General features: G+C 26.5%; 61 protein-coding genes, 2 pseudogenes and 1 other annotated feature (2 of these 64 only partly in view). Of the genes and pseudogenes, 33 read left to right on the top strand and 30 right to left on the bottom strand.

Going from position 1 to position 57671, the window contains the following annotated elements:
- Window positions 1-1357 carry the start of an isoleucine--tRNA ligase gene (gene ileS, locus NBW53_RS09930; protein WP_250278076.1) on the bottom strand. Its footprint begins 1778 nt before the window's first position, so only the first 1357 of its 3135 coding nucleotides appear in the window; its start codon is at window positions 1355-1357; the stop codon falls past the left edge of the window.
- A 94-nt stretch (window positions 1358-1451) separates the two neighbouring features.
- Window positions 1452-1669 (bottom strand) — a binding site (T-box leader).
- A 122-nt stretch (window positions 1670-1791) separates the two neighbouring features.
- Between ileS and NBW53_RS09925 the strand changes: the two genes are divergently transcribed.
- The 5 genes and pseudogenes from NBW53_RS09925 (at window position 1792) to tnpA (NBW53_RS09905) (ending at window position 8300) form a co-directional block, all read left to right on the top strand.
- Window positions 1792-2271, top strand: coding sequence for a hypothetical protein (locus tag NBW53_RS09925; protein ID WP_250278075.1), 480 nt, complete (start codon window positions 1792-1794; stop codon window positions 2269-2271).
- A 314-nt stretch (window positions 2272-2585) separates the two neighbouring features.
- Window positions 2586-3329, top strand: coding sequence for a hypothetical protein (locus NBW53_RS09920; RefSeq protein WP_250278074.1), 744 nt, complete (start codon window positions 2586-2588; stop codon window positions 3327-3329).
- A gap of 147 nt (window positions 3330-3476) precedes the next feature.
- On the top strand, window positions 3477-7001 hold the full coding sequence (locus tag NBW53_RS09915; protein WP_250278073.1) for a leucine-rich repeat domain-containing protein: 3525 nt from the start codon (window positions 3477-3479) through the stop codon (window positions 6999-7001).
- 203 nt (window positions 7002-7204) lie between these two features.
- Window positions 7205-7670 (top strand): annotated as a pseudogene (gene tnpA / locus NBW53_RS09910) (IS200/IS605 family transposase).
- 238 nt (window positions 7671-7908) lie between these two features.
- Window positions 7909-8300: pseudogene (gene tnpA, locus NBW53_RS09905) on the top strand (IS200/IS605 family transposase).
- Window positions 8301-8662: 362 nt separating this feature from the next.
- Here tnpA (NBW53_RS09905) and atpC read toward each other — a convergent pair.
- From atpC to NBW53_RS09845, 12 genes are all read right to left on the bottom strand, one after another.
- Window positions 8663-9076 carry an ATP synthase F1 subunit epsilon gene (gene atpC / locus NBW53_RS09900; protein WP_250278072.1) on the bottom strand — a complete coding sequence of 138 codons (414 nt, stop codon included), beginning with the start codon at window positions 9074-9076 and terminating at the stop codon, window positions 8663-8665.
- Between the two features lie 8 nt (window positions 9077-9084).
- Window positions 9085-10476 (bottom strand): F0F1 ATP synthase subunit beta, encoded by a 1392-nt coding sequence (gene atpD / locus NBW53_RS09895; RefSeq protein ID WP_250278071.1) that lies wholly within the window; start codon window positions 10474-10476, stop codon window positions 9085-9087.
- Window positions 10477-10493: 17 nt separating this feature from the next.
- Complete coding sequence (atpG, locus tag NBW53_RS09890) at window positions 10494-11357, bottom strand: ATP synthase F1 subunit gamma (RefSeq protein ID WP_250278070.1); 864 nt, start codon at window positions 11355-11357, stop codon at window positions 10494-10496.
- 15 nt (window positions 11358-11372) lie between these two features.
- A complete protein-coding gene (gene atpA / locus NBW53_RS09885) occupies window positions 11373-12878 on the bottom strand; it encodes a F0F1 ATP synthase subunit alpha (RefSeq protein ID WP_250278069.1) in 1506 nt (501 codons plus the stop codon).
- A gap of 17 nt (window positions 12879-12895) precedes the next feature.
- Window positions 12896-13435 (bottom strand): F0F1 ATP synthase subunit delta, encoded by a 540-nt coding sequence (locus NBW53_RS09880; protein WP_250278068.1) that lies wholly within the window; start codon window positions 13433-13435, stop codon window positions 12896-12898.
- Entirely contained in the window at window positions 13423-13941 is a 519-nt protein-coding gene (gene atpF, locus NBW53_RS09875; protein ID WP_250278067.1) for a F0F1 ATP synthase subunit B, read from the bottom strand. Before atpF ends, NBW53_RS09880 begins: the two co-directional genes overlap by 13 nt.
- 55 nt (window positions 13942-13996) lie before the next feature.
- Window positions 13997-14254, bottom strand: a complete 258-nt coding sequence (gene atpE, locus NBW53_RS09870; protein WP_250278066.1) for an ATP synthase F0 subunit C — start codon at window positions 14252-14254, stop codon at window positions 13997-13999.
- Window positions 14255-14340: 86 nt separating this feature from the next.
- The gene (gene atpB / locus NBW53_RS09865; RefSeq protein ID WP_250278065.1) at window positions 14341-15033 is read right to left on the bottom strand and encodes a F0F1 ATP synthase subunit A; all 693 of its coding nucleotides are present in this window, start codon (window positions 15031-15033) and stop codon (window positions 14341-14343) included.
- A 172-nt stretch (window positions 15034-15205) separates the two neighbouring features.
- The gene (locus NBW53_RS09860) at window positions 15206-15580 is read right to left on the bottom strand and encodes an ATP synthase subunit I (RefSeq protein ID WP_250278064.1); all 375 of its coding nucleotides are present in this window, start codon (window positions 15578-15580) and stop codon (window positions 15206-15208) included.
- An 18-nt stretch (window positions 15581-15598) separates the two neighbouring features.
- Window positions 15599-15865 carry an AtpZ/AtpI family protein gene (locus NBW53_RS09855; RefSeq protein WP_250278063.1) on the bottom strand — a complete coding sequence of 89 codons (267 nt, stop codon included), beginning with the start codon at window positions 15863-15865 and terminating at the stop codon, window positions 15599-15601.
- A gap of 66 nt (window positions 15866-15931) precedes the next feature.
- Window positions 15932-17080, bottom strand: coding sequence for a non-hydrolyzing UDP-N-acetylglucosamine 2-epimerase (gene wecB / locus NBW53_RS09850; RefSeq protein ID WP_250278062.1), 1149 nt, complete (start codon window positions 17078-17080; stop codon window positions 15932-15934).
- Between the two features lie 26 nt (window positions 17081-17106).
- Entirely contained in the window at window positions 17107-17859 is a 753-nt protein-coding gene (locus tag NBW53_RS09845; RefSeq protein WP_250279035.1) for a tRNA threonylcarbamoyladenosine dehydratase, read from the bottom strand.
- Between the two features lie 157 nt (window positions 17860-18016).
- On the opposite strand from NBW53_RS09845, the gene NBW53_RS09840 reads away from it, so the two are divergent.
- From NBW53_RS09840 to NBW53_RS09830, 3 genes are all read left to right on the top strand, one after another.
- The gene (locus NBW53_RS09840; RefSeq protein WP_250278061.1) at window positions 18017-19225 is read left to right on the top strand and encodes a CCA tRNA nucleotidyltransferase; all 1209 of its coding nucleotides are present in this window, start codon (window positions 18017-18019) and stop codon (window positions 19223-19225) included.
- Window positions 19222-19968: an SDR family NAD(P)-dependent oxidoreductase gene (locus tag NBW53_RS09835; RefSeq protein ID WP_250278060.1), complete on the top strand. Its 747-nt coding sequence runs from the start codon at window positions 19222-19224 to the stop codon at window positions 19966-19968. Before NBW53_RS09840 ends, NBW53_RS09835 begins: the two co-directional genes overlap by 4 nt.
- 180 nt (window positions 19969-20148) lie before the next feature.
- Window positions 20149-20397, top strand: coding sequence for a TIGR03905 family TSCPD domain-containing protein (locus tag NBW53_RS09830; RefSeq protein ID WP_250278059.1), 249 nt, complete (start codon window positions 20149-20151; stop codon window positions 20395-20397).
- A gap of 204 nt (window positions 20398-20601) precedes the next feature.
- Here the strand turns inward: NBW53_RS09830 and murC are convergent, their stop codons facing one another.
- A complete protein-coding gene (gene murC / locus NBW53_RS09825) occupies window positions 20602-21981 on the bottom strand; it encodes a UDP-N-acetylmuramate--L-alanine ligase (RefSeq protein ID WP_250278058.1) in 1380 nt (459 codons plus the stop codon).
- A 465-nt stretch (window positions 21982-22446) separates the two neighbouring features.
- Here murC and spoVG point away from each other — a divergent pair, with 465 nt between their 5' ends.
- The 3 genes from spoVG to NBW53_RS09810 all read left to right on the top strand — a co-directional run bounded on the left by spoVG (window position 22447) and on the right by NBW53_RS09810 (window position 25197).
- Window positions 22447-22740, top strand: a complete 294-nt coding sequence (gene spoVG / locus NBW53_RS09820; RefSeq protein WP_250278057.1) for a septation regulator SpoVG — start codon at window positions 22447-22449, stop codon at window positions 22738-22740.
- A 161-nt stretch (window positions 22741-22901) separates the two neighbouring features.
- Window positions 22902-24182: a GTPase HflX gene (gene hflX / locus NBW53_RS09815; RefSeq protein WP_330651613.1), complete on the top strand. Its 1281-nt coding sequence runs from the start codon at window positions 22902-22904 to the stop codon at window positions 24180-24182.
- Window positions 24183-24219: 37 nt separating this feature from the next.
- Window positions 24220-25197, top strand: coding sequence for a hypothetical protein (locus NBW53_RS09810; protein WP_250278056.1), 978 nt, complete (start codon window positions 24220-24222; stop codon window positions 25195-25197).
- Window positions 25198-25239: 42 nt separating this feature from the next.
- Here the strand turns inward: NBW53_RS09810 and yyaC are convergent, their stop codons facing one another.
- Window positions 25240-25812, bottom strand: coding sequence for a spore protease YyaC (gene yyaC, locus NBW53_RS09805; RefSeq protein ID WP_250278055.1), 573 nt, complete (start codon window positions 25810-25812; stop codon window positions 25240-25242).
- A gap of 314 nt (window positions 25813-26126) precedes the next feature.
- Here yyaC and NBW53_RS09800 point away from each other — a divergent pair, with 314 nt between their 5' ends.
- Window positions 26127-27338 (top strand): LysM peptidoglycan-binding domain-containing protein, encoded by a 1212-nt coding sequence (locus NBW53_RS09800; RefSeq protein ID WP_250278054.1) that lies wholly within the window; start codon window positions 26127-26129, stop codon window positions 27336-27338.
- 49 nt (window positions 27339-27387) lie between these two features.
- On the top strand, window positions 27388-28059 hold the full coding sequence (locus tag NBW53_RS09795) for an ATP-binding protein (RefSeq protein ID WP_250278053.1): 672 nt from the start codon (window positions 27388-27390) through the stop codon (window positions 28057-28059).
- On the opposite strand, the gene NBW53_RS09790 is transcribed toward NBW53_RS09795, so the two are convergent.
- Window positions 28056-28466, bottom strand: a complete 411-nt coding sequence (locus NBW53_RS09790) for a hypothetical protein (RefSeq protein ID WP_250278052.1) — start codon at window positions 28464-28466, stop codon at window positions 28056-28058. The genes NBW53_RS09795 and NBW53_RS09790 overlap by 4 nt on opposite strands.
- 167 nt (window positions 28467-28633) lie before the next feature.
- Here NBW53_RS09790 and NBW53_RS09785 point away from each other — a divergent pair, with 167 nt between their 5' ends.
- Complete coding sequence (locus NBW53_RS09785; RefSeq protein WP_250278051.1) at window positions 28634-29098, top strand: CYTH domain-containing protein; 465 nt, start codon at window positions 28634-28636, stop codon at window positions 29096-29098.
- Between the two features lie 28 nt (window positions 29099-29126).
- Window positions 29127-29906 carry a sporulation transcription factor Spo0A gene (spo0A, locus tag NBW53_RS09780; protein WP_250278050.1) on the top strand — a complete coding sequence of 260 codons (780 nt, stop codon included), beginning with the start codon at window positions 29127-29129 and terminating at the stop codon, window positions 29904-29906.
- Window positions 29907-30149: 243 nt separating this feature from the next.
- Here the strand turns inward: spo0A and NBW53_RS09775 are convergent, their stop codons facing one another.
- Window positions 30150-30698 carry an NADH peroxidase gene (locus NBW53_RS09775; RefSeq protein WP_250278049.1) on the bottom strand — a complete coding sequence of 183 codons (549 nt, stop codon included), beginning with the start codon at window positions 30696-30698 and terminating at the stop codon, window positions 30150-30152.
- A gap of 618 nt (window positions 30699-31316) precedes the next feature.
- Here NBW53_RS09775 and NBW53_RS09770 point away from each other — a divergent pair.
- Window positions 31317-31526: a hypothetical protein gene (locus NBW53_RS09770; protein ID WP_250278048.1), complete on the top strand. Its 210-nt coding sequence runs from the start codon at window positions 31317-31319 to the stop codon at window positions 31524-31526.
- Window positions 31527-31588: 62 nt separating this feature from the next.
- Here the strand turns inward: NBW53_RS09770 and NBW53_RS09765 are convergent, their stop codons facing one another.
- Window positions 31589-32932 carry a TldD/PmbA family protein gene (locus tag NBW53_RS09765; RefSeq protein ID WP_250278047.1) on the bottom strand — a complete coding sequence of 448 codons (1344 nt, stop codon included), beginning with the start codon at window positions 32930-32932 and terminating at the stop codon, window positions 31589-31591.
- A 4-nt stretch (window positions 32933-32936) separates the two neighbouring features.
- On the bottom strand, window positions 32937-34325 hold the full coding sequence (locus tag NBW53_RS09760) for a TldD/PmbA family protein (RefSeq protein WP_250278046.1): 1389 nt from the start codon (window positions 34323-34325) through the stop codon (window positions 32937-32939).
- 440 nt (window positions 34326-34765) lie between these two features.
- Between NBW53_RS09760 and NBW53_RS09755 the strand changes: the two genes are divergently transcribed.
- The 9 genes from NBW53_RS09755 to NBW53_RS09715 all read left to right on the top strand — a co-directional run bounded on the left by NBW53_RS09755 (window position 34766) and on the right by NBW53_RS09715 (window position 40439).
- Window positions 34766-34936: a DUF362 domain-containing protein gene (locus tag NBW53_RS09755; protein ID WP_250278045.1), complete on the top strand. Its 171-nt coding sequence runs from the start codon at window positions 34766-34768 to the stop codon at window positions 34934-34936.
- A 273-nt stretch (window positions 34937-35209) separates the two neighbouring features.
- Window positions 35210-35419 carry a hypothetical protein gene (locus NBW53_RS09750; RefSeq protein ID WP_250278044.1) on the top strand — a complete coding sequence of 70 codons (210 nt, stop codon included), beginning with the start codon at window positions 35210-35212 and terminating at the stop codon, window positions 35417-35419.
- 61 nt (window positions 35420-35480) lie between these two features.
- Window positions 35481-35834, top strand: coding sequence for a Spx/MgsR family RNA polymerase-binding regulatory protein (locus NBW53_RS09745; RefSeq protein WP_250278043.1), 354 nt, complete (start codon window positions 35481-35483; stop codon window positions 35832-35834).
- Window positions 35835-35848: 14 nt separating this feature from the next.
- The gene (locus NBW53_RS09740) at window positions 35849-37090 is read left to right on the top strand and encodes an aminopeptidase P family protein (RefSeq protein ID WP_250278042.1); all 1242 of its coding nucleotides are present in this window, start codon (window positions 35849-35851) and stop codon (window positions 37088-37090) included.
- 3 nt (window positions 37091-37093) lie between these two features.
- A complete protein-coding gene (locus NBW53_RS09735; protein ID WP_250278041.1) occupies window positions 37094-37798 on the top strand; it encodes a DUF2161 family putative PD-(D/E)XK-type phosphodiesterase in 705 nt (234 codons plus the stop codon).
- 1 nt (window position 37799) lies between these two features.
- Entirely contained in the window at window positions 37800-38663 is an 864-nt protein-coding gene (locus NBW53_RS09730; protein ID WP_334302902.1) for a methionyl aminopeptidase, read from the top strand.
- 9 nt (window positions 38664-38672) lie between these two features.
- Complete coding sequence (locus NBW53_RS09725; RefSeq protein ID WP_250278039.1) at window positions 38673-39011, top strand: ASCH domain-containing protein; 339 nt, start codon at window positions 38673-38675, stop codon at window positions 39009-39011.
- An 11-nt stretch (window positions 39012-39022) separates the two neighbouring features.
- Window positions 39023-39574 (top strand): sugar O-acetyltransferase, encoded by a 552-nt coding sequence (locus NBW53_RS09720; RefSeq protein ID WP_250278038.1) that lies wholly within the window; start codon window positions 39023-39025, stop codon window positions 39572-39574.
- 28 nt (window positions 39575-39602) lie between these two features.
- A complete protein-coding gene (locus NBW53_RS09715; protein ID WP_250278037.1) occupies window positions 39603-40439 on the top strand; it encodes an alpha/beta hydrolase in 837 nt (278 codons plus the stop codon).
- Between the two features lie 157 nt (window positions 40440-40596).
- Here NBW53_RS09715 and NBW53_RS09710 read toward each other — a convergent pair whose 3' ends face one another.
- The 6 genes from NBW53_RS09710 to NBW53_RS09685 all read right to left on the bottom strand — a co-directional run bounded on the left by NBW53_RS09710 (window position 40597) and on the right by NBW53_RS09685 (window position 47124).
- Window positions 40597-40839 carry a hypothetical protein gene (locus NBW53_RS09710; protein WP_250278036.1) on the bottom strand — a complete coding sequence of 81 codons (243 nt, stop codon included), beginning with the start codon at window positions 40837-40839 and terminating at the stop codon, window positions 40597-40599.
- A gap of 70 nt (window positions 40840-40909) precedes the next feature.
- Window positions 40910-42601, bottom strand: coding sequence for an ATP-dependent metallopeptidase FtsH/Yme1/Tma family protein (locus NBW53_RS09705; RefSeq protein WP_250278035.1), 1692 nt, complete (start codon window positions 42599-42601; stop codon window positions 40910-40912).
- Window positions 42602-43060: 459 nt separating this feature from the next.
- A complete protein-coding gene (locus tag NBW53_RS09700) occupies window positions 43061-43783 on the bottom strand; it encodes an amino acid ABC transporter ATP-binding protein (protein ID WP_250278034.1) in 723 nt (240 codons plus the stop codon).
- Window positions 43770-44462, bottom strand: a complete 693-nt coding sequence (locus NBW53_RS09695; protein ID WP_250278033.1) for an amino acid ABC transporter permease — start codon at window positions 44460-44462, stop codon at window positions 43770-43772. Before NBW53_RS09695 ends, NBW53_RS09700 begins: the two co-directional genes overlap by 14 nt.
- A 445-nt stretch (window positions 44463-44907) precedes the next feature.
- Window positions 44908-45702, bottom strand: a complete 795-nt coding sequence (locus NBW53_RS09690) for a hypothetical protein (protein ID WP_250278032.1) — start codon at window positions 45700-45702, stop codon at window positions 44908-44910.
- A 48-nt stretch (window positions 45703-45750) separates the two neighbouring features.
- The gene (locus NBW53_RS09685) at window positions 45751-47124 is read right to left on the bottom strand and encodes a recombinase family protein (RefSeq protein ID WP_250278031.1); all 1374 of its coding nucleotides are present in this window, start codon (window positions 47122-47124) and stop codon (window positions 45751-45753) included.
- 122 nt (window positions 47125-47246) lie between these two features.
- On the opposite strand from NBW53_RS09685, the gene NBW53_RS09680 reads away from it, so the two are divergent.
- Window positions 47247-47393 carry a hypothetical protein gene (locus NBW53_RS09680; RefSeq protein ID WP_250278030.1) on the top strand — a complete coding sequence of 49 codons (147 nt, stop codon included), beginning with the start codon at window positions 47247-47249 and terminating at the stop codon, window positions 47391-47393.
- Window positions 47394-47400: 7 nt separating this feature from the next.
- On the top strand, window positions 47401-48078 hold the full coding sequence (locus NBW53_RS09675) for a uracil-DNA glycosylase (protein ID WP_250278029.1): 678 nt from the start codon (window positions 47401-47403) through the stop codon (window positions 48076-48078).
- A 165-nt stretch (window positions 48079-48243) separates the two neighbouring features.
- Here the strand turns inward: NBW53_RS09675 and NBW53_RS09670 are convergent, their stop codons facing one another.
- On the bottom strand, window positions 48244-48504 hold the full coding sequence (locus tag NBW53_RS09670; RefSeq protein ID WP_250278028.1) for a stage V sporulation protein S: 261 nt from the start codon (window positions 48502-48504) through the stop codon (window positions 48244-48246).
- Between the two features lie 152 nt (window positions 48505-48656).
- On the opposite strand from NBW53_RS09670, the gene NBW53_RS09665 reads away from it, so the two are divergent.
- From NBW53_RS09665 to NBW53_RS09650, 4 genes are all read left to right on the top strand, one after another.
- Window positions 48657-49130 (top strand): sigma-70 family RNA polymerase sigma factor, encoded by a 474-nt coding sequence (locus NBW53_RS09665; protein WP_250278027.1) that lies wholly within the window; start codon window positions 48657-48659, stop codon window positions 49128-49130.
- 1 nt (window position 49131) lies between these two features.
- Window positions 49132-49977 (top strand): RsiV family protein, encoded by an 846-nt coding sequence (locus NBW53_RS09660; protein WP_250278026.1) that lies wholly within the window; start codon window positions 49132-49134, stop codon window positions 49975-49977.
- 186 nt (window positions 49978-50163) lie between these two features.
- Window positions 50164-51528 carry a hypothetical protein gene (locus NBW53_RS09655; protein ID WP_250278025.1) on the top strand — a complete coding sequence of 455 codons (1365 nt, stop codon included), beginning with the start codon at window positions 50164-50166 and terminating at the stop codon, window positions 51526-51528.
- A 168-nt stretch (window positions 51529-51696) separates the two neighbouring features.
- Window positions 51697-53241: a stalk domain-containing protein gene (locus tag NBW53_RS09650; RefSeq protein WP_250278024.1), complete on the top strand. Its 1545-nt coding sequence runs from the start codon at window positions 51697-51699 to the stop codon at window positions 53239-53241.
- An 83-nt stretch (window positions 53242-53324) separates the two neighbouring features.
- Here NBW53_RS09650 and NBW53_RS09645 read toward each other — a convergent pair whose 3' ends face one another.
- Together NBW53_RS09645 and NBW53_RS09640 are read right to left on the bottom strand one after the other, a co-directional pair.
- A complete protein-coding gene (locus NBW53_RS09645; RefSeq protein ID WP_250278023.1) occupies window positions 53325-53750 on the bottom strand; it encodes a glycosyl hydrolase family 18 protein in 426 nt (141 codons plus the stop codon).
- Between the two features lie 41 nt (window positions 53751-53791).
- A complete protein-coding gene (locus NBW53_RS09640; protein WP_250278022.1) occupies window positions 53792-55336 on the bottom strand; it encodes a recombinase family protein in 1545 nt (514 codons plus the stop codon).
- 370 nt (window positions 55337-55706) lie between these two features.
- On the opposite strand from NBW53_RS09640, the gene NBW53_RS09635 reads away from it, so the two are divergent.
- A complete protein-coding gene (locus NBW53_RS09635; RefSeq protein ID WP_250278021.1) occupies window positions 55707-56048 on the top strand; it encodes a hypothetical protein in 342 nt (113 codons plus the stop codon).
- 1 nt (window position 56049) lies between these two features.
- Complete coding sequence (locus NBW53_RS09630; RefSeq protein WP_250278020.1) at window positions 56050-56631, top strand: hypothetical protein; 582 nt, start codon at window positions 56050-56052, stop codon at window positions 56629-56631.
- 65 nt (window positions 56632-56696) lie between these two features.
- On the opposite strand, the gene NBW53_RS09625 is transcribed toward NBW53_RS09630, so the two are convergent.
- Window positions 56697-57230 carry an ImmA/IrrE family metallo-endopeptidase gene (locus tag NBW53_RS09625; protein ID WP_250278019.1) on the bottom strand — a complete coding sequence of 178 codons (534 nt, stop codon included), beginning with the start codon at window positions 57228-57230 and terminating at the stop codon, window positions 56697-56699.
- A 99-nt stretch (window positions 57231-57329) separates the two neighbouring features.
- Window positions 57330-57671 carry the 3' portion of a helix-turn-helix domain-containing protein gene (locus tag NBW53_RS09620; protein WP_250278018.1) on the bottom strand. Its footprint extends 237 nt past the window's final position, so 342 of the gene's 579 nt are visible here — the last part of the coding sequence; its start codon lies off the right edge, out of view — the gene reads right to left on this strand; the stop codon is at window positions 57330-57332.

The raw sequence follows: 57671 nt of genomic DNA, 5'->3' as shown, positions 1-57671 counted from the left end.
TAGATAAGCCCCAGTCTATAACATTTTCTAAAAAGTTACCAAAACGTCCTTGTTTAATGTTATCAGGCATCCAGTTTACAGTGTTGTTGTTTTTAACAAGCATATCACGTACTTTTGTCATAGCTATAAACCACGTATCTCTAGCGTAGTATAATAAAGGGGTATCACATCTCCAACAGAAAGGATAGCTATGTTCATAGTTTTCTGCTTTTAAAAGTTTGTTTTCTTGTTTTAATTTTTTAATTATATCTTCGTCGGCATCTTTAACAAAAACACCAGCCCAATCTGTAACTTCTGGTAAAAATTTACCTTCTTCATTTACAAGCTGAACAAAAGGTAAATTGTTATCTTTACCTACACGAGCATCATCTTCACCAAATGCAGGAGCACAATGTACAATACCAGTACCATCTGTAAGAGTAACATAAGAATCGCACACTACATAATAAGCTTTTTTATCTTTTACTATATTTTTAGCATAGTCAAAAAGAGGTTCATATTCGAGACCTTTAAGCTCGCTACCTTTGCATTTTTCTAATACTGTAGGTTTTTCTTCTTCTCCAAAAACTTTAGATACTAAAGCATCTGCTAAAATATATTTTTCATTGTTTAATTCTACTTTAACATAGTCTTCATCGGCATTAACAGTAAGAGCTACGTTTGAAGGTAAAGTCCAAGGAGTAGTAGTCCAAGCTAATAAAAATTCGTTAGTTGTGCCTTTTACTAAAAATTTTGCATAGGCAGATTTGTCTTTAACATCTTTATATCCTTGAGCAACTTCGTGGCTAGATAAAGATGTACCACAACGTGGACAATAAGGTACTATTTTATGACCTTTATATAACAAACCTTTGTCCCAAATTTGTTTTAAAGCCCACCAAACAGATTCTATATAAGAATTGTGATAAGTAACATAAGGATTGTCCATATCAGCCCAAAACCCAACTCTATCACTCATTTTTTTCCAAAGACTTTCGTAAGTAAATACACTATCTTTACATTGTTTTATAAAAGGTTCTACACCATAGTTTTCTATTTGTGGTTTACCACTTATTCCAAGTTTTTTTTCTATTTCAAGCTCAACTGGTAGCCCGTGTGTGTCCCAACCAGCTTTTCTAAGCACTTTATAGCCTTTCATAGTTTTATAGCGAGGTATAATATCTTTTACAACACGTGTTAATATATGTCCTATATGAGGTTTACCATTAGCTGTTGGAGGACCATCAAAAAATGTAAAAACTTCGCCTTCTTTTCTACTTTCTATACTTTTTTCAAAAATTTTATTTTCTTTCCAAAAATCTAAAATTTCTTTTTCTCTTTCAACAAAGTTTAAATTTGTCAAAACCTTATCGTACATAAGTTAACCTCCTAAAAATATATTTTAACTACCTTAAAAGTAGTTGTTTTAGTATTAAATGTAATTAGTAATAATATAAAAAAGCCCTGCCAAAAGACAGGACGTAATAAACGCGGTACCACCTGATTTGGTAACAAAAGTTACCCTCTCTAAACCCTGTAACGTAGGGGATACGTTAAAGCCTACTAAGAAAAATCTTTTCGGTTTACTGCTAAAAGGTGATTTTCAGTATATGTCTATTGGCTAGGCTCACACCATCTCTAGCTCGCTAAACTAAGAATATATACCTACTGTCCTTATCAAAGCATTTAATATATTATACTAATTTTATTATACCTTTTAAAAATAGATTTGTAAAGGGTAAAATATTGATATAATATATTTTATGTGTTAATATTAAAATATATACTATATTTTAAGAAGGAGTTTTACTTTTGAAAGAATTAGAGGAAATATACAATAAATTAAATAATTTAAATTATATATTAGATAGAAAAATAGAGCTATTAAATTTAATACTAAATATAACGAAAAATCAAGAAATTGTTTTTAAAAATAATGATAATAACGATACAAATAGTTTTATAAACATTTCATTAGATGAAAAGCAAAAATTTATAGATGAAATTATAAATATAGATAATATGTTTTTAGACATATTTGAAAGTTTTAATGGCAATCTTAATCAAAATAAACAAATTTTTAAAGAAGATATAAAAATATTAAAAAATAAAATCGAAAAAATAACAGAAATAGATTTTAAAATACGTTTACAAGAAGAAAAAAATAGTAAAATTTATAAAAATATTAATGATTTTAGGAATATTAATTTAAATACTGATAAAGTTAAAACATTAAAAGTATCTAAAAATGAATTATTAAAAAAGTACACTAATAACAACAGAAAAAAATAATAAATTGTATATAAGCTAAAGCTAATAGTTGTTATATTTATTTATAATAATATTTTATATATATTGACTAAAATTGCTAAAAATGTTAAAATAAAGCTAGAAATTAGTAAAGGAGGAATAATTAATATATAAATAGTAATATGCGTATAAACAATTCAAAAATAAGGCTTTTTAATCATTGTTTTACTGGCAGCACTTAATATTGTTTTACGCTAAGCCTAAAGAGTTATATTTTTTAAGGGGTTTGTTGTCGAAATCGGCATTTAAACTAAAAAAATGTGTTTTATTGTATTTTACTAAGGAGGAGATTAGTAATGAAAAGAAATATTAAATTTAATGGATTATTATCTAAAGTTTTATTTGGCGCAATAGTGGTATCTACAGTATCAATACCACAAAGTTTAATTTTTGCAAGTCAACCAGTAACTAAAGACCTTCAGTACATTGACAAAAAATACGAAAACATTAATTACAATGATAATGACTCATTTATTAATTTTAACCCATATGAAGGAGCAAATTATCCAGTAGGTAAACAAATGAATGAGTACTATTTATCAGGTAGATATAAAGAAAATATGGACACTTTAGAGCAAAGACCAGTAGAAGACGATTTTAAAATTGAAGTAGCTAAGCTTAATGAAAAAAGTGACGCTACAGAAAGTACAGAGTATGCTGTAGGTAAACAAATGAATGAGTACTATTTATCAGGTAGATATAAAGAAAATATGGACGTTATGGAGCAAAGACCAATACTAGATCTTAAAATCGAATTACCTAAACCTGAAGATAAAGTTAAAGAAGAAGCAAATTATCCAGTAGGTAAACAAATGAATGAGTATTATTTATCAGGTAGATATAAAGAAAATATGGATACTTTAGAACAAAGACCAGTAGAAGACGATTTTAAAATCGAATTAGCTAAAGCTAAAGAAGAAGCAAATTATCCAGTAGGTAAACAAATGAATGAATATTATTTATCAGGTAGATATAAAGAAAATATGGATACTTTAGAACAAAGACCAGTAGAAGACGATTTTAAAATCCAAATAAATTAATATTTAATATTGTTTTATGCTATTAAAGAGTTATATTTTTTATGTTTTGAGGTGTTTTATTGTTGCATATAACTTATTTATTAACAAATATGATTTATGTTAAGACAGAAAACATTTATTAAGGGGGAGATTAAAATAAAAAGTAAGGTGAAATTTAACAGATTTTTATCTGGATTTTTGTCTACGGCTATATTATTATCTACAGTAGCGGTACCACAAAATTTAATTTTAGCAAGTCAAATAGAAAAAGATCTTCAATATATAGACGAATATACATGGCCATCAGATGAAAATATAAATGATGAAAATTCATTTATCAATTATAATCCATATGAAACTGGAGATACATCTAATAATGAAACTGGTGTTCCAGATGGTGTTGAAGTAAGCGTTGAAGTTGACATGTATGAAGATGGTGAGTTAGTATCAAAGGAAATATACGGAAGTAATTCTTCAACTTCAGGATTACCAGAAGTAAGTGTAGAAGTTGAAGAATTTGATAATAATGAACCAATTCCAGATGGAGAAAAATATGGAGATTACTCAACAACTCCAGATTATTCTTGGGCTTTAGGTAAAGACAATACCAAAGGATCAGTAGATCAAACAAAAGGTAATGATTTACTTGATGAAGAAATTTCATTTGGTGGTGGAATAAAGTTCCCAAACAAAGGTGATAACCAAAATGAAATTTGTAAAGGTGATAACCACACTCCTGAAAGTATTTTAGAGTGCTTAATAATAGAAAGTGGAGTTATTAAAGGTATTAAATGTGCCCCTAAAAATATAGGTGAACTTAAATTACCAAGAGTTATTCAAGGACAAGAAATAACAGCAATATCTGATTATGTTTTTGAAGATAGAGGTGTTACAAAGTTAGTATTTGAAGAAAATAGTGCAATAGAATATATAGGAAAAGGTACATTTAAAAACAACCCTATTAAAGAAATAACATTTCCATCAAGTTTAAAATATATAGGTGCAGAGGCATTTTATGGTTGTAAACAATTAACATATTTAAATATGCCTAGTGTAACACATATATATGAAAAAGCATTTTATGAATGTACTGCTTTAGAAAATGTAAATATGCCTAATGTTTTAAACATAGGAGAATCTGCATTTTATAACTGTATTAATTTAACAACAGTAGATACGTATAATGTAATTAACATTGAAAATTCTGCTTTTGGTTTTTGTAAAAAATTAGAAAAAATAGATATGCCTTATGCAAAGTCTATTGGTTATAATGCATTTTTTGCTTGTGCTAATTTAAAACAGGTAAATCTTCCTAGAGTTGAGGTTGTAGAAAATCGTGCTTTTAGAGAATGTAGTTCTTTAATAGAAATTGATTTACCATCTGCAACAAAAATAGGTGATGAAGCTTTTTATGCTTGCTATAATTTAAAAGAATTTAATATGCCTAAAGTAACATCTATACCAGATCATGCTTTTGCATATTGTACTGGTTTAGAAAGTTTATATTTACCTAAAATAACAGATATAGGTAATTCTGCATTTTATGGTTGTACTAATTTAAAAAAGGTAAGTGTATCAAATACAAAAGTTATAGGACCTTATGCTTTTTCTAAATGTACTGCATTAGTAGATATAGATATGCCAGTAGTTGAAGAGATTAAATATCTTGCTTTTTCTGAATGTACAGATTTAAGAGAAGTATTTATTCCAAGTGCAACAAAAACAATAGAAGATGGTGTATTTTCTAATACAACTTCATTAAAAGCTATATATGTAAATCAATATAGAAAAAATGGAGTTGTTCCAAAGGGTCAAGACCCAAAAGTACCAGTATATTATTTAGATGATACTGGTTTAATAAAATATTCAATCGAAAGAAAAGATGCTGATAGATTTAATATAAAAGTAACTTTTGATGGTCTTGGAAAAAGATTGAAATTTATATCTGCAACAGATCAACCTATAGAAACAGGTATTTTAGATACTATAGCTCAAAGAGAATATAAGTATACTATAAATAATTTAGATAAACTTTCAAATAAAGTATATACTTTTGAAGGACATGTAAATGTATATAATCATGAAAATAAAGATTATGATTATAAAATATTTACAGAATATACTAATATAAAAGGTTTTGTAAATTATTTAGATCCTGAAACTAAAGAACATCTTTCAGATATAGATGTTGATTTAAAACAATATAAAAAAGATGAAAAAGTAACTATTACAAAACAAGAACCAAAAGGTAAAGGTAAGTTTTTAGGTTGGAGCTTATATCCAAATAGTAATATAATAATTAATTCAGATAATATTACTATGACTAGTGGTAACTTAAATTTATATCCTGTATTTGAAGAAGAATCTGAACAATCAAAATATGCTACTTTAACATTAAATTATGGTTATCCTTATAATTATGATTATAAACAAGTTAAAAAGTTAGAAAAGTATAAAGAGGTAGAATTACCTACTCCAAAGAATGATTGTAAATTAGTAAAAGGTGGATATGAATTTTTAGGTTGGTTTACTGAAGGTGGTACTAAACCTTTAAAAAGTGTATATATGTATGATGATGTAACTGTATATGCTAAATGGGAAGAAATAAAAAAACCTGAAGGTGGAACAGATTCAAGCACTGAAAGTACAACAAATGGAAATAATGGAAACACTGGTAACGGTGGCACTGAGCCAGGAACTCCAGAAAATCCAGGAGGAACTGAAAATGGTAACGGTGAAACTGTAAAACCAGAAAATCCAGGAAATGGAACTGATGGTGGAAATAATCCAGGTGGAAATGGTAACAATGGTAGCACTGAAAATGGTGGTAACAATAAACCAGTAGCACCTGAAGGTGGAGATAATAATGGTTCAACTGGAACTCCAAGTAATCCAAATGGTGGGAATAACGGAAACAGTGGAAACAATAATGGAAGTGGAAGCGGTTCAAACAATGGTGGATCAACTGTAACTCCAGAAAATCCAAATGGTGGTACTGGAAATGGTGGAAACGGCAACGGTTCTAACAGTGGAAGCTCTAATGGTGGATCAACTACTACAACACCAGATAGCAATACAGATTCAAATAACAATAACATTATAGACAACAACAATGGTGCTAATATAGGAACTAATGTTGGAGGTAATACTACTGATGTAGGAACTAATGGTGGTGCTACAAATACAGGTACTTCTAATATTATATCAAGTGTTGACAATAGTAATGTAGTAGTTAACAATAATCCAATTAGCCTTGTTGAAAGTGTAGATAGCAATGAAGTAAATAATCGTAATAATTTAGTTGCTAACAGTAATGCTAATAATACTGGTATAGCTAATTTAGGTGGAAATAGATTTTCAACTATAGCTAATGGTAGATTAGCAGCTACAACACCAGTAGCTCCTATAAATGGAGATTTAGCAAGATTAGAAGCAGTAAATGTAGATACAGTTAATGATACTGTGGTAGGTGGTTTAGATAAAACAGAAAATAAACCAGCAGATAATCAAAATGTATCTAATAGAAGAGAAACAGAAAAACCTGCATTCGGTTTTGCTGAAAAAGGTGGTATGAGTTTACTTATTGTATTACTTGCATTCTTAATGTTACTTGTTGTAGCATATATCATCAAAAAACAAATAATAGATAAAGAAAAACAAAATAAAGAAGAAGAAGATGCATCTTTATTATAATAAACTCTATTATTAGTATTTGATTATAAATTTTAATCCGAAGGATAAAAATCCTTCGGATTTTTTTATTGTTGCCGAATAGGCTTGATTAAACCACCAGCTATGCTGGTGGTAGGTAAAAACTCTTATAGAAAAGTAAAAACCTCCTATGATAGAATATAATTGGTCTGGGAACCAAAAATAAAATAATAGGAGGTTTTGTCATGAAAGACATAAATAGTTTATCACATTCTAAATGGAGATGCAAATATCATATAGTATTTGCACTAAAATATAGGAGACAAGAAATATATGGAAAGATAAAAGGAGATATAGGAAAAATATTAAGAATGTTGTGTGAAAGGAAAGGGGTTAAAATAATAGAGGCAGAAGTTTGTAAAGACTATATACATATGTTAGTAGAAATACCACCACATTTAAGTGTATAACAATTTATGGGATATTTAAAAAGTAAAAGTAGCTTAATGATATTTGATAGGAACGCAAACTTAAAGTATAAATATGGGAATAGGGAATTTTTGGTGTAGAGGATATTATGTAGATACAGTAGGTAGAAATCAAAATGCAATAAAAGAATACATAAAAAATCAATTAGAAGAAGATATAGTAAATGACCAAATAAGTTTAAAAGAATATATAGACCCATTTATGGGTAGCCAGAGTAAGTAGGCCAAAAAATAGTAGTGTAATTGTCAGACCATTCAGTGCCTCTTTAGAGGCTTACAACAAGAAAAAAGCCCTTATAGGGCTTGAGTAAACCACCAGTTTAACTGGTGGTTTATGTATACAAAAAAATAATCTCCTGTTATAAAATATATATGAGTTTATCAATTATATAAAAATAAAGGAGGTATTTAAAATTAATACTAATAGTTTAAAACATACAAACTAGAATTATAAATATCATATAATATTTGCCCTAAAATATAGGGTACAAGTAATATATAAAAAAATAAAAGAAGACATAGGAAAAATTTTAAGAAAATTATGTGAACAAAAAGGAGTAGAAATAATAGAAGCAAAAGAGTGCAAAGACCATATACATATATTAGTAAGTATACCATAAAAATTAAGCATTTCAAGTTTTATGGTATATTTAAAAGGGAAAAGTAGTATTTATTTAATAGACACGTAAATTTAAAATATAAATTTTTGGTGTAAAGGTTATTATGTAGAAGAAATAAAAAGGTAATAAAAGAATATATAAGAAATTAGTTACAAGAAGATATAAAAACAGACCAAATGACATTGAAAGAATATATTAACTCGTTTATGGGTGATAAAAATACCAAAGCATAAAAGATAAACTTGGTTGAGAAAAAAATGTCTATTTAATATGCTTTACATAAGCAAACATATATGGTTAGAGTAAGCTCTGTATATTGAGTATATTTTATATAATATAAACTTGTTTATAGAAGTTATTTATACTATATTAAGAGATTTTAAATATTTGTTATATAACTTTAAAAGCTTATAATATCATATATATAATATTTATTATAAAAATATATATACAATTTATAATTTTTTAGTAGTAATTTTCTATTTTTTATTTGTAAAATATTTTAATTATTTAGATTTTTTTATCACTAAAAATGGTAAACAATTAAAATAAAAAAGTTGTAGAATTTTTCTACAACTTTTTTATTAAGTATTATTTATTTTTTGCTACTAAGCCTTAAATTAGCACGTTTTAAAGCAAGCTCAGCTCTTAAAAAGTCTATATTAGCATCTTTGCTATTAAGTCTTTCTTCTGCTCTTCTTTTAGCGTCTTCTGCTCTTTTAACATCTATATCTTCTACCCATTCAGCAGAGTCTGTAAGGATAGTGATAACATCTGGTTGAACATCTACAAAGCCACCAAAAAGAGTAGATACAAGCTCATTTTCACCGTTTTTAATTTTTAAAAGCCCATAGCCAAGAGTTGTTGTAAGAGGTTGGTGTCCTTTTAATATACCCAAATCCCCATTTGCACCACGCATAATAACCATAGTTACGTCATCGTTATAAAGCTCCTTTGTAGGAGTAACTATACGCAAACGTATTTTTGCTTCTGCCATATTAGCAACCATTCCTTTCGCTAATTTTTAGCTCTTGCCACAACTTCCTCAATAGGACCAGCATTTAAGAAATAACTTTCTGGAATATCATCGTGTTTACCTTCAAGTATTTCTTTAAATCCACGAACAGTTTCAGCAACAGGAACATATTTACCGTCATAACCTGTAAATTTTTCTGCAACGAAGAAAGGTTGAGAAAGGAAACGTTGTATTTTTCTTGCTCTGTTAACAGTAAGTTTATCTTCTTCTGAAAGTTCGTCCATACCAAGGATAGAAATAATATCTTGTAATTCTTTATATCTTTGTAAGATAGATTGAACGTTTCTAGCTACTTCATAATGCTCTTGACCAACAATCATAGGGTCTAAGATACGAGAACCAGATTCAAGAGGGTCGATAGCAGGGTATATACCAAGCTCAACGATAGCTCTTGATAAAACAGTAGTTGCATCTAAGTGAGCAAATGTTGTAGCAGGAGCTGGGTCAGTTAAGTCGTCCGCAGGAACGTATACTGCTTGAACAGATGTAATAGAACCTGTTTTAGTAGAAGTAATACGTTCTTGTAATGTACCAACTTCTGTTGCAAGAGTTGGTTGGTAACCAACGGCACTAGGCATACGACCTAAAAGTGCAGAAACCTCAGAACCAGCTTGAACGAAACGGAAAATATTATCTACAAAGAGAAGAACGTCTTGATTTTCTCTATCTCTAAAATATTCTGCCATAGTAAGACCAGTAAGAGCAATTCTCATACGAGCTCCAGGTGGCTCATTCATCTGACCAAACACAAGGCTAGTTTTGTTAATAACGCCAGATTCTTGCATTTCATAGTAAAGGTCATTACCCTCACGAGTACGTTCACCAACACCAGCAAATACAGAGAAACCACCGTGTTCTGTTGCTATATTACGGATAAGCTCCATAATAAGAACTGTTTTACCAACACCAGCACCGCCAAAAAGACCGATTTTACCACCTTTAGAGTAAGGACAAAGAAGGTCAATGGCTTTGATACCAGTTTCTAAAAGCTCAGTAGCTGTTGCTTGTTCTGCAAAGCTAGGAGCACTTCTATGGATAGACCATTTTTCTTTAACATCAACATTGCCAGCTTCGTCAATAGGGTTACCAACAACGTTGAACATACGACCAAGAGTGCAAGAACCAACAGGTACAGATATAGGTGCTCCTGTATCTACTGCGTCCATACCTCTAACAAGCCCGTCAGTAGAGCTCATAGCGATACATTTAACAACGTCATCACCAAGGTGTTGAGCAACTTCTGCAACGATAGTTTCGCCGTTGTGCTCAATCTCTATGGCATTATATAACGCTGGCATGTTTTCGCTTGAAAATTTTATATCTAATACGGCACCGATAATTTGAATTATCTTACCTACATTTTTTTCAGCCAAAAGTTTCCACTCCTTTTCTAACTATAAATACCACTACCGCTAACAATTTCGGTAATTTCTTGTGTGATAGCACTTTGTCTTGCTCTGTTATAAACAAGGTTTAAAGAAGCTATCATTTCTTCAGCATTTTCAGTAGCAGAATCCATAGCAGTCATTCTAGCACCTAATTCACATACTGTAGATTCTACCATAGCACCAAATATAACGGTATTAACATATTTAGGAATAACGTATTCTAAAACAGATTCTTCGCTAGGCTCATATATAGTAAGAGCTGAAGCATTTTTTTCTGTTTGTTCTTCAGTTTTAAAATCATTTACATCTAATGGGAAAAGCTTAATAAGCTTAGGTTCACTAACAAGAGTAGAAACAAACTCTGTATAAGCTAAATAAACTTCATCTACTTCACCAGATGTAAACATATCTAGTGCCAAACGCCCAATTTGTAAAGCATCTTCATATGTTGGTTTTTCAGATATATTTGTAAAAGATTGTACAACATTAGCACGGCTTTTAAAATAATCTCTACTTTTGCTCCCAATAGCTATTACTTTATCTGTTTCTTTATTTTTAATAGTAGTCATAGCAAGCTTGTTAATGTTTGTATTATATCCACCACAAAGCCCTCTATCTCCTGTTACAACAATAACACCAGTAGATTTAACTTCTCTTTTATCAAGATAAGGGTGGCTTATATTACCAGAACCATTTACAATGTTTGCTATAACTTTTCTAGTTTCATTAAAGAACGGACGAGTATCTTCTAATCTAGTTTTAGCTTTATTAAGTTTGCTACTAGCTACAAGATACATAGCGTTAGTTATTTGCTGGGTGCTATTGACACTTTTAATTCTGCGTTTAATATCACGCATTGATGCCATTATATCACCTCTTTATTATTTAAATTCTTTTTTAAATGTTTCTAATGCTTCGATAAGTTGTTTTTCTACATCTTCAGACATTTCTTTTGTTTCTCTAATACTTGTAAAGATATTGTTGTATTTAGTTTCTACAAAATTAAAGAATTCTTTTTCAAAGTCTGCAATTCTGTCAAGTTCAACATCATCAAGATATTTTTTAGTAACAGCATATAAGATAACAACTTCTTTTTCAACCTCTAAAGTAGCATATTGAGGTTGTTTTAATATTTCAACTATTCTTTGTCCGTGGTTAAGACGTTCTAATGTATCTTTATCAAGGTCAGAACCAAACTGAGCAAAGCTTTCAAGCTCTCTATATTGAGCAAGTTCTATACGGATAGGACCTGCAATTTTTTTAATAGCCTTGATTTGTGCAGAACCACCAACCCTAGATACTGAAAGACCAGCATTGATAGCAGGACGTACACCAGAGTTGAAAAGCTCACTTTCAAGGAAAATTTGTCCATCTGTAATAGATATAACGTTTGTAGGTATATAAGCAGAAACGTCCCCTGCTTGAGTTTCGATAATAGGAAGAGCAGTTATAGAACCGCCGCCGTATTTTTCTTCAAGTCTAGCACTTCTTTCAAGAAGTCTTGAGTGAAGGTAGAATACGTCCCCAGGATAAGCCTCACGTCCTGGTGGTCTGTGAAGAAGAAGAGACATAGCACGGTAAGCAACAGCGTGTTTAGATAAATCATCATAAACAATAAGAACGTCTTTACCGTTTTCCATAAATTCTTCACCAATAGCAACACCAGTATAAGGTGCAAGGAATTGAAGTGGAGCTGGGTCAGATGCAGTTGCAGAAACAACTAAAGAATAATCCATAGCACCAGCTTCTTCAAGGCTTCTAACAATACGAGATACAGTAGAAGCTTTTTGGCCTATTGCTACATAGATACAGATAACATCTTTACCTTTTTGGTTAATTATAGTATCTATACAAATAGCAGTTTTACCAGTTTGTCTATCACCAATTACAAGCTCACGTTGTCCGCGACCGATAGGTACCATAGCATCAATAGCTTTAATACCAGTTTGTAAAGGTACATCAACAGATTTACGAGTAATAACACCAGGTGCTACTCTTTCAATAGGACGAGTATTAGTAGTGTTAATAGGGCCTTTTTCATCTATAGGTTGACCAATTGCATTAACAACACGACCAATCATAGCTTCGCCAACACCAACTTCGGCTACACGGCCTGTAAGTTTTACAGTGTCGCCTTCTTTAACTTGTTGGTCTGAGCCTAATAAAACTACCCCAATATTGTCTTCTTCAAGGTTTTGAGCCATACCTAACACGCCACTTTCAAACTCTAAAAGCTCACCACTCATAGCTTTTTCAAGTCCGTGTACTCTGGCGATACCGTCCCCAACCTGTATAACCGTACCAACATCAGATACATCTAATTTTGATGTATAACCTTTAATCTGTTCTTTAATAACAGAACTAATTTCTTCAGGTCTTAAGTTCATTAACGGGTTACACTCCTTTACTTAATTATTAATAAGACTTTTTTAATGTCTTCTAAGCTTTTTTTGATAGAATTATCTATAACTTTGCCGTCAACATTGATAAGTAAACCACCTATAAGCTCTGGTTTAACTTCTGTCTTAATTATAATTTCTTTATTTAAATTTTTAGATAAACTTTGTTTTATATTATTAACTTGTTCTTCACTAAGAGCTTTAGCAGATGATATATAAGCAGTAGTAATACCTTTATAGTCTCTAACAAGCTCTAAAAATGTTTCTAATATTTCCAGCATTTCAGTTTCTCTATTTTTATTAACAACAATAGATATAAGTCCTAAAATTTCTTCTGAAATATTATCTTTATAAATGTTTTGAAAAAGATTAAACTTTTCACTGCTAGATATTCTAGGGTGATTTAAAACAGCTAAAAAGTCTTTATCTGACTTAATAGAATTATATATTAATTCTACTTGATTATTAAATAAATCAACTTTATCTGTTTCTTTTGCTAATTCAAAAAGAGCAACTGCATATCTTTTAGAAATTAATTTTGCCATTTAACTTCCCCCAAATCTGCAATAACTTGTTCAACAAGCTTATTTTGTTCAGCTTCACTAATTTTTTCACTAATAAATTTACTAGCTACTAAAGAAGATACTTCTATAATTTGTAATCTAATTTCTTCTTTAGCTTTTTCTTGCTCTCTTTCTATATCAAGCATAGCTCTGTTTTTAATAGCTTCTGCCTCTTTTTTAGCTTCTTCTATTATTTGTGCCTCATTTTGTTTACCACGAGCACGAGCTTCTTCTAATATAGTAGCTTTTTCTTTTTCAATATCTTTAAGTTTAATTTCATATTCAGCTTTAAGACTATCAGCCTCAGCTAATTTGTTGTTTGCCTCATTTATATTATTTTCTATACGCTCTCTACGTTTTTGTAAAAAGTTTGTAACAGGCTTATATAAAAGAGTAGATAGTATAGTACATAATATACCAGTAGATATTAACTGTATAATAACAGAATAGAGAAGTTGACTGTCTAAAGTAAGTATATAGCTATCCAAGAAAATTTGCCCTCCTTTCATTTTTCCAACTATGTAGAAAAATTATTAAATGTTATTATTTACCGATAAATGGATTTGCAAATAATAATAAGAATGCTATAACAAGACCATAGATACCAGTTGTTTCTGCAACCGCAGCACCAACTAACATAGTAGACATAATAGTACCTTTAGCTTCTGGTTGACGTCCAACAGCTTCAGCAGCTTTACCAGCAGCAAAACCTTGACCAATACCTGCACCAATACCTGCAATCATAGCAGTACCTGCACCAATTGCAGAACAACCCATAATAAAAGCTTCATTAAATTCCATTTTAAAATCCTCCTAAAAATGTAATAATTTTTTGATTATAAATTATAAAAGTTTTATGATTATCTAAAGATAATCAAGTTTAGTGATTATTCACCAATTTTATCTTTTATAAATGTCATACTAAGTATAACAAAGATAAACGTTTGTAAAAATCCAGCAAACACGTCAAAATATGCGTGTAATATAGGTGTAATAGCACCAAAGCCTATTACTTGTAAAATAACATGACCTTGTTGAAGGGCAGAATTTATAAGCCCCATAATTATTGTTCCACCTAAAATATTACCAAACAAACGTAGGCTAAGAGATATAGGTGTAGCAATTTCACCTATAATATTAAGCGGTAACAACAATGGCATAGGCTCTAAAAAACCTTTAAAATAAGCTCCACCATTTACCTTCATACCCATAAAGTGAATTAAAGTAAATGTAGATAATGAAAGAGCAAGAGTTGTTCCAAGGTCTGCCGTTGGAGCTCTAAAAGACAATAACCCAATATAGTTAGATACTAAAATAAAACAAAAAACACCAAAAAACCAGTTTCCAAAATATTTATATTTTTCACCCATATTTTGAATTGTAAAGTTTTCCATTGTTTCTATAATAAGCTCAACTATATTTTGTAGCTTTGTTGTAGGAACATCAGTAAACTTGTTTATTTTAGCCCTAAGAATTAAAGCTACAATGGTGAGAACAACAATGATAATCCAAGTGTTCATCATAGTTTGAGTTATATTTACCCCACCTATTTGAGTTATGATTTTAGCACCAAAGTCCATATATTTACCTCCCTTCTCATATTTTTTAGACTGTTATTAACAGTAATTTTAGCTACCAAAAAGATAGCTAATTTATTTAAAATAAAGTATAAAAATATACTTTATTAAATAAACGTATTAAAATGTTCTTACAAGTATATATTATACACTTTTTTGTATAAACCAGTCAACATTAAATATTTGGTTTATTTTTACTTTTAAAGTTAACTATATATACAGAAGGAACTGTAAGAAGAATACCAATAATAACACCAACTATATTAAAATCTTTATAAACAGCTATTAAAAGCACAACAAATGTTAAAAAATATCTTAATGTATAGTGTATTCTTGTATAATTTATGGCTTTTTGTTCTGTCATTTCCATAGCCTTATTTAAAGTTTTCTCTAAAAGGATAAGCTTTAATATGGAAAATATTGTACCAAAAATAAGACCTATTAAAAATGATTTTATATCACTAACAATAAATGTACTAATACCAAATGTTATACAAAATAAAGCAATAGTAGTTATTATTATTTGCTTTGATGTGTTAGATATTTTCATTGTTTTTCTCCTAAAATATTAATTTTTATTTTTAATATTTTCATATTCTAAATCACGTTTAGACTGTTCTTTTTTTTCTTCTTTTTTATAGTCTAACATAACCATAACGTAAAGATTTCTAAAGGCAGCACCAATTCCTAAAAGTGTGAATATAGCTAAGAAAATAATATCTGTACCTAGTTTTTTATCAAGCCATTTTCCTATAAAAAAACACATACCAATAGTTACAATCATAGTTATACCAACTTGAGTAAGCTTAGATAAAGCTTTTGCAAAGCTATTCATAGCACGGCCTCCTTATATTTAATATAATATATATTATATATTAATTTGACTAAAAAATCTATATTTTTATATAAAATTTTCAGGTTTTTTGTCTAATTTGCCAAAATAATATAAAATAGCATCTACAATTCGTTTTGAAGCAAAGCCATCTCCAAAAGGATTTTTAGCATTTACCATAGCTTTATAAACATTTTCATTGTTTAAAAGCTCTGTAGCTAAAGATATAATTTTATCTTCTTCTGTTCCTGCTAGCTTTAAAACACCAGAAGCTACCCCTTCAGGGCGTTCGGTAACATTTCTTAAAACTAAAACAGGTTTTTTAAGAGAAGGTACTTCTTCTTGTAACCCACCAGAATCTGTCATAACCATATAAGATTTAGCTATAAGATTATGCATATCTGTCATATCTATTGGGTCTATAAGATGTATACGAGCTTTATTTCCTAATATACGATTAGCTACTTCTCTAACAAGAGGATTAAAGTGTACAGCATATACAACTTCTATATCGTTATTATTTTCTACAAGTTTTAATATAGCATTACAAATATTTTCTAAAGGTTTTCCTAAATTTTCTCGTCTATGAGCAGTCATTGTTATAATTTTTTTGTTATTATAATCTATATGGTTAAGAGCATCACAAGAAAATTTATAATCTTTAACAACAGTAGTTTTAACACAATCTACGGAAGTATTACCAGTTATAAATATATTATCTTCGTTTATATTTTCTTTTAATAAGTTTTCTTTAGAAAGACTTGTTGGGGCAAAGTGTAAATCGGCCATAGACCCTGTTAGCTTTCTGTTCATCTCTTCAGGAAAAGGTTCATATTTATTATAAGTTCTAAGTCCGGCTTCTACGTGGCCTATTTTTATTTTTTTATAAAAAGCAGACAATGAGCCAACAAAAGTAGTTGTAGTATCACCGTGGACTAAAATAATATCTGGTTTAGATTTATCTAGTATGTCTTCTAACCCTTTAAGAGCATTTATTGTAATACCAGTAAGGGTTTGGTTTTGAGTCATTATGTTAAGGTCATAGTCTGGTTTTATATTAAAAATATTTAAAACTTGGTCTAACATTTCTCTGTGTTGGGCAGTAACACAAACTTCCTGTTGTATTTGCTCATATTTTTCCATTTCTTTTATAATAGGAGCCATTTTTATAGCTTCTGGACGTGTACCAAAAATACTTAAAACTTTAATTTTTTGCATATTTTACCTCTTTTTATTTTATATTTTTAATGTTTGTTTGTATCTTTTAAAATATCATTTATTACTTGGCTAGCGATAATAAGACCAGCAACAGAAGGTACAAAAGATATGCTACCAGGAGTTTCTCTTCTTTTGTTTGTATCTCTAAATTCACTTGTGCTTTTAGCATTTTCTGTATTGATAGGAGCAGGTTTAATAGGTTTTTCTGTAGAATATACAACCTTTAATTTTTTTATACCACGTCTTTTTAGCTCATATCTCATAACTTTTGCTAAAGGGCAAACAGAAGTACTATATATGTCTGAAACAAGAAATTTTGTAGGGTCTAGCTTGTTTCCAGTGCCCATAGATGAAATAATAGGTACATTAAGCCTTGTAGCTTCTTGGGCTAATAATATTTTTGATGATATAGTATCTATTGCATCTACTACGTAATCATATTTAGATAAATCTATTTGTCCCATAGTATCTTTTATATAAAAAATTTTAGAAGATGTAACGTTTGCTTCGGGGTTAATATCTAATATACGTTGTTTTACAACTTCAATTTTATCTTTACCTATTGTACTATGTGTAGCTATAAGCTGTCTGTTGATGTTTGTTATAGATATAGTGTCATCATCTACTATATGTATGTTGTTAACGCCACAACGAGCTATTGCCTCTACACAAAAAGAGCCAACGCCACCTAATCCAAATATTATAACTTTACTATTTTTTAATTTTTCTATACTATTTTTTCCAATTAATATTTCTGTTCTTGTAAGTGTATTCATTATTGTCATCCAATCTATTTAATTTTTTATATTATTTTAACACTTTTTAATAAATTTGTCTAATATTTATTACTTATTAATGATATAACAATAAAAAATACTAGACTAAATATTAATATATGGTATCATATTATTAAAATAATTAAAAAGGAGGGATTTTGTGCAAATTCCTAAACAAGTTATATATATAATGGAACAGCTTGAAAAAAATGGATTTGAAAGTTTTATAGTAGGAGGATGTGTTAGAGATTATGTTTTAGGATTTTCACCAAAAGATTTTGACATAACAACAGATGCAATGCCACTAGATATAAAAAATATATTTGAACATACGATAGATACGGGTATAGAACACGGGACAGTTACGATAGTTTTGGATAGGCAAAATTTTGAGGTAACAACATATAGGATAGATGGAGAATATAAAGATAATAGACGCCCAGAAAATGTTGTGTTTACAAAAAAAATAGATGAAGATTTAAGCCGACGTGATTTTACAATGAATGCTATAGCTTATAATGTAAAAAAAGGCTTTGTAGACCCTTTTGGTGGTAGAGAAGATATAAAAAATAAAATTATAAAAGGTGTAGGAGATGCCGATAAGAGATTTAAAGAAGATGCGCTTAGAATGATGAGAGGTGTTAGGTTTTCTGCACAACTTGGGTTTGATATAGAAGAAAAAACTTTTTTAGCTATTAAAAAAAACAATAATTTAATAGAAAATATTAGTATAGAAAGAACAAGAGATGAGTTTTTAAAGCTTATAAAGTCAGATTATATAGAAAAACTGGAACTTCTTAAACAAACTAACTTATATAAATACTTTATACCAGAGATAGAACCAATTTTTGATAACTATAAAAAAAATATATTTATATTAAAAAAATTATCTAAAAATTTAAGGCTTGCATTTTTATTAAGTCATTTAGATGAAAATACTGGAGAAAATATTTTAAAAAGGTTAAAAATGGATAATAAAACTATAAAAGAAATAAAAACTATATTACGCTATTTTAACTATAATTTTGTAGATGATAGGATAGAAACAAGAAAAATAATGTCTGTTATAGAGCCAGATTTATTTAAAAACATATTAGAAATAAAATTTTGTACAAGCCTTATAGAAAATGATTTAATACAATGTAAAAAATATGATAACATATATGATGAGATAGATGAAACTATAAGGAAAAATCACTGTTTTTCTTTAAAAACTCTTGCTATAACAGGAAATGATTTAAAACAAATAGGCATAACAGATGGAAAAAAGATAGGAGATAGTTTAAAAAAGGCTTTAAATATAGTTTTGGAAGAGCCTAATAAAAATGATAAAGACTTTTTGTTAAAATATATAGGTGATAACATATGAAAAAAGCTTTAATAACAGGAGCTAGTGAGGGTATAGGCAAAGATATGGCTATCATACTATCAAATATTGGTTATCATATAATAGTTGTAGCTAGAAACAAAGAAAAAATGGAACAAGCTTTTAAAAATATAAAAAGTTGTACTATAATAGGTATGGATTTATCTATAATAGAAAATTGCTATAATCTTTATGATATTTTAAAAGATGAAGATATAGATATATTAATAAATAATGCAGGGTATGGAATATTTGGAGAATTTTTAAATACAAGTTTAGATGATGAACTTAATATGATAGATTTAAATATAAAATGTTTGCATATTTTAACAAAACTATTTTTAAAAGATATGGTAAAAAAAGATAGAGGATATATATTAAATGTAGGGTCAATAGGTAGCTTTTTTGCTAGCCCTTTGTTATCATCTTATTATGGTAGCAAAGCCTATGTATTAAATTTAAGCATTGCAATACAAGGAGAATTAAAAAAGAATAAATCAAATGTATATATAGGTGTGTTTTGCCCTGCTACTATAAATACAAATTTCCATAAAAAAGCAGGTGCAAAAGCAAAAGTAATAGGCTTAGATAGCTACAAAGTATCTAAATATGCTATTGATAGTATGTTTAAGAAAAAATCTATTATAATACCTAGCTATGCAAGAATTTTACCTTTTTTTATAAATATAATACCTAGAAAAATAATGTTAAAAATTTCATATAAAATACAATCAAAAAAACAATGAGTAATTTAGCATAAAGGCAAAATATTTTGGGACTAATTTTTTAACATTATTAATTAAAAAATAATATTGTTATTTTTTTTAAAGATTGTGGACTTTATCTATAATATAAATTAAAATTATTGCATTTTGAAAATTAAACTGATATACTCATGTGGATAATTAATTTTAAGGAGTGATATTGTGAATAACTTTAACACAAAAGGTGTATGTGCAAAAAATATTGAATTTGAAGTAGAAGGAGACATTGTAAGAAGCGTAAAATTTAACGGTGGTTGTAGCGGTAACCTTAAAGGTATAGCAAGCCTTGTAGAAGGCTTAAAGGTAGAAGATGTTATTAAAAAATTAGATGGCTTAACTTGTGGAAACAAAGATACATCTTGTCCAGACCAATTAGCAAAAGCTTTAAAAGAGGTAGTTTTCAACAAATAATACACATATATGTTGAAAACTTTGAACAAGGGTAAAAATAGTTCAATAAAAATATAAAAAATAGAAAAAAACAAGTAAAAAACCTTAAAAATTAAAGGGATTTCACTTGTTTTTTTATTTTGAAAAAAACAAACTAATGTTCGTAAAGTTATAGTTATATACATTATAAATGTTGAAAAAAATGTTGATAATGTTGAAAACTGCTTAAGATAGTAACATTTCTCCTAGTAAATAAACATTTCCAGCACCCATAGTTATCAACATATCATTATGTTGACAATTTTTTTCAATGTAATTTTTTCCACATTCAAAATTTTCTATATATATAGCATCTTTTCCTAGTTCTTTAATTTTATTAACTAAATCTTTAGAGTGTATTTCTCCTGTGTCTTTTTCTCTAGCAGAATATATATCTGTAATTAAAATATTATCTACATTTAAAAGAGATTTAGCAAAATCGTCTAAAAGAGCTTTTGTTCTAGTATAAGTATGTGGCTGAAAAACGCACCAAAGTTTGTTTATATTTTGGGCTTTAGCAGCATTTATTGTAGCTAAAATTTCTGTTGGATGATGTGCATAATCATCTATTATTTTAACACCTTTAAATGTGCCTTTATATTGAAAACGTCTATTTGTACCTTTAAAGTTATTAAGACCTTTTTCTATACTGTCTTTGTCTATATTATAAAAATGGGCTAAAGCACACACAGAAAGGGAGTTATAAACATTATGAAGACCTACAACATTTAGTTTTATATCATACATAAAAGTGTCTTTATAGTAAGCCTTGTAGCTTCCACAGCCAAATTCATCAAAGATAATTTCTTTAGCTTGCCACATACTATCTTTATTTTGTCCATATGTTATAACATTACATTTTAAATTATCTGTAATTTTTTCATAATCTTCTATATCAGAATTTATAACAAGACAAGCATCTTCTTTTATTAACATTGCAAATTTTTTAAAACTATCATATATTTGCTCTATATTTTTAAAATAATCTAAATGGTCTTCATCTATATTTAAAATAATAGCAGAATGAGGGTTAAATTTTAAAAATGTATCACAATATTCACAAGTTTCTAAAACAAGATAATCTTTTTTACCAACTTTAAAATTACTATTTATAGAAGATAATATACCTCCTATAGATATTGTAGGGTCTTTTTTAGCTTGTAAAAAAACTTCAGATGTCATAGAAGATGTAGTTGTTTTTCCGTGAGTACCTGCTATACAAATAGGATATTTATATGCCTTCATTAGCTCTCCTAAAAATGTAGAACGCTCTAACATTTTTAGCCCAAGGCTTTTAGCTTTTATAAACTCTGGATTATCTTCTTTTATAGCTGCAGTATATACAACTAAATCTATATCTGGTGTAATATTATTTTCATTTTGACCTATATATACAGTAACACCTTTTTTAACAAGATTTTCTGTAAGTTCAGAATGATTATTGTCTGAGCCTAATACGGTGTATCCACCTTCAGATAAAAGTATTTCACAAAGACCAGACATACTTACGCCACCTATCCCTATAAAATATATTTTTTTGTAGGGAAAAATATTTTTTATATTCATATTAAACTATCTCCTAACATATGAATTCATTTTATATAATTATATACTATATATAAAAAATATATTATATTTAAGTATATTATATATAGATTAGTATATTTTATCAACTATGTCATTTAATTTTTAATATTATTACCAAAATTAGAAATTTATATATAAATTATATTGAAAGTATATAATATAAAAATTATTTTCATTTATAAATAAAATTTGTATATTTTTAACAAAATAAATGATATTTAACATATAAATATAAAAAAAATATAAAAAAAATAAAAAGAAACATTGATTTTTATATAAAATAGTTATATAATGTAAATATAAAATAAAGGTTTTACTTATTTTTTGTTAGTACCAAAATAAAAGTATTAGAAATAGGATAAAGTAGAACCATTTTCCTAAGCACTTTAGGCCTTTTGCCTTTAGTATACATTTTAATTCTACTTTATAGGAGGAGATTTGTCTATGAACATTACAGACGTAAGAATTAGAAAAGTTAACCAAGAAGGAAAAATGAAAGCTATAGTATCTATTACTATCGATGACGCATTTGTTATACATGATATTAAAGTAATAGAGGGTGAAAATGGATTATTTATAGCTATGCCAAGTAGAAGAAGTAATAGTGGAGATTTTAAAGATATAGCACATCCTATAAATTCTAACACTAGAGATATGGTACAAAATGCAATCTTATCTAAATATGAACAAGCTCTTTTAGAAGAAGAAAGTATGCAAGAAAGTGCAGTTGCACAATAATTAAATATATATTATGTACATATTAAAAGGCTGTAGACTTTGTCTACAGCCTTAGTTAATTATAAAACTATTTATTTGTATATTTAAATATATGTAGTAAAACAATATTATATGTGGTATAATGATAAATATTAGTTTTAGTATAGTTAGAAGGTGGACTTATGATGGACAAAAACCAAACAAAAACGTATGAAACAAAAGATATAGAAGAAAAAGTAGTATTAATAGGCATAGATAATGAAAAAGACTTAATGAGCATAGATGATAGCTTAGATGAACTAGAAGAGCTTGTACAAACGGCAGGTGCTACTGTTATAGGACGAATGATACAAAAAAGAGAAGGCATACACAAAGCTCATTATTTTGGTAAAGGAAAAATAGAAGAGCTAAAATTATACGTAGAAGAGCTTGGAGCAACTGGTATTGTATGTGATGATGAACTTACAGCTAGCCAAATGAAAAATATGTATAATATGCTAAATGTTAAAATAATGAATAGAACTTTAGTTATATTAGATATATTTGCTAAAAGAGCTAATTCGGCAGAAGGCAAAGTGCAAGTAGAATTAGCTCAACTTAGATATAAACTAACTCATCTTGTAGGACAAGGTAAAAATATGAGCCGATTAGGCGGTGGTATAGGTACTAGAGGTCCAGGTGAAAAAAAACTAGAGATAGATAGAAGAAATATATCTGATAGAATAGCAGAGCTTAATAAAGAACTTAAATGTATAGAAAAACACAGACAGGTTATGAGGGAAAAAAGGCTTAAAAATAACCAACCAATAGTTGCATTTGTTGGATATACAAACGCTGGTAAATCTACCCTTATGAATACTGTTACAAAATCTAATGTATTAGCTATGGACAAGCTTTTTGCAACACTTGATACAACAACAAGGAAAATAGAGCTTAATTCTGGCAGAGAATATCTTTTTACAGACACAGTAGGGTTTATACAAAAACTTCCTCATAACCTTATTAAAGCATTTAGAGCGACATTAGAAGAAACAAAATATGCAGATATTTTAGTACATGTTGTAGATAGCTCTAATAAGGCTTTAGAACAACAAATGAATATAGTTTATAAAACATTAAAAGATTTAGGCTGTTTAAACAAGCCAATAATTACGGCTTATAATAAGATAGATAAAGAGAGTGTTATAAGACCTTTACCTAAAGATGATTTTGCTATGCATATATTAGAAATATCGGCTAAAGAGAATAAAGGTATAGACATTCTTTTGGATACCATAGAAGAAGTTATTAAAAGCTTTAAAAAATCTATAAGTGTGTTAATACCATATGAAAAATCTCAATATGTTAGTATAATTCACGGTAGATGTGAAATTGTACAAAATGAAAACAGAGATAATGGTATGTTTTTTGAAATATATGCGGATGAAGAAATAGAAAATAGACTTAAAGATTTTATTATTTAAAATAAAAAAATAATTATATTATAAAAAGGGTGATTTTATGAAAATTAGATTAATAATAATTAGTGCTATTTTATGTTTAACTTTTGTTGGTTGTGGTAAAAAAAATGTTGATAATACAACTCAAATGGAAGAAACACAAGAAATAGAACAAATAGAGCAAGAAGAAGAAAATTTAGATATAAATATATTTACAAAAAATAATACTATAGAATATAAATTATTTGTAAGTGAAGACGATAATTTTGAAAATGATATATCTTATATGGAAATGCCATATGATTTTATATCTAGGATAGAAGAAGGAAGTATTATTACAATACCTTATGATGAAGAAATAAGATTAGACTTTAACAATAATTTGCCAAAAGATAAAAAAGTAGAATTTTCAAAAATTTTTATAAATAAAAATGGAGAAACTGATATAGAAAATTTACAACCATTACAAATAAATGAAAATGGATTTGCAGATTTTAAACATACGTATGATAAAAACAATAACGAGATAGAAGGCGTTATATATGAAATTACTTCTAAAGGAAAAGAAGATAAATTTTATAGATATTGTTTTGCAATTAAAATAGATAATCAACCAGTAAAAGAGAATAATATAAAAACTGTAACAGGATATTTATCACCTGAAGAGCAAAAAACATATGAATTATATAAACAAGCTAAAGAACAAAAATCTTTAGTTAATTTAGAACCTATAACAATATCTAAGTTTTATGCTCAAGCTATTATGGAAAAAGACTATGATTTAGCTTATAGTTTTTATAACCAAGATAGTAATGTTCCAAAAAAAGATGAATTTATAAAAATAATGCAAAATTTAGATGAAAATACTAAACAACAATATGTAGATAATATGAAGTCTGTATCAAGTGGTAAGTTTATAAAAGAAAATGAACAAAAAGGCTATATAGAATATGAACTTAATGCTGACCATCTTATGGCTATTGATGTCGTAAAAGATAGTAATGAAATTTGGAAGATAGCGTATTTACCTATACAATAATAAAAAGCTAGAGAAATTTTTCTCTAGCTTTTTATTATTGATTTATATCATACTTATGCAGTGCCATATTCCAGAAGATATAATATCTGCCATATTCATAACACCAGAAAGCCTTGTATTTTGCAAAACAGAAAAATCTAGCATACCAGTTTTATTTACTATACCTTTTATATAAATATCGCCAACAGAAGGCAAGTTTTTATTTATACCGGCTCCAGGTTTTATACTACCTTCGCCTAAGCTTATATAGTTAATATATTCTTTATCACCTAAAGAAGCATCTATGGCTATTAAAATAGGATTTTTATGAGTTGAATAAATATTTTTTATAGTTTCTTTTAAATTTTTAGCATGAACAGGGCTATCTAGTGTTCCGTATATAAATATATTATTTTTTAATGGAAGCTTTGAAAGTTTGTATCCAACCAAAGGCCCTAAGCTATCTCCAGTTGTTCTATCAGATCCTATACATAAAAATATTATAGTTTTTAGATTATTTTTGTAATTTTTTAATATATTAAAAAAATAATGTTTAAATTCTAATAATGCAAATTCAGATTTAGAATTTACATAACAAGATAAATTTTTATTATTATTGTGCAAAATATTATTCAATTTTTATATCTCCTTAAAATTTTGTGTAAATTTTTAATATTTTGATGATAATAGTATATATTTTTTCAAAAAAATAATAAAATATACACTAAAATAATTAATTTAAGGATTAAAATAATTTAGAAAAAATGTCATTAAATTATAAAAAACAATAAAAAATGTAAATCACTATTAAAAGTTGTAAAAAAATAATTATAAATAGGGATAAAAAAATCTTGACTGTTGACAATTTTTTCCATAAAATGTAAATAGTATGTGGTAATATTTTCATAAATCAACAAAACTTATAATTATATGTCTAAGGAGAGTTATTTATGAATAAAGAAGATAATACTATTAGTTTACCTAAAAACATAAAACAAATGGGTAATATTGATGATAGTCTTAAAATATATATGGAAGATTATGTTTTTACCTATTTGCAACAGTATTCAAAATGTTCAAAAGGAGAAGAGAGAATTGCTATTTTAGTAGGTGATACATATACTATTGATAATAACGATGTTCTTTTTATAAATGGGGCTATAAAAGGAAAACATACAATAAATGAAGATGGTATGGTAAAATTAAGCAAGCAATCTTTTGAATATATTGAAGAGCAGATAAATAAATATTTTACTAATAGTAAAATTGTGGGGTGGTTTTATTCTCAACCGGGGTTTTCAGATTATATAAATGAAGGGTATATAAATTATCATAAAGAGACTTTTAAAGAAAAAAATCAAGTATTTTTTTTAAGTGATCCACTGGAAAATATTGGAGGTTTTTATAAATTTTTTGACAACAATTTTGAAAGTATTAATGGATTTATAATATACTATGAAAAAAATGAAGCAATGAGTGAGTATATGTTAAATAATAAACCTAATAATACTAAATTATATGAAGAAAAATTCAAGGCTAAAGATGAAAAGTTAATTAGCCTTAGTAGAGAAAGAAATAGAAGTAAAGAGTTAAGTACTATAAAAGAATATAAAAAAATGTCTAATATTTTTGGATCTTTAAGTGCTGTTTTATTTCTTATTTGTTTTATAATGGGGGCTGGGCTTATACAAAGTGATGATAAAATATCTGAGCTAGAAAAAAGGCTTGCTAAATTAGATGAAAGTTACAGATATATATTAAGCCAAATAAAAGATGACAATGTTCAAAGTGTATTTGCTCAAAATAATGCAAACTATAAAGAGCAAATAACAGAGCAAACAACACAACAGACAGAACAAACAACTTATATGCCAAACACAACAACTATTTCACATACTACACAACAAACTACCCTGTCTACAACTGAGACTACAAGGGTTTCTACAACTAACATTATTACGGATACAACAACAGAAACTACTACTAAGCCAGTTATTAACAGAGAAAACCTTAAAAAATATGAGGTAAAAGAAGGTGATAGTTTAGAATTAATAAGTAAAAAGTTTTATGGTAATAGGGGGAAAATAGAAGAAATAATGGACATAAATCAAATTGATAATCCAGATAAGATTTATGTTGGTATGATTCTATTGTTACCATAAAATTATAAGGTAGATAATAGGGAAACTGGGAATTATGGAGGATTAGGTTTTGTATTTTTATGAAAGTAATTTAACAAAAGATATAACAATAGCTTTAGCTCACGAGGTTAAAAATCCAGTATCACTTATAAAAGCTAATATAGAATTATTAGAGCTTGAAAGTGCATTAGATAATTATAAAAAGAATGTTAACGTTATAAAAAATGAACTTAATAAAATATCTGAAATAGTATCAGATTTTATGTTATATTGTAGTCAATACTATGATAAAAAAGAAGAGAAGGTAAATATAATTTATCTAATAGAGGAATATATAGAAAAATTTAATATTTATAATCATATAAAGTTTTCTATAAATTGTTTTGAGAATATAGAAAATATGAATGTTATATCAGATTATTCTAAAATTTCTATGATATTATCAAATGTTTATAAAAATTGTATTGAATCTATTTCAGATAAAGAAGGGTTTATACAAACAAATATTTATACTGAAGATAATAAAATTATAGTAGATATTATAGATAATGGTAAGGGTATAGAAAGTAGTATTTTAGAAAAAATATACGAACCATTTTTTACAAGCAAAAAAGGTGGAAGTGGTTTAGGAATACCTATCTGCATGAATGCTATGAAAAGTATTGATGGAAATTTTGAAATATTTAATAATCAAGACTTTGGATGTACAACTAGACTTACTTTTAAAATGTCAAATAATTAAAATTGCTTTTCATAATAATTTCTAATATTATTGCAATTATTAAATGTTATAAAAAATTCTTTTTGTGTTTTACTTGTTGAAAGTAAATCTAAAAATGACAATATACATTTTTTATATAAAGTTTGCTTTATATACTTTATACTATTTAAGTTAAAGCTATTTAAACCACTTTCTAATAAGCTATAAAACTCTATATTGTCATAAATATTTATAGGTATATATTTTTCTATTGATTTTATAAAATTTATAGACTTATATTTATACTTATTTTTACTATCTAAATAATCACAAAAAGCATTAATATTAATAAAATATATATTTTTAATTTTTTGATTATCAAAATTTAAAAGCATATATTTTAATATACATAAATTATATAAAAGTTCTTTTTTTGATATAATTTTCATAAAAACCTCACTAATATTTTAAAATTAATATAATATTAGTATATATAAAAAATAGTATAAAAAACTATAAAAATTATAGAAAAAATTTTATAAAATATATTTTATGTTAAAAATTGAAAAATATATTAGTATAAATTATAATTAAAAATAAAAAGAGGTGTAATATTATGAAAAATATAGAGATAGAAAGAAAATTTTTGTTAAAATATATGCCTAATTTAGAAAACTGTGAAACATATTATATAAAACAAGGATATATATGTACAAATCCAGTTTTAAGGATAAGACAAAAAAATGAAAAATATATATTCACTTTTAAAGGAAAGGGTGATATACAAAGAGAAGAAATAGAACAAGAAATAACCAAAGAAGAGTTTGAAAATCTTTGGCAAAAAATACAAGGACAACCTATTATAAAAACTAGATATATTATACCAATAGATAATAATTTAAAAGCAGAATTAGATATTTATGATGGGAATTTAAAAGGATTTAAAAATGTTGAGGTAGAATTTGATAGCATTGATGAGGCAAATAATTTTATTCCGCCAGATTGGTTTGGAGAAGACATTACTAAAAATGAAAAATATACTAATGCATATTTATCAAAAGTTTCTAATCTTAACAATTAAATATATTAAAGTATAGGAGGAAGTTGCTTTGAACCACGATAAAATAACCGTTTTAATAGCCGATGATAATAAAGATTTTTGTGATATTTTAAAAAATTATTTAGACAAACAACCAGATATAGAAGTTATAGATGTTGCCTTTGATGGTTTACAAGCATATAATAAAATATTAGAATTAAAACCAGATGTAGTTTTATTAGATGAAGTTATGCCTCATCTTGATGGAATTGGTGTTTTAGAAAAGTTACAAAATATAAAAGATTTAAAGACTATGTGTATTATGTTGACAGCAGTAACACAAGAAAGAGTTACTCAAAGAGCATTTTTTCTTGGAGCAAAACATTATATAGCAAAGCCTTTTGATATGGAATTATTAGTATCTAGGATAAAAGAAGTAAAAGAAAATACTAACTATAGCAAAAAAGAGAATAAAATAGGTATAAATTGTAATAGTTTAGATTTAGAAACTAGAGTTACAAATATTTTACACGAAATAGGAGTGCCAGCTCATATTAGAGGTTATCATTATATGAGAGAAGCAATTATAATGGCAATAGGTGATATAGATGTTTTAAATTATATAACAAAAGAATTATATCCATCTATAGCTAAAAAATGTAACACTACTCCTAGTAGAGTAGAAAGAGCAATAAGACACGCTATAGAAGTAGCTTGGAGCAGAGGTAGAATAGATGCTATAGATAGTCTTTTTGGATATACAATAAATAACCATAAAGGGAAACCTACAAATAGTGAGTTTATAGCACTTATAGCCGATAGATTAAGACTTGAGCTTAAAACAGGCTAATAATTTTAATATATTTAAATTTTAAAATGTTATTATTTTAACAATTAATATATTTTAAGTATAAATATATATTATAATGTTGTGTATAAATTTGTGATTTAATAAGGGCTTTTTAGCCCTTATTAAAAATACTGGTGATATTAGTCAAGTGTTTTAAAATTGGCTATAACGGTATTATAAAGTTGAAAAAATAAAAAATCCTACTTAATGAAAATTAAGTAGGATTTTTGTTATAATCTTTAATTACTTATTGAAATATCTGTTTAATAAACCTTCAAAAGCTCTACCGTGTCTAGCTTCATCTTTAGCCATTTCGTGTACTGTATCATGGATAGCATCAAGATTAAATTCTTTAGCTTTTTTAGCAAGTTCAAATTTACCAGCAGTAGCACCATTTTCAGCAGCAACACGAAGTTCTAAGTTTTTCTTAGTAGAATCTGTTACAACTTCACCAATTAATTCTGCAAATTTAGCAGCATGTTCAGCTTCTTCAAATGCAGCTTGTTGATAGTACATACCGATTTCTGGATAACCTTCTCTATGAGCAACTCTTGACATAGCAAGATACATACCAACTTCACAACATTCGCCTTCAAAGTTCATTTTAAGGCCTTCCATAATTTCTTCTGGACAACCTTGAGCTACACCAACAACGTGTTCACAAGCCCAAGATAATTCGCCAGCAGCTTGCTCTTTAAATTTAGAAGCAGGTGCTTTACAAGTAGGGCACATTTCTGGAGCCTCGTTACCTTCGTGAACATAACCGCAAATAGTACAAACAAATTTTTTCATAATAAAATCCTCCTTAAATAATAATTAAATCATAATTCTAATATACAAACTAAAAACAAATGTTATTAACTAATAACTATTATTAATTATAACAGATTATTTTTAAAAGTCAATACATTTTTTTAATAATTTTAAAATAATTTTTTTTAAGTGTCAAATACATATTATATATAAAAGTTTTATAATAAATATGATATAATATAAAATATATTATAAACTATAATAAAAAATAAATATTTAAATATTAATATATATGATATAAATTAAAAAGTTTATCTATATATATAATTTATTAACATACAAGAACTAAATTTATAAAATTAAGTGAGTTGAAAATTTATGAAATTAAATGATTTAAATATCATAAAATTTAAAATAAATAATAAATAAAAATATTTTATATGGTATAGAGATAAAGATGATGTAGAAAAAATAGTTATTTACAAAAGTAATATAAAATTTTTTGATTCCTTAGATAGTATAAAAATATTTATTAAAAATCATACTACAAACGATATAGATAATGTAGATATTGTTTTTTATGATATAGATTTAATAAAATTAGAGTTAGAAAATGGTATAATTAACACAACAAATATATTAGATTTTTGGAATATTATGATTGATATTTTAAAAAATCTTAATATTTCAATTAATGAAGATAAAGTGTATGATAAAATATATGATAAATTATTTTATGGAGAAAATTTACCATCAATTAATAAGTCTAGTAAAGAATATATACCTATCTTTACTAAAAATGAGAAAGAAATTTTATATAAGTTGATTATGGGATATATAAATTTATTAACTAAAAAGATAAGATAGTGCCATTGCACTATCTTATCTTTTTAGTTTTATACTATAAAATTTTAATATAATTAAAAGAATTATTCTCCAGATACACTAAGTGTGCCTACAAATATGCTAGGAGAGCCTACCCCATTTAAAGTAAATTTTAAATCGTTAGCTATGTCTTTTATGTTAAGAAGCATATCATAAAAGTTACCAGCTACTGTTATTTGTTCTACAGATTTTACTTTTTTACCATTTTCTATTAAATATCCATTAGATAAAATAGAAAAATCACCAGATATACTATTAACCCCAGCATGTAAGCCAGATATTTCTGTAATATATATACCATCTTTTAAGTCTTCTAGTAAGGTATCTAAAGGTTTATCACCATTTTTTATATAAAAGTTTGTAGTAGATATAGAAACTTTACCTTTATAACCATTTTTAAAGCCATTACCAGTAGATTTTACACCATCTTTTTTAGCTGTTTTTAAATTATATAGGTAAGTTTTTAATACGCCATTTTCTACAATAGTTTTATTATAACAAGCAACACCTTCAGAATCAAAGCTACTAGAACTATATCCATTTTCCATTAAAGGTTCGTCTAAAATAGTTATTTTATCATTTGCAATTTTTTGATTTAATTTATTTTTTAATAGAGAAAAGCCTTTTTGAACATTTTCGGCATAAAAGTTACCTAAAAAGCAAGACAATAAATCACTAAAACATTCATTTTCAAAAATTATATTATAGTTTTTAGATGGTAATGAAGTTGCATCTAGATAAGAGATAGCTTTTTTTGCGGCATTTTCTCCAATTAAAGTAGGGTTTATATCATTTATGTTAAAAGCACATATTATATCGATACCAGATTTTATAATATTATTTTCTTTTGCTAAAGCTCCTGCATAAGCCATAATATAGTTTTCTTTTTTATTAAGCTCAAGACCTTTTGTATTAGATATATAAACGTGGCTAAAAGATTTACCAACTATGCAATGGTTACAACTAATTATTCTATTATCATAGTTTAAAGTAGCTTTTTCTATTGCTAAAGCTTTTTCTATTAATGTATCTAAATCTATATTTTCTATTTCTTCATAAAAAGTTTTTACAGGGGTATATTGTTTATCTCCTATATATATTTCTTCTTTTTCCTCATCATTTATTATTTCAGAATTTTCTTTGGCGTATTGAATAAGTTTGTCTATAATACTTTCTGATAATTGTTCTGTATAAGAATAACCAACTTTATTATTATAAAAGCCTCTAAATGATAGACCACCACTTGTTGCATTATCAAATTTTTCTATTTCACCATTTAAAATACTTATTTTTTGGCTTTTGCCAGAATAATAATATATTTCACAATCTGTAAATCCATTTTCTAAAGCTTTTTTAAATAATTTTTCTTTAAAAATTTTTATATCCATACTTTTAGCTCCTTCCACCAACAGTTATTTTAGATACTCTAATCATAGGCTGACCAACACAAGTAGGTACAGACCCACTAGATGCACCACAGATACCTTCGGCGTGGCTTAAAGTATTAGATACCATATCTATATCTTTTAAAACTTCTTCTCCTTTACCTATTAAGGTTGCTCCTCTTACTGGTGTAGTTATTTTACCGTTTTCTATAAGATAAGCCTCTTGAACGTTAAAATTAAATTCGCCAGTTGCAGGATTTACAGAGCCACCACCCATATATTTTGCATATATACCTTTTTTGGTATTTTTTATAATATCTTCTTTTTTGTCATCACCGTTTGCAATAAAAGTATTTCTCATTCTAGGTACAGGAGCATATTTATAAGATTCTCTCCTACAAGAACCAGTAGATTTCATACCAATTTTTTCTCCGTAAAAATTATCAACAAGATAATTTTTTAAAATACCATTTTCTATTAAAACAGTTTTTTGAGTTTTTGTTCCCTCATCATCTATATTGATAGAGCCCCATTTGTTAGGGATAGTTCCATCATCTATTGCAGTTACTTTATCACTTGCTACTTTTTGTCCTATTTTTCCTGCAAATACACTATCTCCACGAGCTATTTTTATAGCCTCTAAGCCGTGGCCACAAGCTTCGTGAAATATAACTCCACCAAACCCATTATCTATAACAACAGGCATTTTACCACTAGGGCAAGGTTTTGCTTTTAACATAGTAACGGCAGAACGGCTAGCTTCTTTAGCTAAATCATTTAAATTTATAGTGTCATAAAATTCAAAGCCCATTAAAGCTCCAGGACGCATACTACCAGTTTGTTTTTCAGTTTCGTTAGATGCAATAGCATCAATAGAAAATCTTGTTCTTACTCTTCTATCTTCAGTAAAGAGACCTTTTGTATTTATAATACATACATCTTGTATAGAGTGCATATAAGATGAAATAGTTTCTGTTATTAGATTGTCATAGCAAAAAGCTGTGTCGCTAGCTTCTTTTAACATATCAACTATTTTAGTTTTTTTAATGGAAGTAGGTAATATTTTGGCTTTATGTATACCTATTTCCTTATAGTCTGTTTTATCAAAATTTAATATATTTATTTTTCTATTTGATTTTGTAGATTTTGCTACTTCAGAAGCCATTTTTAATAGGCTTTCACGGCTTAAATCATTAGTGTAGGCATAAATAGTTTTACCATTATAAAATAATCTAATGCCTAAGCCAAATTCTAAACCAGATAAAGAGCTATTAACTTTGCCGTTAACAAGAGAAATAGATGATTTGTCATTATTTTCTATAAAAATTTCAGCAAAATCTGCTCCTTTTGATGTAGCTTCTGTCAAAATTTCATTTGCAAGGTTTTTATCTATCATAATTTACCTCCTTAAAAGTTTTTGTAAATTTATTATATAGCATATAAATTTATATATCAATTATATGTTGGTAAAAATAGGAGTTAATAAAAATATTATTTTGGTATAAATTAATAAATATAAGTATTATTAATATAACTTATTAAAAAAACTTATATAATACTTTAATAAATATTAAATTTTATATTTTAAGTAATAAAAATACTTAATATTTCAAGTTTTTTATATTTTATAATGTGGATTTATACTATAATGAAAATTAAGTACTTATAAAAAATAATGTGGTTTATAATTAAAAATATACTTGATAAAATATAATATTTATTATAAAATGGTAATGTAAAATTTATTTTTACATTTTTTTGCTTTAATTTATAATTTTGCTAATACGAGTAGTATATGCAAATAGGTTTTAAAAAATATATTTAGGAGGGTTTATTATGGCATATTTTATTAATGATGATTGTATCAGCTGTGGTGCTTGTGCAGCAGAATGTCCAGTTAACGCAATTTCTGAAGGAGATACTAAATACGTAATCGATCCAGACATTTGTATAGACTGTGGCACTTGTTCAAGTGTTTGCCCAGTAGATGCACCTAACCCAGCTTAATGCTGTTATATGCTATGTGATATAAAAAAGGCTAAAGATTTTATCTTTAGCCTTTTTATTATTACAATTAAGGTATGACTTAATTTTGATAAATTTTAGGAATACCTGTTTTTGAATACGGAAGTATTCAAAAAATTGATTGTATATAAAATAACTTAACTAATAATATCTTAAATGTTAAATTTGTAGTGTAATTTAATTATTAAATATTTTTATAAGTTAGTTGTTGTTAATGATTATATAAATAAAAATAGAAAAACGAGTGAAATAAGTATGTATATTAATATTGGTTTTGAAGATGAAGATATCAAGATTTTAAGGAAAGAATTTGATATTAAAGAAAATGAATTTTATAATATTATCAATAATTTATGTGATGAAGATAAAAATTCTATTGAAAATTTGTTTTATATAGATTTTGATTTATTAAACCAACTAGTAAAAAAAGAAGGGCTATTTTTAAATAATGTTAAAAATTTTTAAGTTATGTAATTGATAAAATTAATTTTTAATTATATAATATTATAAAAAGGAGGTAATAGAAGTGAACAATTTATTTTTACAATACCCTAAATGTACTACTTGTAAAAAAGCTAAAAAATATTTACAAGATAATAATATAGATTTTATAGATAGAGATATAACAATAAATAACCCAACAAAAGAAGAGTTAACAAAGTGGTATAAAAAAAGTGGACTTGAGCTTAAAAAGTTTTTTAATACAAGTGGTGTTTTATATAGAGAAATGGGACTTAAAGATAAAATTAAAAATATGACAGAAGATGAAATGTTAGAGCTTTTATCAACAGATGGAAAGCTTGTGAAAAGACCTATATTTGTAAATGATGATACAGTTTTAGTAGGGTTTAAAGAAGAAAGCTATAAAACTTTAAAATAAAACGAGGTGTTGTTATGACAGATTTTTTTAAAAATAATCGTAAAAAAATAATAAACGCTTTAGAAGAAAACAGTATAGTAATTTTATTTGCAGGTAAGGCAAAACATAAAACTTGTGACCAGTTTTTCTCATTTGAGCCTAATAGAAATTTTTATTATATGACAGGCATAGATAAACCTCATCTTATATATATGGCAATAAAAAATGATAAAAATATAGAAGAAACTTTATTTATAGAAAGATATGATGAGCTTAAGGCAAAATGGGAAGGTAAAACTATTGATGAAGAAGAATCTAAAAATATATCTAGCATAGAAAATATAAAATATTTAGATGAATTTGAAAAAATATTTTATAATGCTATGTTTAAAAATAATATACAATATGTATATTTAGACTTAGAAAATAGATATTTAGAAAATGATAAAGAGGCATTTAGACAAGCCGAAATAATAAAACAAAGCTATCCATATGTTAGTATAAAAAATATTTATAACAATATAAGCTATTTTAGGCTTTTTAAGCAAAAAGAAGAAATAGAAAATATAAAAAAAGCAATATCTATAACAAAACAAGGAATAGAAAATATATGGAAAAATACATCTCCTAACATAATGGAATATGAACTGGAGGCTTGTTTTGATTATGAAATAAAAAGAAACAACTCTAAAGATAAAGCATTTAACACAATACTTGCTAGCGGTAGCAATGCAACTATATTACATTATGGAGAAAATAATGATAAAATAAATGACGGAGAACTTATCCTTATAGATTTAGGAGCAACTTATGGTTATTATAGCTCGGATATATCCAGAACATTTCCGGCTAATGGAAAATTTAGCGACAGACAAAAACAAATATATAATATAGTTTTAGAAGGTCAAAGAAAAGTTATAGAAGCTATAAAACCAGGTTTACCATTTAAAAGGCTTAATGAAATATTAATAGAACATTATGAAAAAGAGCTTGTAAAAATAGGGCTTATAAAAGATAAAAGTGAAATATCTAATTATTATTATCACGGTGTAAGCCATTATTTAGGACTAGACACACACGATGTATCACATAGCAGTGTAACAGAGCTTAAAGAAGGCATGGTTATAACAGTAGAACCAGGACTTTATATAGCTAAAGAGGGTATAGGCATAAGAATAGAAGATGATATACTTGTTACTAAAAATGGTTATGAAAATTTGTCTAAAGATATTATAAAAACAGTAGAAGAAATAGAAAATTTCTTTAAAAATCGTTAATATATGAAAGAAACAGAACTTTATAAACCTATAAAAGAATATCTTTTAAAAAATGGATACATTGTTCAAGCAGAAGTTAAAAACTGTGATATAGCTTGTTTATATGAAAACAAACTTATTGTTATAGAAATGAAAAAAAGCTTTAATTTAAAATTATTGTATCAAGCTATGGATAGAAAGGTATTTGCAGACAAAGTTTTTGTAGCTATTAATAGACCTAAAAATTTTAGAAAAAAAGAAACTAAACATATGTTAAAAATATTAAAGACTATGGATATAGGGCTTATAACAGTTGCATTAGATAGTCCTTTAAAAACAGTAGAAATAATATTAGAACCACAAGATAAAAAGATAAAAGCAAAAACAAGAAAAAGAACAGTAATTTTAAATGAAATAGGAAGACGAAATTTAGATATAAATATAGGTGGTAGTAGCAAAAAAGATAATATATTAACAGCTTATAGAGAGCAAACTATCTTTTTAGCTTGTGTTTTAAACAAAATAGAAAAAGCTAGCCCTTCTTATATAAAAAAACAATTTAATATACAAAATGCAAGTTATATTTTACAAAAAAATCATTATGGATATTTTAAACGAATAGAAAGAGGGGTTTATACTTTATCTAAAGAGGGTAAAGATATGTTAAATCAAAATAAGTTTAAAGAGGCTATATTATATTACACTAAGGAGGTGGATAAATTTGTTTAATATAGAACGAAATGAACAATGTTGGTGTGGTAGTGGTAAAAAATATAAATCTTGCCATTTAAGAAAAGATGAAGAAATGTTACAACCTTTTCAAAAAGAAGGTTATCCTTTGCCAGATAGAAACCTAATATTAACACAAGAACAGATTGAAGGAATAGAAAAATCGGCAAAACTTACTAAATCTATCATAGATGAGGTAGAAAAAATAATAAAAGAAGGTGTATCTACACTAGAAATTAATGATATGGTACATAAGCTAACGATAGATGCAGGAGCAATACCAGCCCCGCTTAACTATAACGGATTTCCTAAAAGTTGTTGTACATCTATAAATAATGTTATATGCCACGGCATACCGTCTAAAGATGAAATATTAAAAAATGGAGATATAATAAATTTAGATATAACGTCTATTTTAAATGGTTATTATTCAGATATGAGCCGTATGTATATGATAGGAAATGTACCAGAAAATGCTAAAAAACTTGTAGAAGTTACAAAAGAATGTTTGATGGCAGGCATAGAGGCAGTAAAACCTTATAGACCTATATCGGATATAGGTAATGTTATAAATGATATAGCCGATAAACACGGTTATGGTGTGGTTAGAGCATTAACGGGACACGGTGTAGGTATAAAATTTCACGAAGAGCCTAATATTAATCATTATAGAACAAGTGCTAAAACTATGATAATGGTGCCTAATATGGTATTTACAATAGAGCCTATGATTAACGAAGGAACATTTGATTGTTATATAGGTGATGATAACTGGACAGTTTATACAAAAGATAATAAACTATCGGCTCAATGGGAACATACTATATTAGTTACTGAAACAGGGTATAAAATATTAACAGACTAGGAAATATATATGAAAACACACGTTATGAATTTATATAATGAACCTTTTAACCTTATAAAACAAGGTAGCAAGACTATTGAGCTAAGATTGTATGATGAAAAAAGGCAAAAAATATTAATAAATGATAATATACAATTTGTTAATATAGATAATAAACAAATTTTAAATGTAAAAGTTAAAAATATATATAGATATAAAAATTTCAAACAACTATATAAAGATTTTGATAAAATATCTATTGGTTATAAAGAAGATGAAATAGCTAATTATAAAGATATGGAACAATATTATACAATAGAAGATATAAAAAAATACGGAGTAGTTGCCCTAGAAATAAAGCTATTATAAGGAGAACATTTATGACTGAAAGAGAAAAAATGTTAGCACAGATGCCTTATGACCCAACAGATAAAGAGCTTGTAGAAATGAGAACTTATGCAAGAAAAATGTGTAAAGAGTTTAACGAATGTGATGTAGAAGATAATAATAAAAAAACAAAAATTTTAAAAGAACTTTTTGGAAGCACAGGCAATGATATATACATAGAGCCAAGCTTTAGATGTGATTATGGTAAAAATATTTATGTTGGAGAAAATTTTTATGCTAATTTTAATTGTGTTATTTTAGATGTAGCAGAAGTTAGGATAGGTAAAAATTGTATGATAGCTCCTAATGTAGCTATATATACAGCTACACACCCAATAGACCCTATTGAGAGAAATAGCGGAATAGAATATGCTAAAAAAATAACTATTGGAGATAATTGTTGGCTTGGGGGAAACTCTGTTATATGCCCAGGTGTAACAATAGGTAATAATGTTGTAGTAGGGGCAGGGGCAGTTGTTACAAAAAGTTTTGGAGACAATGTAGTAATAGCGGGAAATCCGGCTAAAGTTATAAAAACAATATAAAAAATAATATAAACAAAGGAGAATAAATATGAAAACTTATAATTTATGGGAAGAAAATATACCTTTATTTGATGAAAATATAAAAAATGTAGAAAATGAAAATAGTTGCCAAATAGATGCTTATATTGTAGAAGATGAAATAGACGATAAAAAAATAAGAGGGGCTATGGTTATATTAGCTGGTGGTGGCTATGGGCTTTGTGCAACAGAAGGCGAAAAAATGGCAAGATGGTTAAACTTTTTTGGTGTAAATGCTTTTGTTTTAAGATATAGAGTAGCACCATATAAACACCCAGTACCATTAATTGATGCTAAACGTGCTATAAGATATGTAAGATATAATGCAGAAAAATTTAATATAGACCCAAATAAAGTTGGTATAATAGGATTTTCTGCCGGAGGGCATTTAGCAGGTTGCGTTGCCGAATTTTTTGATAAATTTGAACAAGATAATAAAGATGATATAGATAAATTATCAGCAAAGCCAGATTTAGCAGTTTTATGTTATCCAGTTGTATCTTTATGTGAAAGCTATGCTCATCAAGGGTCTGCTAATAATCTTGTAGGAGAAGATATGGAGCTTAGAAAAATGCTATCTTTAGAAAAAAATGTAAGAGAAGATATGCCAGAAATGTTTTTATGGCATACATTAGAGGATACGGCAGTTAGTGCTATAAATACTTTAGAGCTTGGTATTGCTTTAAAAAATAAAAATGTACCTTATAGTTTGCATATATTTAATAAAGGCGAGCACGGCTCTGTTTTAGCAGAAAATATAGAAGAAACTAAACAATGGGCAGATTGTTTAAAAACAATATTAAAAAATAAAGGCTTTGTAGATAAACAATCTTACAGATGGTTATAATAAAAAAGGTTGAAGAATTTTTCTTCAACCTTTTTTATAGACAAAAGATAAAAATCTTTAGGCTATAAATAAAAAATTATTTTAAGGGGGCACAAAATATTAATTTAATTAAACATTATATAAATACAATTTATACTTTAAAAATTTAGTAAAAATACTAATAATATCTATAACCAAAGTTATTAAAACTATCATATTGATAGTTGTTAAAACCAGAGTTGTTAAAGTTATTATATGGTGTAAAACCACATCTATTACAGCCACATCTGTTAAAGCAACCATTATTCCAGCCATTATTCCAACCATTGTTCCAGCCACATCTATTGCAACCACAATTGTTAAAACAACCATTATTTGACCAGTTATTGCCACAACGATTACCTAACCAACCATATGTCAAGGTAACACCTCCTTTCCTTTGTCCTAATATTATACTATTCAAAACAAAGAAAAGTGTGACAGGCTTTTAACTAGTTTTTTAATATATGGTATATTTCTTCTTCGTTTAAGGTTTCTTTTTCTAATAATGTATCAACTAATTTTTCAAGAGTATTTTTGTTTTCTATTAAGATATTTTTAGCTTTTTCATATAGTGTAGTAGCTATAGTTTTATATTCTTTTATAATGTTTTCATCTTCTTTTAAAACATTATAGCTTAAAATATTATCTTTAAGCATACCATATTTAGATACATAGTCTACAATAATTTTAGTAGCTTTTTCTATATCATTGTATGCACCTGTTGTAATGTTTTCACTTCCAAGCATAATTTCTTCGGCACAACGTCCACCATATAAACTTATTATTTGATTTTCTATATCTTGCTTAGTTTTAAATAATTTATCTTCAAATATATTTAAACAAAAACCACCGGCTCCCTTTATGGTAGGTAATATAGATATTTTTGATATAGTAGCAACGTTTAAAATATTTGTAACTACTGCGTGTCCCGCCTCGTGTATAGCAGTTATTTTTTTATCTTGTTGTGTTAAAAATGAGGTATCTTTTCTTTCATCACCAGCTATTATTTTTAAATATGCTTTATCTATATGATTAATATTTATTTCGTTGTTATTATCTTTTATAGCCATAATACTAGACTCATTTACTAGTGCATCTAGCATAGCACCGCTAAAATATACAGTTTTTTTGGCTATATCTTTTATATTTAAATTTTTATCTATTGTTTTATTTTTTAACAATAAAGATAAAATTTTTTCACGAGCAACTTTATCAGGCAGGCCTATTTCTATGTGTCTATCAAACCTACCAGCACGAACAAGAGCATCATCTAATATATCTAAACGATTTGTAGTGGCTATAACAATTATAGTTTCATCACTAGAAAATCCACTCATTTCTGTTAAAAGAGCGTTTAATGTTTGTTCTCTTTCTTCATTTGTGTTTTGTAGAGAGGTAGCTCTTTTTTTACCTATTGCATCTATTTCATCTATAAAGATAACAGCTTTTTTACTTTCTCTAGCTTTTTTAAACAAAGCTCTTACTCTAGAAGCACCAACCCCTACATACATTTCTACAAAGTCTGAGCCACAAACAGAATAAAAAGGCACACCAGCTTCAGAGGCAATTGCTTTGGCTAACATTGTTTTTCCAGTACCAGGTTCACCATAAAATATAATACCTTTAGGTGCTCGAGCGTTTAGTTTTTTATATTTTTCTGGGCATTTAAGAAAATCTACTATGTCTTTAGCATTTTCTTTAGCTTCTTCGTTGCCTGCTATATCTTTAAAAAATATATTATTTTTGTCTTCTATATTAAATTCTTTTATAGCAATAGGATTTTTCTTTGTTTTTTTATATATTAAAAATACAGTTGCTCCTATTAAAAATATAGCTAAAACAGAATATAAGCTATTAGTTATATTTGATTGTTCTTTAAATACTATGCCTTTAATTAGCATATTTTCTTTAAAATCTTCTGTTCTAGGATTATCAGTTGTAAAAATTGTATCATTATTTTTTTCTTTAAATTTAATTTTATCACTATCATTATAAAAAATTGTATCTATATTTTTATTACACGCTTTACTATAAAAATCTGGATAGGGGATATAATTTTCCTTACCTTTAAGGCTAACCCCTAATAAAAGAATAATAAAAAGGCTTACAAAACATATTATTTTATAATTTATTTTTTTCATATAAAAGCTCCTTTTATTAATAATTTTTAAAGTAATTTTAATATATTTTTATATTTTTTTAAAATTGTAAACGTTGTTTATATGTTTACAGCTTTAAATATATTATACTACATATAATTTATTTTTTCTAATTGTAAGTTTTGGTATAATTATAATAATGTAGTATTATTCAGATTATAGACAAAATATTTTAGATTAATTTTTTTATTTTTATATTTTGCATAAAAAATTTATGTAAGGCATAAAAATTCTAATCACAAGACAGGGTAAAGACTTATATTGTGTAAAAAGCTAGATTTCTAGGGGATTTAGCTCTTGTGTAAAGAAATAAGCTTTTTTTATAAAGTAGCATAATAATATTAACTTATTAAATCTTTTTTAATAATATTTAATTATGGATAATAAAAAAAATAACAAAAAGCATATATTTTTTAATGTTTTTTGTTATTTTTTTATTATTTATAATACTTTAGATAAAAACTCTTTTGTTCTAGGGTGTTGAGGGTTGGTAAAAATATTTTCAGGTGTATCTTCTTCACAGATGTTTCCACCTTCCATAAATATAACTCTAGTAGCAACCTCTTTAGCAAATCCCATTTCGTGAGTTACAACAACCATAGTCATACCTTCTTTAGCTAAATTTTTCATAACTTCTAAAACTTCTCCAACCATTTCTGGGTCTAGGGCAGAGGTAGGTTCGTCAAAAAGCATAACATCAGGTTTCATAGCTAAAGCACGTACAATAGCAATTCTTTGTTTTTGACCACCAGATAAGCTAGGAGGATACATATTAGCTTTATCTTTTAACCCAACAAGGCCTAAAAGCTTTAAAGCTTCCTCTTCGGCAGTTTGTTTATCTATTTTTTTTATTTTAATAGGAGCTATTGTAATATTTTCTAATATGGTTAAATGAGGAAAAAGGTTAAAGTGTTGAAAAACCATTCCCATTTTTTGTCTATGTATACTAATATCTACTTTTTTATCTGTTATATTTGTTCCTTCAAATATTATATCTCCAGATGTAATATCTTCAAGCTTATTAAGACATCTTAAAAAGGTACTTTTACCAGAACCAGATGGGCCTATAACAACAACCACTTCTCCTTTAGTAATGGTAGTTGTTACTCCTTTTAAAACTTGATTATTACCAAAACTTTTACTTAAATTTTTAATTTCTATCATTTTTATTTAATCTCCTTTCAAACTTACCAATAAGCCTTGACAAACTAAATGTTAAGATAAAATATAAGATAGATGTTACAATAAGTGGAGCTACAGGTTGGAACGTAGAAGACTGTATTGTAGAAGTTTTTGCCATAAGCTCTTGTATACCTATTACATAAAGGATAGAAGACTCTTTTATTAATACAACAAACTCATTACCTATAGCAGGTAAAATATTTTTAATAGCTTGAGGCATTATAATATATCTCATAATCATAGGAGATTTCATACCTAAAGATTCGGCGGCTTCTGTTTGGCCTTTATCAACAGCTAATATACCAGCTCGTATAATTTCAGCAACATAAGCACCAGAATTTAAAGCAAGCGCTAAAGCACCAGGTATTAATTGAGCAAGATTTAAGCTATCACCTATATAAATATCAGGTATTATAATAAGAGATGATAAACCATAATACCATATAAAAACCTGAACTAAAACAGGGGTACCACGTACAATTTCTATATATGTACAAGCTATCTTATTTACTATTTTTATTTTTGATAACTTCATTAAAGCAAATATTACACCAATAACAGTACCAAATAAAACTGTAAATAAAGAGATAATAACAGTTATTAAAGTACCTTCAATGTATAACGGAAAATATGTCTTTAAAAAAGAAAAACTTTCTAACATTTTACTTCCTCCTAAAAAATATATTCAAGCTATATAATAACAGTAAATTTATAAAAATGCAATATATATTTAATAATATTCATAAAGATAAAAATGTTCATAAAACATATTTATGAATATAAAAATGCAAAGTCATAAAATTTTTGTGACTTTGCTTCAGACTGTATATAAAATAAAATTTAATTAAAAATGGAGAGTATGAGAACGAAGAGTTCTCATTTTAAATCGTATACGGGGCTTTGCCTCGGATACGTAAAGCTAGGTTTTAAGGGGCTTTAGCCCTTGTGCGTAAAAACCTTGCTTTTTTCATACAGTACCTCAAAAAATAATAGAATTATTTTTTTAAAATGTTGTTGACAAAGTCGACACATTAGGCAAAGCCATAAAATTTTTATGACTTTGCCTATAATATAAGTTTAAAAATTAAAATTTAGGTTTAAAAATATTATCTAAAGTTACAACCACAGCTAGAGTTGTTACCAAGATTACCTAATGAGCAACCGCAACCATTGTTACAACCACAGTTGTTATTATTATCACCATCAACATTTTCTCTTGGTATGTTACCGCTAATACCTGCTAAAAATTCCTTTTTTTGTGGTGGAGCAAAAATGTCCATAGGGAAATCTAAGCTATCAAAGAATTCACAAGGGTTAAGTGGAGAAATATTTTCACATTCTTTTGGTATACAGAAGCCTCTAGATAATACAGAAAGGTTTACAAGTCTAAATAATTTAATAATTGTAAATAAACCGATAGTAATGCCTACTTCTGTTGGTTCTAAAGCTTCATCTCCACAGCAACATTGTCTGTTTTGGTATCTAAGCTCAGCACCAAGAGCAATAGCTTTAGATTCTACTAAAACAAATGGGTCTGAGTTTAATTCGCTACAACCAGAACCGTGTTGGTTGAATAAATCAGTAGAGATAGATATTTCTGTACCAATAGAACCAAATAAAGTTACCTTTTTAGTATAGATACTATTAGCGTGTACTCTACCAATAACAGTGCCATCTGCTTCTCTAAATATTAATGTATATACAAATACATATTTTAAAGTTATATCCCAAAAACCATTTTTAAATGGGTTTGGCTCTTTGTCAGATACAATAACTTTTTTTACTCTTAAATTTTCAATAGAAACACTAGCTGCATTAGAAGGTGGGTCTATAATATCTCCTTCTTGAATAGTCTTGTTTCCAAGATGAGTAAAACATTCTGCTCTAGCAGGGCCTAACACATCACTTGTAAGGCAGTCTTGTTGTCTACATTGTAATAGAATACAACATTATACGTTAAAAAATATTGTAATTTTTCTGTTTTTACCATCTACTAATATTTTGTTGATAAGTAATTTAGCCATTTTATTTTTTAATATCATATCATAATTACCTTTTAAAACATTTAATATAGAAATTTCATCTATATTTTTATTATCCTCTTTTATATTAAGGCATTCTTTTTCTAATGTTTTTATTTTATTTGTAAAAAAAACTTTATTTTGGCTATATTCATCTACCGTATCAATGCCTAAAAGGTAGGCATTTTTAGCCCTTTCTAAAGCATTTTTGTATTTTTCTATATCTTTTAACATATTATATTTTTTCTGTCTATTATCATTTTTTATTTTTACTTTATATGTTTTGTTAGGGTAGTTTTCTTCAATTTTTTTTAAAACTATATCTTCTATATTGTATATACCAATAGAAAAAGAGCTATCACATTTTCCACAAGTATAACCACCACATCTAAATCTATCTTGTCTATTGTTATAATATTTTGCATAAACAAAAGTATTGTTACAATAAATACACTTCATTATACCTACAAGCCAATGTTTATTATATTCTAAAGGCTTTTTTTTACTATTTATTCTTTTTATATTATTATTAAATATATTTTGAGTTTGGTCAAATATATTTTCATCTATAATAGGAATATGATTTGATTTATTTAAAATAACTTTTCCGTCGGTTTCAAATCTATAATAACCTTTGTATGTAGGATTTGTTAAAATTTTTTTTATAAAACGAGTATCTATGCTATTGCCTTTTTTTGTTTTTATATTATTTTCATTTAATATTTTAGCTATTGCATAGGTAGATTTACCATTTAAAAATTCTTGAAAGATTTTTTTTACAATAGAGGCTTCTTTTTCTATTATAACAAGAGGTTTATTTTTAGGCTTATAATATCCATAAGGAGCACAAGAGATATATTCACCTTTTAGAGCTTTTTCTATCATACCTCGTTTTACAACTTTGGATAATTTTCTAGAATACATTTCATTCATAGCACCAAATAGGGCATCTGCTATAAGTTGGCTATCATCATCTAATGTAGGTTCAGTTATAGAAATTAAATTTACATTATTTTTTTTTAATATAGATTTATATATTAAAGATTGCTCTAAGTTTCTAGCAAAACGGGAGCTATCATATATAAGAACATAATCAAAATAAGATTTTTTGCTTTCTTCTATCATTTCCATAAAGGCTGGTCTTTTTTCAGCATCTCTACCAGATATGCCCTTATCTTCAAAATAGTTTATTATCAAATAGTTATTTTTTTTAGCATATTCATCAATAGTTCTTTTTTGACTTTCTATGGAATAGTCTTGTTTATCGGTAGACATTCTAACATATGCAACGGCTTTTTTCATAAAATCTCCTAAAAAATGTTTAATATAATATAAATATATGTTATAATGGGTTTAATATTAAAATAATGAATAATACAAACGCATATAATCATATATTAACTTAAAAAAAGATAGAGGATTATATGAAAAATATTTTTGTTGAAGTTGCTTTTATAAATAGCGATAATAATGTTGTAGAAAAAGACTATAATTTAATAGAAGAAATGTATTATAAAATTATAGAAGATTATTCAAAATATGTTAATGGGGTTATTATAAAAAAGGAGTGATTAATTTTTGGCAGAAATATTAAAAAATGATTGGAAAAATTATTTAGATGAAGAATTTAAAAAAAATTATTATTTAAATCTTAGAGAAAAATTAAAACATGACTATAAAACTAAAATAGTATACCCACCTATGCAAGATATATTTAACGCATTACACTATACTAGTTATGAAGATACAAAAGTGTTAATATTAGGGCAAGACCCATATCATCAAAAAGGACAAGCTCACGGGCTTAGTTTTTCTGTAAATAAAGGGATAAGAATACCACCATCTTTGCAAAATATATATAAAGAACTATCTACAGACTTAGGACTATACATACCCAACAATGGATATTTAAAAAAATGGGCAGAGCAAGGGGTATTACTTTTAAATACAACATTAACAGTGATAGATAGTAACCCTAATTCTCATAAGGATATTGGTTGGCAAATATTTACAGATAAAATAATTCAAGTTTTAAATGAAAAAACAAGTCCAGTTGTTTTTATCCTTTGGGGCAATAACGCTATATCTAAAATACCACTTATAACAAATCATAAGCATTTAATATTAAAATCTGTTCATCCAAGCCCTCTTTCTGCTAGTAGAGGATTTTTTGGAAGTAGACCTTTTTCTAAAACAAATCAATTTTTAAAACAAAATGGTTTAAAAGAAATAGATTGGCAAATAGAGAATATATAAAAATAATGCTGTAGATTTTTTCTACAGCATTATTTTTATTACAATTAAGGTATGACTTAATTTTGATAAATTTTAGGAATACTTGTTTTTGAATACGGAAGTATTCAAAAAATTGATTATTATATCTTTATAGGGGATTTTTACAGGTAGATATTAATTATATAACTATCTTTTTTCTACAACAAATTTAATAGATGTTTTTAATTCACCGTCTACATCTATTTGAGAAAATGCAGGTGTGCATATAAGCTCTATTCCATTTGGAGCAACATATCCTCTAGCTATTGCAATACTTTTGACAGCTTGATTTACTGCACCAGCACCTATTGTTTCTATTTCTATTTTTTTATTATTTCTTGCTATTGCCGCTATTGCACCAGCAACAGACTTTGGTTGTGAACTTGCTGAAACCTTTAATATTTCCATATTTTCCTCCTAAATGTTGTATGTGATAATATTATTTTTAACAATTATTTGTATTGTATACATATATTTTAAAATTTAAATAAAAAATATTTAAAAAATTTGAAACTTTATTTAATATAATATAGTCTAATATATAGGAGGTGAATTTGATAATGAAAAAAACTAAGGTATACCTAATAGAAAATACTCTCCTAAAAAATTATAATAAATATTATAAATTAGCATTTTCTTATGTTCAGAATGAAGCAGATGCTATGGACATAATACAAGAGTGTTCATATAAGGCTATTAAAAATGCGAATTTATTAAAAGAAGATAAGTATGTAGATACTTGGATATATAGAATAGTTATAAATCAATGTAAAACTTTTTTATCAAAAAATATACATATAACAGAAGATATATATGAAACTAATATACCTTTTGAGGACAAATATGAAAATATAGATTTAAAAAATGCTTTAAATTGTTTAGATAATGATGAAAAAGCTATTGTTATATTAAGATTTTTTGAAGATTTAAAAATAGAAGATGTTGCCAATGTATTAAACATAAATGTTAATACAGCTAAATCAAAGTTATATCGTTGTCTTAATAAATTGAAAAGTATTGTTGGGGAGGTATAATATGGAAGATAGGGATATAATAGAAAAACTAAAAAAAGAATATGATAATATTAATGTAAAAGAAGAAGGAGTGTTTCTTATGAAAAAAAGTATTGAACAAGCTAAAAAAGAAAATGAAAAAAATAAATTAAAATATTTATCTATTGCATCTGTTGCAGTGATAGCTATATTTGTTGCTTTACCAAATTTAAACCAAAATATAGCTTTAGCTATGAGCAAAATACCAGTTATAGGAAAAATAGTAGATGTTATTACTATAAATAAATATAGTGAAGAAGATAAAAATATTAGCGTAGAAGCACCAGTTGCTACAGATGCTAACAATAATAAATCTTTAGATGAACTTAATAAATCAACAGATGAATATATAAAAAATCTTACAGAAGAGTTTAAAAAAGAATTTAAACAAGGAGACAATAAAAGCTTAGATATAACTTATGATACGCTTACAGATGATGAAAAATTATTTAGTTTAAGAATAAAAGGTACAGAAATAAACGCAAGTGGATATATGTATTCAAAAATATATAACGTAGATAAAGAAAAAGGCAATATAATAGAGCTTAAAGACATATTTAAAGCAGATAGTAATTATGTAGAAGTTTTAAGCCAAAATATTAAAGAACAAATGAGAGAACAAATGAAACAAGATACTAACAAATCTTATTTTATAGATTCAGATATGCCAGAAAATGATTTTAAACAAATAAAAGAAAATCAAAATTTTTATTTTAACAAAGACAAGAATTTAGTATTATGTTTTGATGAGTATGAAGTTGCACCAGGTTCTATGGGCACAGTAGAATTTGTAATACCACAAGATATAACAAAAGATATTTTAAAATAATAAAAAAATAAGCTAGATATATTATTATCTAGCTTATTATATTTACTATATATAAGCTATTTTTTATTTATTAAATAATTATATTTTTAAAAACTATTGTAAAAAAAAGTAGAATATAATATAATATATTTGAAAATATTATATGTATAGTTATAATATTAAATAATAACAAAGGGGGCTTAAAAAATGATTTCAAGCAATAAGGAAAACAGCTTTGACAGTGCCTTAGAGCAAGAGATAGATAATAGCCTATTAAAAAACGAAAATAGCTATATAGATACATCAGATGAAAAGGAGCAAAAGGGTTTATTAAATCGTTTTTTGTCTAAGTTTAGAACAGAAGAGGTATTAGATTCTAGACAAACATTAAACGAATATTCTTATGAATATTCTAAATTTAGAGAATATGTTTTTTTATTAGAAGACAGTGAAGATGATGATAAAGTTCTTAAAGCTGTGGAGCTTTGTGATGATAGCCTTAAGCTTGATAGACACAGATTATATTTAGATAAAAAAAGAAAAGAATGCGAAACTATTTTAGAAGATTTAAAATGTTATGATAATTTATCAGAAGAAGATACAAAGTATTTAAAATCTCTTATTACAAAATTTGTACAGCTTAATAATGAAAGAAAAGCTATAAGATACCAATTGGGAGATTTTGATAGCTCTATAAATAAACTAGAAACATTAGAAGAAGATGCTCATGATGCTCTATATCAAATAGAAGATGCAGAAAATTCTAAAAGACTTTTATCTAGAGATATAAATTTAATAAGAGATGAAAAAGAACGTACAGTTTTAGATAGAGAAAGGCTACAATTTGCATATAAAGTATTGCATAAGTTTTCATTTGCTATATCAATAGTTCTTGGATTAGCTATAATTGTATTAACATTAATATCTGTATCTTTAAATGAATCTGTATTTTTATCTTTATCTATTCTTTGTATAACATTAGTTTTTACAATAGTTCTTATTTATGCTTTTAGAAAAAAAATTATTTTTGAGCTAAAATTAAACGAAAAAAAGCAAGCTAAGTTAGTGTCATTATTAAATAAAAAAACAGTGGTATATTCTTATTATATAAATTTTTTAAATTATACGTATAATAAATATAACGTAAAAAATTCTCGTGCTTTAAAAACAAACTTAGATGATTTTAATAACTATAAACATATCGTAACTAGATATGATAACTTAGGAAAGTTAGTTTATGAAGTGCAAGAACAATTAGAATATTTTTTAAGTGAAAAAAATATAACTATATCAAATGGTTCTTTAGAATCTTTTGCAAAATCTATAAATATAGATAACCAAAAAGCTTATTTTAAAGAAATTGACACTAAAAAACAAAGAATTGAAACTAGAATGAGAGAGATTGAAGATGAACAACAACAATTGTTAGAAAAAATAGTAGCACTTAATGTTGAAGATACATCTAAAGAAAAAGTTATAGAAAAAATAATACAAGCATATTTTAACGAAACAGAAAAACTTTTATCTGAAGAAGATGAAGAAAATATTAAAAAAATAGAAAACAATATTTAATATAAATTACCCCATCTAAAGTTTTAGGTGGGGTATGTATTACATAATATAAATTTAAATTATAAATAGTATTAAACATATATAAATTTATGGTATTATTTACAGGTTGATTTAATAATAAAAAAATTATAATATATAAGCAATAATAAAGTACACAAAGGAGGAAATATGAAAAAAATAATTAATGTTTTTACTATAATAATGTTTACATTATTAAGTAATTTTACTATATTTGCATCTACTCCATCTAATGAATGGGTAAATTTAAAACTTACATATGACGGTAAAGTACATAATTATAGTTCACAAAAAATATATATTACTATTGATAGTAAGCCAATAGAAAATTTTAAAATGGAGCCTATCATAATAGACGGTAGGACACTTGTTCCATTAAGAGATGTTTTTGAAGAAATGAATGCAGAAATATTATGGAATGAAAAAGATAAAGAAGCTACTATTAAAAAAGATGGAAATACGGTAGTTTTTAAAATAAATAGTAATGAGGCCATAAAAAATAGCATAGATGTTATAAAGTTGGACGTGCCAGCAAAAATAATAAATGGTTATACAATGGTACCTATAAGAGCTATATCAGATAGTATAGGATATAGTGTAGAATGGGACAACAATATAAGAACTGTTGTAATAGAAACACCAATAGATAAGGTAGAAAATAATACAATAGTGAATAATACTCAAGCAACAACAGATATTACAACAGAAACAACAACAAATTTTGTAGAACCAGTTGCAAATCAAAAACAAGATGGTATAAAAATTGTTTGGGACCAAACTTCAAAGCCTATAAATGATAGTGAACAAAAAAGAAAGCCTATAAATGGATTAGATGTTTTATGCCCTACGTGGTTTGAAATAAAAAATAGCCAAGGTGATGTAGAAGATAAAGGTAGTATAGAATATGCTAAATGGGCAAAAGAACAGGGTTATCAGCTTTGGGGGCTTGTGTCTAATAGCTTTGATGCAGTTATAACACACGATACTTTAAGCAATCCAGAAAAAAGAACGAAAATAATTAACACTCTTGTAGAATATGCAAAAAAATATAGTTTAGATGGTATTAATATAGACTTTGAAAATGTTGCCAAAGTAGACGGAATTTATTATTTACAGTTTATAAAAGAAGCAACACCAATATTTAAACAAAATGGACTTGTTGTATCTGTAGATATGTATGTACCTACACCGTGGACTACACATTATCAAATGGAAGAAGTAGGAAAAATAGTTGACTATGTAATAATTATGGCTTATGATGAACATTATAGTACAAGTAAAGAAAGTGGGTCGGTATCTTCTTTACCGTGGGCAGAAAAATATATGACAGAGGCAACAAAATTAGTGCCAAAAGACAAACTTATTATGGGAGTACCTTTTTATACTCGAGTTTGGACAGAAACAAAAAATCCTAACGGATCTATATCAGTTGTTTCTAAATCTTTAAAAATGGAAGATGCAAAAAAATTGTTAGAAGATAATAATGCTAAAATTATATGGGATGAAAAGACAAAACAATATTATGGGGAATATTATTCCGACGGAAGTACGAAAAAAATATGGTTAGAAGATGAAAAGTCTATGGAAGAAAGAATGAAAGTGGCAAGAAAACTAGATGTTAAGGGTATTGCAGGTTGGAAAAGAGGACACGAAAATAATAAAACTTGGGATGTTATAAATAAATATTTCAAATAAAATATATAAAAAGTTGATAGTAAATTTTATTACTGTCAACTTTTTATATTTTATAGTTTGATAACAAAATATTATAAATTAATTTATATAGATTTAGTTATTTTGTATATATCAAAAAGTTGACTAAGCACAAGCCAATTTTGAGGAAAAGGTCTCATTATATTCCAATAACCAACACCAATAAACCCATAACTAAATGCAGTTGTTAATTTTTCATATATACTTCTAGCGTCTTCAAACCATACTACGTGTTCTATATTATTGTTATCATAATAATAAAAATAAGGAGCTTTTGCTATTTCATCAAATAATATTTCAGCATTATTTTTTCTAGCTATATCTATTGCTTCTACATTACCAATGCTTTTAGCTTTTGTAACCCCTTTTATAAAAGGTAAAGGCCAATCATAACCATAATTTGGTATACCCATAAATATCTTTTCGGGTGGTATTACAGTTATGGCATAATCTAAAACTTGTTTAACTTTATTTATAGGAGCAACAGCCATTGGTTCACCATAAGTATAACCCCATACAAGATATATGTTATTTATTCTTTAAAAAAGCTAGGATAAACAGTTATATTAAACATAGCTAAGTCTCTTTGATTTTTCTTTGTTCTAGTATCTCTTTGATAAATTATTTTGTATATAACTTCACTTAATAGTTTATTTTTTAAACTAGCATCTTCTATTGTACCATATAGATTTATTAAATTTTGAACTTTTGGTATAAATTCTCTTTTTGTAGTTTCCATATTATTTATTTTGTTTTCTTCTTCTATTAATTTAAATTGTTTTGAAGATAATTCATCTAATTCAGTTTTTAATTTTTTGTTTCTAGACATAAATACATCAATACTATATATACCTTGTTCTAATAGGTTATGTATATTTTCTATTTGCTTTTCTATTTTTTCTATTTCCCGATTTATTAATATTAATGAGCTGTGAACTGTTGATAAACTATTGTTTAAATTTTCTTTTTGTTTAAATATTAATGTTTCATCTTCAACCCAAGACTTTAATATAGGAATTAAATGTTGCTCTAATAAATATATGGGTATAGGAACAGTTTTACAGTTTTTAGTTGGACATTTTAAACTATAATAGTTATCTTTTGTATTGCTACTAACTCTAGTTAATCTAGCACCACATTTACTACAAAATACTAAATTAGTAAAAGGGTTTTTAAGCTCTTTATTAGAACAAACAGGTGGTTTATAACTATCTTTAAACATTTTTTGTACTTCATAAAAAGTATTTTCTTCTATTATAGGAGGGTGTAGTCCATCAATAAGTTGATAATCATTGTTAGGTGTTCTTGATTTTTTTATTTTACCATCTTCATATATTTTCTTTTCTTTTCTATGTCCCCAACGTATTTTACCAATATAAACAGGATTTGTTAAAATATCTTTTATTGTAGACCTAGACCAATACTTTGAATTTAAAGGTTTGCACATTGTATCTAGTTTAGTTGCTATTGCATTTAATGATAAACCTTGTAAATACAATTCATAAATTAATTTAACAATTTTAGATTGTGCTTCATTTATTTTTAAAGTATATCCTTTACCTAGCTTAATTTTTTCTTTATCATACCCATAGGGTGCAGTGCTTGCAATATATTTGCCTTCACTTACAGAGGCAAGCCTACCTCTTTGTATTCTTCTATTTATTACTTTATATTCACGTCTTGCCATAAATAAACCAAACTCAAAATATTCTTCGTCAAATTCATTGTTAGGGTCATATATTTTAGCTGGTGTTATTATTTTAGTATTAGAAACTTTAAATGCTTCAGCTACTATACCTTGGTCTATTGTATTACCACGAGCTAGACGTTCTACCTCCATAACTAATACACCTTTGTAAATACCGTTAGATACATCATCTAATAGTTTTTGCATCTCAGGTCTAGCATCTATACTTTCACCAGAAATAACTTCTTTATAAATTTTAACTATATTTAAGTTTTTTTCTCTAGCCATTTTTATTAGAGCATCATAGTGTCTTTGTAAAGTTTCTAGTTCACTTAGTGCTTCTAATTCTTGGTCTTTTCTTGATTTTCTTAAATAGATACAGTATGACATTTTAATCTCCTTTCTATATATTTTTATTATCTATAAAATACATAATTTGTAAAATTAACTTATAAAATTATAGAATAATATTGACATCTAGAGTATATAATGTTATTATGAAAGTAAGTTAACTTGTGAAGGATAAGGCTGGGTTCTCGAAATGAGAGTAGAGTTTTTACTTTAGAATTCCTTTGTCCCTGGGGTTAGCTTATTTTTTTAAAAATTTATTTTATATAAAATTATAGTTTAATTTAAGCAATTTGTAAATATATTAATAAGTTTTTGGCTATTTATTATTATTTAGTATATATTGACATTTATGTTATAAAATGATATTATTTTAGTATATCTAATATTTAAATTTACAAAGGAGCTTGTGATGGATGGCATTTTATTTCAATCCATAATAGATTTTTTAGGATTAAAGCCTGGAGCAATTATTATAGGTATTTTATTTGTATATTTACTTAAGATAATATACAAAAAATATATAAATAATAAAAGAAAAGCTAAAAAAGAAGAAAGAGATTTTTATATAAAGATTGAAAATGAAAATAATTCATTAAAAAATGTTATTAATGTATTATCAAGAGAAAATAGCACATTACAAGAAGAGAATATAACATTAAAATATGAAAATAATTTATTGAAAGAAGAATTTAGGAATTTAGAATATGAATTAGATAAGCTTAAAAGTTTAGAAATGAAAGGTGGTAATTAATATGTTAATAAATTTTATTATAGGTATTTTATTAGCTTCTAGTATTTACTATCTTCGTTTAGCTAAAAAATATAAGAATAAAAAGTATACTTATAAAGTTAGAAATAATATATATGATGCTATAAATATATACAATGATTTAAATGAAAATGTTAATTTAGATAATTATAAGTATCTTAAAAATTTGTTAGATTTAAAAATTAATGAATTGTTTAAAATAAAAGATATAAAAGATATTAAGCAAATTAAAGTTTATAATGATAAAGAAAGTGATAATTTAGATATTGCTAATATTATTAATGATTTAATAGAATTAGTTAAAAATGATAATCAAAATATAAAAGAAGTTAAAGATATATTATCTTATTGTGTTGAAATAACAGAAATAATTTTAAAAGTTAGAAAGCCATTTTTGTATTATAAGTATCTATTAAAAAAAATGAAACCTTTTAGAAATTTGCAATCTATTGTAATAAATATAGGTAAATTGTCAACAAGAAGAAATAAAAGCTTAAAATATGAGGCAAGGTTAAAAAGGGATATTGTAAAAAATAAAGAAATACTAAAATATAAATTTACATAAAAGAAAAAAGACTTAGTTAACACTAAGTCTTTTTTACATAAATTTATAAAATGCAATTAAAAATTTTATATTTTATTATTATTAACAAAATCTTTAAAATTACTATAAACTTGTTTTTCAAGAGGGCTTAGATTGAACTTATTTCTCTTTAATAGTTCTTGCATTCTTTCAGAACGATATTGTGCGGATTGTAACGATACATTACATATATTAGCTATATCTTGTGCATCAATACAGTTTATTTCTTTTAAAACGATAGCGGGCATCAATAACCCTCTAGCAAAAATATTAGCTTGAAACTCTTCAATATTTTTATTATTGTTTTCATTATGTATTGTGTGTGATAAATCTTTATGATTTAATAATATGTGTCCTAATTCGTGAGCAACGGTAAAACGCCCTCTTGCTTTTGAAAGATTTTTGTTTATGTACATTACATTGTTTTCAATAAATGCTTGCTTAGTATTTGAATCTAATAAAGCAACTCTTATTCCATAAAATTTAAGTATGTGTTTTAAGTCAACAGGTAAGACATTAACATTTGTTTCAATTAAAGTTTGCCAAGCTCTATCACGAGAAATTTTGTAAGCTTTATACATAAATAGCTACACTCCTTTATACTAAAATTATTAAATAGTAATAATGAGTATATCGTAGAGTGTAGCTATTATTATTTAGGTAATTATATTATACCATATTTAAAAGTATTTGTCATAATCTTCTGGGTCTATCATTGTCGAATTTCTTTTTAATTCTTCAAATTCTTCTTTTGTAATGTATGTAACACCTTCCCCACGAGCTATAATTTGGACAAGTTCTTGTTCTTGTTTAGGTTTTTCTTGCTTTTTAAATTCATTAATGTTAGGTATTATTTCTTTTTTTGAATTCTCAGAAGAATTTAATTCCTTTACCATTTCTTTAATAAACTTTTCAAACATCTGTTGATATTCAGGACTTAAATTCAAATATCTTCGTACAATATTGCTCATAAATTCACTTAGTTCATATTTTTTCAAGAATTCTTCTAATATATCATTAGA

The sequence above is a fragment of the [Clostridium] colinum genome (assembly GCF_940677205.1).
Taxonomy (GTDB): domain Bacteria; phylum Bacillota; class Clostridia; order Lachnospirales; family CAG-274; genus Tyzzerella; species Tyzzerella colina.
Note: the sequence above shows the minus strand (reverse complement) of the source record. Positions and strands in the feature narration are given on the sequence as shown.

Coding starts and splice junctions, on each gene's coding strand:
- NBW53_RS09920 (WP_250278074.1), top strand. CDS start 2,586: ATGAAAAGAAATATTAAATTTAATGGATTATTATCTAAAGTTTTATTT.
- atpC (WP_250278072.1), bottom strand. CDS start 9,076: ATGGTTGCTAATATGGCAGAAGCAAAAATACGTTTGCGTATAGTTACT.
- atpG (WP_250278070.1), bottom strand. CDS start 11,357: ATGGCATCAATGCGTGATATTAAACGCAGAATTAAAAGTGTCAATAGC.
- atpA (WP_250278069.1), bottom strand. CDS start 12,878: ATGAACTTAAGACCTGAAGAAATTAGTTCTGTTATTAAAGAACAGATT.
- NBW53_RS09880 (WP_250278068.1), bottom strand. CDS start 13,435: ATGGCAAAATTAATTTCTAAAAGATATGCAGTTGCTCTTTTTGAATTA.
- atpE (WP_250278066.1), bottom strand. CDS start 14,254: ATGGAATTTAATGAAGCTTTTATTATGGGTTGTTCTGCAATTGGTGCA.
- atpB (WP_250278065.1), bottom strand. CDS start 15,033: ATGGACTTTGGTGCTAAAATCATAACTCAAATAGGTGGGGTAAATATA.
- NBW53_RS09860 (WP_250278064.1), bottom strand. CDS start 15,580: ATGAAAATATCTAACACATCAAAGCAAATAATAATAACTACTATTGCT.
- NBW53_RS09855 (WP_250278063.1), bottom strand. CDS start 15,865: ATGAATAGCTTTGCAAAAGCTTTATCTAAGCTTACTCAAGTTGGTATA.
- wecB (WP_250278062.1), bottom strand. CDS start 17,080: ATGCAAAAAATTAAAGTTTTAAGTATTTTTGGTACACGTCCAGAAGCT.
- NBW53_RS09835 (WP_250278060.1), top strand. CDS start 19,222: ATGAAAAAAGCTTTAATAACAGGAGCTAGTGAGGGTATAGGCAAAGAT.
- murC (WP_250278058.1), bottom strand. CDS start 21,981: ATGAATATAAAAAATATTTTTCCCTACAAAAAAATATATTTTATAGGG.
- spoVG (WP_250278057.1), top strand. CDS start 22,447: ATGAACATTACAGACGTAAGAATTAGAAAAGTTAACCAAGAAGGAAAA.
- hflX (WP_330651613.1), top strand. CDS start 22,902: ATGATGGACAAAAACCAAACAAAAACGTATGAAACAAAAGATATAGAA.
- NBW53_RS09810 (WP_250278056.1), top strand. CDS start 24,220: ATGAAAATTAGATTAATAATAATTAGTGCTATTTTATGTTTAACTTTT.
- NBW53_RS09800 (WP_250278054.1), top strand. CDS start 26,127: ATGAATAAAGAAGATAATACTATTAGTTTACCTAAAAACATAAAACAA.
- NBW53_RS09790 (WP_250278052.1), bottom strand. CDS start 28,466: ATGAAAATTATATCAAAAAAAGAACTTTTATATAATTTATGTATATTA.
- NBW53_RS09785 (WP_250278051.1), top strand. CDS start 28,634: ATGAAAAATATAGAGATAGAAAGAAAATTTTTGTTAAAATATATGCCT.
- NBW53_RS09775 (WP_250278049.1), bottom strand. CDS start 30,698: ATGAAAAAATTTGTTTGTACTATTTGCGGTTATGTTCACGAAGGTAAC.
- NBW53_RS09770 (WP_250278048.1), top strand. CDS start 31,317: ATGATTGATATTTTAAAAAATCTTAATATTTCAATTAATGAAGATAAA.
- NBW53_RS09765 (WP_250278047.1), bottom strand. CDS start 32,932: ATGGATATAAAAATTTTTAAAGAAAAATTATTTAAAAAAGCTTTAGAA.
- NBW53_RS09760 (WP_250278046.1), bottom strand. CDS start 34,325: ATGATAGATAAAAACCTTGCAAATGAAATTTTGACAGAAGCTACATCA.
- NBW53_RS09755 (WP_250278045.1), top strand. CDS start 34,766: ATGGCATATTTTATTAATGATGATTGTATCAGCTGTGGTGCTTGTGCA.
- NBW53_RS09750 (WP_250278044.1), top strand. CDS start 35,210: ATGTATATTAATATTGGTTTTGAAGATGAAGATATCAAGATTTTAAGG.
- NBW53_RS09740 (WP_250278042.1), top strand. CDS start 35,849: ATGACAGATTTTTTTAAAAATAATCGTAAAAAAATAATAAACGCTTTA.
- NBW53_RS09735 (WP_250278041.1), top strand. CDS start 37,094: ATGAAAGAAACAGAACTTTATAAACCTATAAAAGAATATCTTTTAAAA.
- NBW53_RS09725 (WP_250278039.1), top strand. CDS start 38,673: ATGAAAACACACGTTATGAATTTATATAATGAACCTTTTAACCTTATA.
- NBW53_RS09720 (WP_250278038.1), top strand. CDS start 39,023: ATGACTGAAAGAGAAAAAATGTTAGCACAGATGCCTTATGACCCAACA.
- NBW53_RS09715 (WP_250278037.1), top strand. CDS start 39,603: ATGAAAACTTATAATTTATGGGAAGAAAATATACCTTTATTTGATGAA.
- NBW53_RS09705 (WP_250278035.1), bottom strand. CDS start 42,601: ATGAAAAAAATAAATTATAAAATAATATGTTTTGTAAGCCTTTTTATT.
- NBW53_RS09700 (WP_250278034.1), bottom strand. CDS start 43,783: ATGATAGAAATTAAAAATTTAAGTAAAAGTTTTGGTAATAATCAAGTT.
- NBW53_RS09695 (WP_250278033.1), bottom strand. CDS start 44,462: ATGTTAGAAAGTTTTTCTTTTTTAAAGACATATTTTCCGTTATACATT.
- NBW53_RS09685 (WP_250278031.1), bottom strand. CDS start 47,124: ATGAAAAAAGCCGTTGCATATGTTAGAATGTCTACCGATAAACAAGAC.
- NBW53_RS09680 (WP_250278030.1), top strand. CDS start 47,247: ATGAAAAATATTTTTGTTGAAGTTGCTTTTATAAATAGCGATAATAAT.
- NBW53_RS09670 (WP_250278028.1), bottom strand. CDS start 48,504: ATGGAAATATTAAAGGTTTCAGCAAGTTCACAACCAAAGTCTGTTGCT.
- NBW53_RS09665 (WP_250278027.1), top strand. CDS start 48,657: ATGAAAAAAACTAAGGTATACCTAATAGAAAATACTCTCCTAAAAAAT.
- NBW53_RS09660 (WP_250278026.1), top strand. CDS start 49,132: ATGGAAGATAGGGATATAATAGAAAAACTAAAAAAAGAATATGATAAT.
- NBW53_RS09655 (WP_250278025.1), top strand. CDS start 50,164: ATGATTTCAAGCAATAAGGAAAACAGCTTTGACAGTGCCTTAGAGCAA.
- NBW53_RS09650 (WP_250278024.1), top strand. CDS start 51,697: ATGAAAAAAATAATTAATGTTTTTACTATAATAATGTTTACATTATTA.
- NBW53_RS09645 (WP_250278023.1), bottom strand. CDS start 53,750: ATGGCTGTTGCTCCTATAAATAAAGTTAAACAAGTTTTAGATTATGCC.
- NBW53_RS09640 (WP_250278022.1), bottom strand. CDS start 55,336: ATGTCATACTGTATCTATTTAAGAAAATCAAGAAAAGACCAAGAATTA.
- NBW53_RS09635 (WP_250278021.1), top strand. CDS start 55,707: ATGGATGGCATTTTATTTCAATCCATAATAGATTTTTTAGGATTAAAG.
- NBW53_RS09630 (WP_250278020.1), top strand. CDS start 56,050: ATGTTAATAAATTTTATTATAGGTATTTTATTAGCTTCTAGTATTTAC.
- NBW53_RS09625 (WP_250278019.1), bottom strand. CDS start 57,230: ATGTATAAAGCTTACAAAATTTCTCGTGATAGAGCTTGGCAAACTTTA.